Genomic DNA, 57671 nt, shown 5'->3' on the forward strand with positions numbered 1-57671 from the left:
AATGGGATTTAAATCCAAAAAATTCAGGGGGATCCCCCTGAATTCGTTCAGACAATAAACCTATTCATCGTCCCGATGAATAACCCTACAAGACCTATTACACAAACTTCTTGACGCTACCGCCGATTTTGAAATGCCTGCATAAGTGCAGGCTTTTTCCATCAAATCGGGTGAAAACATGAGAAAGCCTGCAATTGTGCAGGCTTTTTAAGCATTTTCTTCCCGAAATCCAAAAAAGGCTTCGAAAGGATGCATAATCGCAGGCTTTTTCCTATTTCCCCGTTTCCAAGAAGAAAAGGATGCATAATCGCAGGAATTTCGCGATTTCCCCATCCCCAAGACGGAAGGGAAGCATAATTGAAGGAATTACGCGAATATGCGGACGGGCCTGAGGCCAATCTGCCAGCATGAGCAGACTCAGGCCAATCAAGCGAATCAAGCCACCCTACCATGATAGTGTGTATAAACTGAAAGACATGCATAACCCTGCTGTCATCTATCTTTCCGAAAAAAACGCAAATTTTCAGGTGGTGGTAGAGGTGATGGTGGTGGGTGATGGGTGATGGGTGATGCTGATGGAGATGAGTGAGGGTGATAGGTGATGAGTGTTGTGTGAGGTGATCATGATAGGTGATAGGTGATGGCGATGAGTGAAGAGTGATGGTGATGGAGATGAGTGATGGGTGATGAGTGATGGTGATGGATGATGGTGATGGTAATGGTGATGAGTGAGGGTGATAGGTGATGAGTGTTGTGTGAGGTGATCATGATAGGTGATAGGTGATGGCGATGAGTGATGAGTGATAGTGATAGTGATAGTGATAGTGATAGTGATAGTGATAGTGATAGTGATAGTGATAGTGATAGTGATGGCGATGAGTGAAGAGTGATGGTGATGGTGATGGTAATGGTAATGGTTGATGGGTGATGGGTGATGAGTGAAGAGTGATGGTCATGAGTGATGGGTGATAGGTGATAGGTGATGAGTGTTGTATGAGGTGATCATGATAGGTGATAGGTGATGAGTGATAGTGATAGTGATAGTGATAGTGATAGTGATAGTGATAGTGATAGTGATAGTGATGGCGATGAGTGAAGAGTGATGGTGATGGTGATGGTGATGGTGATGGATGATGGTGATGGTAATGGTAATGGTTAATGGGTGATGAGTGAAGAGTGATGGTGATGAGTGATGGGTGATAGGTGATGAGTGTTGTGTGAGGTGATCGTGATCGTGATAGTGATAGTGATAGTGATGGATGATGGTGATGGTTGATGGTGATGGAGATGAGTGATGGGTGATAGGTGGTAGGTGATGGTTGTTGGTGATGGTTGATGGGTGATGGAGAGGTACTGCTGCTGATGGTAGTGGAGATAGAGGGGGAGGCGGGACTGTCCCACAGGGGGAGTCGCATATGTACTGAACGCGTCCCAACTAACATTACCTAACGTCTCCAGACCACCATCCGCGTCGTCACCAATTTGAAATGCCTGCAGAAGTGCAGGCTTTTTCGATCAAATCGGGTGAAAACATGAGAAAGCCTGCAATTGTGCAGGCCTTTTAAGCATTTCCTTCCCGAAATCCAAAAAAGGCCTCGAAAGGATGCATAATCGCAGGCTTTTCGCGATTTCCCCATCCCCAAGACGAAAAGCCTGCATAATCGCAGGAATTATGCGAAATAAACGGACGGCCTGAGGCCAAGCTGCCAGTATGAACAGAGGGCCATTATTGGCAGGCTGCCAACCAGCCAAATAACAAAAAAAGTCATATCGCAGCAAATAAACACAATGATAGCCCACATAAGCGGAGGTATATTTACATTGAGCGAGGTGCGGCCAAACAGCGCATCCTTATAATCAATCAATCGGACAAAACAATATTTTGCTTGCAGAAAGGGTGTGGATTTCTGTTGATGAAGGTGGACTGGCCATCATTTATGGCGAGACATGATATGACTTGGTCTGTTAAGCCGATTTCGTGGGACGAGGGGGCTTTTATCGGCAACGGAGTGATCGGGGCCATGATATATAGTGAGGAGCATCGCGATAAACGCAATGTGCTGCGTTTTGTGCTCGGCTGCACGGACGTCACAGCGCATAAACCTAGAGGCGGATTCCCGCCTCGCGTGCCGGTTGGCGAGCTGCACCTTGAGCTGGCTGGGTGGTATTATCAACCGTCGAGCATTCGGGTTGATTTGTGGAATGCGGAGCTGCGGGCGGACATTACAACGACGGTAGGCACGGTGAAGGTCCGCGCTTTCGTCCACAGCCAGGATAGGGTGCTGGCGGTGGAGCTGGAAACGAGCGAAGGCGAGAAAGATGCTCGAATGGAGTGGTACGCCCACAGTGAAGTGGACCCGGTGCTCAAAAACGCCGACGGCAGCAATCTGAATCAATTTATCCCAAAGGCAGAAGTTACCAGACAGGCCAAGAAGGATGGATTGACGGTTGGCGTGCAAAGGTTCGAATATGATGGAGGTTGTACGATGGCATGGATGGAAGCGCAGGCAGATGAGGGGGCGAGCCTGCGCCGGTTATGGCTTTCGATCGGGAACGGTTTCAGTGACCAGGCACAGCAAAAAACGGAAACAAATGTTCGGAAGGCGGCAACGCAGCCGTGGATGGCTTGGGTGGAAGCGCACCGGAGTTGGTGGCATGATTACTATCCCCAAAGCTTTGTTTCCATCCCCGATACGATGCTGGAAGGCTTTTATTGGGTGCAAATGTACAAGCTGGCTTCCGCAACCCGTTCCAACGGAATGATCATGGACAACCAAGGCCCATGGCTCACGACGACACCATGGGCAGGTGTCTGGTTTAACATGAATGTGCAAATGAGCTATTCACCTGTCTATACATCAGGCCGCCTGGAACTGGGCGAATCGCTCGTTCGTGCTTTTCGCGACAATATGGAGCAGTTAATCCGCAACGTACCTGAGCAGTACCGTGAAGATTCGGCAGGGCTGGGCCGCAGTATGAGCTATGATTTGGTGGGCCCTGTCGGCACTGAAGTAGGCAACTTGACGTGGGTATGCCATAACTTATGGAGGCATTACCGCCACGCGATGGACACGCCTATGCTCAAGGAGCTGCTCTTTCCACTGTTGAAGCGAAGTGTGCAGTACTATTTGCACCTGCTGGAAGAGGGCGATGACGGGAAATTGCATCTGCCCCCGATGATTTCGCCCGAGTATGGCTCGTTCCTGCAGTTAGCTGTACCAGACACACACTATGACTTGGCATTGCTGCGCTGGGGTTGCCAAACTTTGCTGCGTATTTGCAGCATTCTTGGCTTGGAGGACCCTGGCCGGGCCCGTTGGGAAGAGACCTTGGAGCAATTAACACCGCTGCCTGTCGATGAGACTGGTTTTATGGTTGGCGGGGGCCAGCCGCTGGAATTCGGGCATCGGCATTTCAGCCATTTGATGGCTGTCTTCCCGCTGCATTTGATGAGCGGCGATGCGCCTCAGGAACGAGAGCTTATCGTGCGCTCGCTTCGCCATTGGTTATCGAGAGAGGGAGACTTGCGCGGTTTCACGTTTACCGGTGCCGCTTCCATCGCTGCCGCAGTGGGGGAAGGTGACGAAGCGCTCAAGTATTTGAAGACGCTGATGCATCTTCTGAAACCGAACACGATGTACAAGGAAGCGGGTCCAGTCATCGAGTCGCCGCTCGCCGGTGCGGAAGCGATCCACGATATGCTGCTGCAAAGCTGGGGAGAAGAGATCAGGGTATTCCCTGCCGTTCCTTCCGAATGGAAGGAAGTTGTGTTCCATGATTTACGAGCCGAGGGCGCATTTGTGGTTAGCGCGACTCGTTCCGAAGGAGCTACGGCATGGATCAGGGTCAAAAGCTTGGCCGGACAGCCATGCCGCATTAAAACGGACATGCTGGGAGACATTCGTGTGTCCGCAAGCTCGGCGGTGCAGCTTCATTCTCTGGGCGGCGGCGTCTACGAGCTTGAACTGGCGCAGGGTGAAGAAGCTGTGCTCTATAGTGCCAACCATACCGCTGCACAGTCATGGGAAATTCAGCCTGTACCGGCGGAAAGCCATTTGTGCGGATATTTTGGAGGACGCAAACCATGGCGTCTATATGGGCTGCCAATTCAATAAAGAGCTGATATGATCCATAGCTCACGAAGTTGTACAGACCGCTCGGCAGGCTTGCCGAATGGTCTGTCTTCATTTTGCATGCCCATTTGGAATATTAACTTAGGGAATTTATGATTTTGATGACTCTGTTCAGGTTTTAAGGGGTATCCAGGCGAACCGGAAATGTAAAATAATAAAGGTGGTTAACCTTTTTAAACAGGGGGGCAAGCGAATGGCCAGAATCTTTATTGTTGACGATGAACCGATTATCGGGATTGGCCTCAAAACGCTAATTTGGGAATATAAACGGTTTAGTGAGATCGATACGTTTACAGACGGTGAGTCAGCGTTGTCGAGCATCATGGCTAACCCTCCTGACGTTGTGTTGACGGATATTCGAATGCCTCGTATGGACGGTCTGGAGCTCTGCCGACATATTCAGCAGCTAAAGCTCTTCACCAAAGTGGTTGTGCTTTCGGGTTACGGGGATTTTGCCTATGCGCAAAAATGTATGTCGTACGGCGTACAGGAATATCTGCTGAAGCCTATTACAGAAATTGAACTTTTTCCAGTGCTGGATAAAATGCTCGCCATGCGGGAAACGACGCTTATTTCCTTCACCCTTTTTGAACAGTGGATTGATCAATTGGAGGAAGCGGTTTGGATGTTGGACAAGGTTCGGGCCAATGAACTGCTTGAGGAGGGAAAGAGGCAGTTGTTCGCCGTTGAATCGGACACTCAGCAGTACCAGCGGGTATATGACGCTGTTAGGCTGCTTCGCAAGAAACTGAATGCCAGAGGGGCGTACAGGTTGGAGGTAAAGCCGCTTATTGAGGAGAGCACGGTCATCACGATTACGTATGAATGGTTTCAGGCCGAAATTGGCATATGGATGCAGCGACTGAGCGAGTATCGCAAGCATGAAAGAATCAATGTTTTGGAGGCGGCTATTCAGTACATCGATGAGCATCTTTTCGAGGAGGAGCTTTCACTGGACATGGTTGCTGGCAAGCTAGGTGTTACGCCGACCTATTTCAGTCATTATTTTAAGAAAAATACGAACGAGACCTTCGTGCAATACCGGATGCGCAAACGAATCGATAAAGCCAAACAACTGCTTGCTGTTCCGCACTACAAAATCATCGACATTGTAGCCGAGGTCGGTTACGAAAGCTACCCCCACTTTTCCAGAGTTTTCAAAAAGGCAACGGGCTATTCCCCTACCGAATATCGCGGGCTGCTCGGGATCAAGTAATGAGAAACAGCTTGGTACGCAAGGTTTATCTTTACTTTGTCATTATTATCGCACTGACCTTGGTGACGGTGGGGGTTACCGGTTATTGGCGGTCGTCCAACGAATTGGAGAATCAGTATGAAGGGCTGCTGACGCAAATCGTTGACAATGTTTTGCATGAAACCGATTTATTTCTGAAAAGCTACGAGCGGGCAACGGTTTCTATTCTGATCTCTCCTGTCGTGAAAGAGGCTCTTGATCTGCCAAGAAATTCGACGACTGGCTTTTATACATCCGAAAATGCTATGAAGGGGGTATTTCAACCGGTTCTCATCAACAATCCGGAAATATCGATGACGTACATTATCGGGTATAACGGTTTTCAGGCAACGGATTTCAATATCCATATTGTTCCTTTTAATTACAAAGGTTTTGAAGAATATATCGAGCAGATGAAGGAAGACGATGATATAAATGGGAATCTGACGATTCAGGAGTCCGGATTTCTGGACGGTCATCTCACACTTATTCGCGAATTGGCGGACCGAACCTCATCGAAATCATTTAAAGGCATTATGGGCTTCGAACTCAAGATTGGGGAGTTGAATACGCTCTGGAAGGGCATAAAACTCGGAAAATCTGGGTATTTTTTTATCGTCAACGATCGTGGGAGAATCTTATATCATCCCGATCAGAGCCGGATCGGCAAACAGCTTGACGGCATGCATTTTAATACGGTTGAAGCCAATAAAGACCAAATATTTGAATTGCCCGGAGAACCAGGGCGGGTGTTCTTTAGTCGAAAGTCCGACTACTCCGGATGGACGCTGGTGGCCAGCATGTCGGTGGATGAACAGAGCAAACCGATTTCAGACTTGCGGCAAACAACGCTGCTCGTAGGTATCTTCACATTGATTTTGGCTTTATTTCTAGCTTATCGGTTCGGTCAATCTATCGTTCGTCCAGTTCGACTTCTGGAAAATGGGATGCGTCAGACGGCCAAAGGCCAGTGGACCCGAGTACCTCTGACTGGAAGCCGTGATGAGATGGATCAGCTTATTACCAGCTACAATACGATGGTCACCCGGCTGGAAGAGCTTGTCGATCGGGTTTATGAGACCGAGCTGCGCAATCAGGACAATTTGATGAAACGGCAGTTGGCCGAATTTCAAGCGCTGCAATTGCAGATTAATCCGCACTTCTTGTACAACACGCTGGAAATTATTATTTGTTACGCTGTTATCCAGAAATCAAGTGAAATCAAAGATATTGTTCGTTCTCTGTCGTATATGCTGCGCTATTCCATACGCACCGATTTGGAAGAAATTACGGTAGCCAACGAGCTTAAACACATTCTGTATTTTATGTCTATTATGAAATACCGCAACCAGCGCGAATTTGAAATCGATGTTCGCATCAGTACGGATTATTTGCTGGACAGCATGGTTCGCTTGACGCTGCAGCCCTTGGTCGAGAATGTGTTTAAGCATGCGTTTCCTTATGGGATCGAGGATACCCACACGATTATTATTGACGCCTGGAAGGATGAAGCGGATTTTTATGTCACAGTGGAAGATAATGGCTGCGGTATTGAAACGGAATCCCTGCTGCAATTAAATACGCGTTTCCAGAACAGCCGGGTGGATAGGCTGCTGGATACACCACCCACATCCGAAGGCAGCATCGGGCTGCTTAATGTGCATAATCGGATTCAGATGGTGTTCGGAGAGCAGTATGGACTTTCGATACAAAGCAACCTGGGCGTAGGCACGAAGGTTACGATTCGCATGCCGTCGTCCAGCGCAAAAAAAGTCATGCCGGTGTAAAACAGCACAATGCTTGGCTGCCCCCTTTTTTTGTATGCTACCTATAGAAAGACATCAAACATACCGAGTCATGGACATCGAGAGAGGGAGGGATTTATGGAAGTTTCGGCTAGCAAGAGCAGTATCTTGTCTGCAACTGTCAATAAAAAGGAAAATTACTTGTCTAGACTGAAGAAAAACGCATCCAGCCATTGGCAGCTCTATTTGTTTATGCTGCTGCCGATTATTTATTTGCTCATATTCAAGTACGTGCCGATGTATGGGGCTTTGATTGCGTTCAAAAATTATCTTCCGACCAAAGGGGTTTGGGGCAGCGAATGGGTAGGTCTGAAGCATTTTGATCGTTTTTTCCATTCGTATGAGTTTGTGCGGATTATGAAAAATACGATCCTGCTCAGCATCTATAGTTTGTTTGCAGGGTTTCCGTTCCCAATTATTCTTGCGCTTTCCTTGAATTACGTCAACGCTCGGTTCTTTAAGAAAACCGTGCAAATGATTACTTACGCGCCGCATTTTATTTCTGTAGTCGTGATGGTTGGCATCATTCTGCAAATGATGGACCCACGGGTTGGCCTCGTTCAAACGATTATGAAATATTTCGGCTTGCCGACCATCAATTTCATGGGCATACCTGAATGGTTTTCACACGTTTTTGTCTGGTCCGGTATTTGGCAAAACGTTGGTTTTTCCTGCATCATCTATTTGGCAGCGCTTGCAGCAGTCGATCCTTCGCTGCATGAGGCAGCTGTTGTGGATGGAGCCAATAAAGTGCAGCGAATGTGGCACGTCGACTTGCCGGGTATTATGCCGGTTGCCGTTATCTTGCTGATCATGAACACCGGCCATGTGCTGGACATAGGCTTCGAGAAGGTACTGCTGATGCAGAATCCGCTGAATATGAGCTCATCTGAGGTCATTGATACTTTTGTGTACAAAGTCGGCTTGGCATCGACAGCCATTAACTATTCCTATTCGTCTGCCATTGGATTGTTTAAATCAGTCATTAATCTGGTCCTGCTGGTTCTCGTCAATCGGATAGCTAGAAAGTTGGGGCAAACCAGTCTGTGGTAATAAGGAGGCACGTCTATGACGGGAAGCATTAAAGAAAGTGCGGATGACAGGCTTTTTACAATTCTGAATTACATCATCCTATTCATTTTTACGATTACGATTCTGTATCCTCTGGTTTACATTGTCAGTGCTTCCTTCAGTTCATCCACGGCGGTTATTTCCGGCAGAGTCTGGTTGTATCCGGTAGAGCCGACGCTAGCGGGTTATGAAGCGGTATTTAAGCATCGTTTAATTATGTCGAGCTTTTTGAATTCAGTCTTTTATACCGTAGTGGGAACGACGATCAATGTGCTTTTTACGCTCATTGCGGCTTATCCGCTGTCTAGAAAAGATTTTATGCCACGCAATGCCATTATGGCTTTGTTCGTATTCACAATGATGTTTTCAGGCGGATTGATCCCGTCTTACTTGGTTGTGAAAGAGCTCGGAATGATCGACACAAGGTGGTCTCTAATTATTCCGGGGGCGCTTGCTGTTATGAATATGATCATTGCCCGCACGTATTTCCAAACGACCATTCCGGATGAAGTGCTTGAAGCCGCTCAAATGGATGGATGCAATGATTTTACGTTTGTGTGGAAAATCGTGCTTCCTTTGTCAGGTCCAATCATCGCTGTCATCTCTTTGTTTTACGCAGTCGGACATTGGAACCAATATTTTAACGCACTGCTTTATTTAAAACATCAGGAGTTGTACCCGATTCAATTGGTATTACGGGATATTTTGGTGCAAAACGAGGTCGATGCGTCGATGATCACCGACGTTGCCGATCAAGCAGCAAGGGATGGCCTGCGGGAGCTTTTGAAGTTCTCTCTTATCGTCGTGTCTACGCTGCCCGTGCTCATCATCTATCCATTCATACAAAGGCATTTTGTCAAAGGCATGATGATTGGATCACTCAAAGGCTAAAGGGGGTTTTTACATGAAAAAAGGGTTAACAGCTTTAGTAGCGATTACGGCTTCTCTAGCGCTTCTAAGTGCATGTGCGGACAGCGGACAAAAGGGTGCAGATCCAAAGACGGAAGCAGGCGGTGACGATCAAGTAACCGCAGCAGGTGTATTCCCGATCACGAAAGAAAAGACGACGCTAAGGGTCATGGTCAAAGGCTCCAGCATTGTCGAAAACTTTGCAACGAACGAGTTCACCAAGTGGCTGGAGGAGAAAACGAACATTCACATCGATTGGGAAGTCGCTCCGGAAAAAACATTTGCTGAGAAGCTTAACGTTTCACTCGCAAGCGGCGACTATCCGGACGTGCTGCTTAATATGAGCGTAACGCCGGTTCAGCAGTCGATTTACGGCAAGGATGGCGTGTTTATTCCACTTAACCCATACATTGATAAATACGGCGTGGAAATGAAAAAGATGTTCGAGCAGGTTTCCTATGTCAAAGATTTGATTACGATGCCTGACGGCAAAATTTATTCGGTCCCTCAGGTGAATGATTGCTACCACTGCTCGCTTGGTCAAAAAATGTGGATTAATCAAACATGGCTAGACAAGCTCGGATTAAAAATGCCGGAAACGACGGACGAGTTTTATCAAGTACTCAAAGCTTTTAAAGAAAAAGATCCTAACGGAAACGGCAAGGCAGATGAGATCCCGCTTGTCGGCGCTACCAACGGCCCCTCCTCGACATTGGACTTGTTTCTGACCAGCGCTTTTATCGAGAAGGATTTCAACTTGAAATTTGTTAAGGATGGCAAGATTCAAGTTGCCTATAATCAACCGGAGTGGAAGGAATCTTTGAAGTATATTCATAAGCTGTTTGCTGAAGGTTTAATATCTCCGCAATCGTTTACACAGGATAGAAACCAGTTGAAACAAATGGGCATGAACCCGGAGATCCCGATCGCAGGAGCTATCGCCTCCCAAAACCAAACGGTATTTGTCGATGCGGATAACCCGAGATTCAAAGACTATGTATCCGTGCCGCCACTCAAAGGACCGTCTGGCATACGCTCAACTGCGTATAATCCATATGCGGTATCTACAGGTCAATACGTGATTACCAATAAGGCCAAAAATCCTGCTGCCGCATTCCGTATGGCTGACTTGCTGCTTTCAGAAGAAGCGACGCTGCGCAGCACGCAGGGCCGTCCTGATCAGGAATGGGTGCGTCCGGCGCAAGGAGAGCTTGGCGTTAATGGGAAACAAGCGAAGTGGAAACCGATTGCCACGTTTGGCAAGCTGCAGAACATCCACTGGGCACAGGCGGGGCCGTCGCTGCGAACCAACGATTTGCGATTAAGTGTGGTAGCGGATCCAAAAAATTCACTTGAACTTATTTTGTATAATGAAACCAAAAAATACGAGCCATACGCAACCGATCCGAGCAAAATTGTGCCGCCATTGTTCTTCACCAACGAACAAGCGGAGGAGCTTTCTACGCTCGAGAAGACGCTTACGGACTACCGCACTGAGTTTTTTGCGAAGACGGTTACAGGATCGCTGGACATTGACAAGGAGTGGAACAACTATTTGAGCACTCTGGACAAAATGAACATCAAACGCTACCTAGAAATTTATCAGCAAGCCTATACCCAGTATAAATCAAAAAAGTAGCCGCATCCAAAGAGCAATCCTGTCTCGTGAGAGTGAGGTAGAAAATGAAAGAAAAGAACATGAAGAAGCTTTCACCCGGAGGACCGTTACATGTAAATCCTTCACCCCGTAAACCTAATGTGGTGTTTCTCATAGCGGACGATCATCGTGGTGAAGCTATTGGCGCGTTCGGCAATGAAACGGTGCAGACGCCTGTATTGGATTCGCTGGCTGCCAGCGGGACATCTTGCCGTAACACGCATATATTCGGCGGTCTAAGCGGAGCGGTTTGCGCGCCGAGCAGAGCGTGCGTCCATACGGGCATCCCGATCTTCCGGGCGATGATCGGCAAAGACATGATGAACCGGGAGCATTCGAACGTTATTCGTCCGGATGTTCGGCTCATGCCGCAAACGATGCAGGATGCCGGGTACCTGACGCATGCGATCGGCAAATGGCATAACGACAAGGCAAGCTTCGCCCGAAGTTTCGAGGGAGGAGATAAGCTGGCTTTTCGCGGAATGAGCGAGCATACGCAGGTGCCTGTGCACGACTTTGACGTGACTGGGGCTTATCCGAAGGAACAGGAGTATGTGGAACATACGTTCTCTACGGAGCTGTTTACGGACGCTGCCGTCAACTTTATTGAGGATTACCAGGAGGACCGGCCGTTTTTCCTGTATGTAGCTTATACCGCGCCGCATGATCCACGAACGGCGCCAGAGCCGTATGCAAGCATGTACGACAAATCCGGCATTCGGCTGCCTCCGAACTTTGTGCGGGAGCATCCATTCGATACCGGCGATATGACGGTTAGGGATGAGAAGCTTGCAGGATGGCCGAGGGACGAAGACGAAATTCGTGGGCATATAGCGGATTACTATGCGATGATAAGCCATATGGACGCGCAAATCGGTAGAGTCATCGAAGCGCTGAAGGCTAAGGGCATCAATGACGATACGCTTATCGTGTATACGGCTGATCATGGCTTGGCGGTCGGACAGCACGGACTGATGGGCAAACAGAACCTTTACGAGCATAGCGTGCGCATACCGCTTATCTTCCGGGGACCAGGCGTGCCGGAGGGCAAGCAGGAGCTTGCGCTGGCCAGCAATATCGATATTTTTCCTACCGTTGCCGGGTTATGCGGCGTCGACCTGCCGGAGGAGACGGAAGGCATAAGTCTATGTCCCATCTTTGCAGAGGAAAGTGATAGCGTTCGCGGTATCGTGGGCTCGGTTTATCGAGATGTCCAGCGGATGGTCACGGACGGAAGATGGAAGCTGATCCGTTATTATCGCTCGCCGGAAACGAACACAGGAACGGAACGAATCCAGCTGTTCGATCTGCTGAGCGATCCTTGGGAAACGCAAGATTTGTCGGCAGAGCCGGCAAATGCCGGGGTCATCGAACGGCTTGCCTCCGAATTGGCTTCATGGATGCAAGCCAGCGGCGATATCATGCAGGATAAGCCGGTGATTCCTGCTGCACCCTTGGCTTGAGCCTTATCATAAAGAGTCGCGGAAATCGCGGCTTTTATTTTAATTTAACATTTGGAGTGAGCGAGGAGTTACCGGCTGTTTCGCGCGGAGTTACCCGTCTGCCTTGCGCGGAGCTACCAGACAGCCTTGCGCGGAGCTAAGGGAACTACAGGGCGCTATTCCAGTCAAAAGTGTCAATATTGCGAGGGTGAGGGAACTGTAGTACGCTATTTTGCCGTTTGGTGGGAAATTCAGCGCTTTTGGTGGAAATAAGGCCCTGTAGTTCCGCTAGCCCTCTAGCATCTCTGCTTTTTGCCTAAATAGCGTCCTACAGTTCCTTTATATAGAGAGAATAAGGCAGCTGAACGAGCATATTACAAAAAGTCCCACATTGGCAGAATAGTAATTTTCTAGCTTGCCTATATACAAAGAGGTGAATGGAAGCATGCAAACGATTGAACTAAATAAAGAGTGGTTTCGGGGGGCCGTTTCCATCGAAACGACGGACACTGGACTCCGGCCATGGCGATTACCGCATGATCAGCTCAGCTTATTTGCCTCTAAATTGGTGGAGAAGGCAGGGGAAGCAGCGGGGGTTAGAGTTGCTTTTATAAGCGATTCAACTTCAGTGGAGCTGCATGTCGCTAGAATGGACAAAGATATACGGTTTGCCATCGTGATTGAAGATGAATTAGTCGAAACCAAATCCCTCCTTGCAGGAGAAGAAATTTGTTTATTTACTAACTTGCCACGCAGCATGAAGAGGGTTGATATTTATTTGTCGCAAGATGCTGCCGTCATTGTAAAAGCACTGAAAGTCGATGAAGGGGCATCGGCCGCTCCCTTGCCAAACAATCAGCCCCGGTGGGTTGCCTACGGCAGCTCGATTACGCACTGCAGCTCAGCTGAAAGTCCGGCTCTGACTTGGCCGGCAATCGTAGCACGCAGCAAAGGTTGGGACCTGACCTGTATGGGATTTGCTGGACAATGCCATTTGGAACCGATGGTTGCTCGCGTCATCCGTGACCTTCCCGCTGACGTTATTTCCATGTGCCTCGGCATTAATGTAATGGGCGGCAATAGTTTAAATATCCGGACGTTTCGTTCGGCTATTATTGGCATGGTGTCGATCATTCGGGAAAAGCATCGCAACACGCCCCTATTTTTATTTTCGCCTATTTATTGCCCTCACAGGGAAACAGATGAAAACATAGTAGGGATGAACTTGGTTGCAATGAGGCAAGAAATCCAGGAAGCGGTGACTATTTTAACTTCTTACGGGGATTCCAATCTTACCTATATAGACGGTCTGGAAATTCTTGGAGAAACTTATGTTGGCATGCTGCCAGACCACCTGCATCCGAATACGGAAGGGAATAAAATGATGGCAAAACATATACTAGATAAATGGATAGGAGTACAAAACAATGGTTAGAAAAATGTCTGTTCCACCCATGCAGTTGGTCGATTATGATGGAGAGGGTACGCAGTTGTGCGCCGTTGTGGAGGAAATTGGGACTATCACGTTAAAAAGGGCGCTAATTCCCGAGCCTGCTGAAGGAGAAGTAAGGGTAAAGGTGAAATGGGTAGGGATATGCGGCAGTGATGTGGAAGTATTTCGCGGGGCTCGCGAGCCGGAGTTTGTCTCGTATCCGACAAGGCTTGGCCATGAAGTGGCTGGCGTTATCGATAAAGTAGGACCCAATGTCATCGGTCTTAAGGTGGGAGATCCTGTAGCACTTCGCTATATTTGGGGAGCCTTCGCTGAATATGTTTGCTGTACGCCTTTTTCTGTCAAAGTTCTTCCGCAGGCGCTTCCTCTCATTGAAGGATCGCTGATTGAGGTGCTTCCCGGCATTATTCATGCGGCAGAGCTTGGCGATATTTCCCCTCACAAAAATGTGCTGATCACTGGACAAGGCGTCAGCGGCTTGGTGATGACGCAGGTAGTTAGCTTGTATAGTCCGCGGAACCTTGTGGTAACGGATTTGTTTGACGAAAAGCTGGAACTTGCCCGTAAGTACGGGGCAACCCATACCTATAAGATGCCGTCGCCAGACGCGAATACGATGGACATTTTGGGCAAAGATTTCCCGGATGGCTTCGATGTGGTCATTCCCTGCTTGCTGGAGGGGGACGGGATGGTTGATGCGATCGATGCGGCTTCCCAGAATGGGCGAATCGTCATGTACGGGTGCATTGGGACTTGCCATAAGCCAGTCGATTTCTTTAAAATTCACAAGAAGAGGCTCGACATTTTCTCAACGGAACCGAAGCGGGATATCGATAATCGCCATTATTTCGACAAAGGCTTGCAGCTGGTGCTGGATGGACTCGTCAATACGGAGGAAATGATCACGCATGTGGTCCACTTAAGCAACATTGCCGAAGCGTTTAAGCTGCGTAATGAGCATAAAGGCGACACGATTCATGTCATGATCGATTGTGAAACGAACGTATGATGCAAGGAGCGGGTATAAACCATGATGAATCTAACAAAAGTATACGAGCAGAACGAACGCCTCTCCTTATTTGATACGAAGTGGATTATCCAGCAAGCCGATGCGTCGCTGAAGGAAAGCCCCATTTCTATTACGAGTGCAAGAGCTGCCAAAAGCGAAGGCGGCCTGCACGATTATTATTCGAACGGTGATTACTGGTGGCCAAACCCCGACACCGCAGACGGACTGCCTTATGTACGCCTCGATGGTGAAAGCAATCCCGATAATTTCGACAGCCATCGGCTGTTATTGCGAAGCATGAGAACCCATGTGGCGAACTTGGCTGCTGGGTATTCAGTGACGGGAAACGAGGCCTACGCAGAGAAAGCGGTAAAGTTTTTACAGGAGTTTTTCCTGAATGAAGCGACGAAGATGCATCCGCATCTCCTCTATGCGCAAGCCATACCCGGTATTTGCTCCGGCAGAGGTATAGGTATTATTGATACCCTGCATTTGATCGATGTGCCGTTCGCTATTGAGGCTCTGAAAGCTTCAACTCGCATGACCGCCGACATGTATCAGGGACTTCAGATGTGGTTTGCCGACTATTTAACATGGATGAGCACACATGAGAATGGCATTGAAGAGATGAATGCGCCTAATAACCATGGGGTTTGCTGGTTCGTGCAGGCGGCAGCTTTTGGCTGGTTTACGAATAACGAAGAAATGCTTCGCTTTTGCAGGCAAAAGTACAAAGAATCGCTGCTCCCTGACCAAATGGCCCCAGACGGCAGCTTCCCGCGTGAGTTAGCGCGCACGAAACCGTATGGCTACGCGATTTTCGTGCTGGATAATATGGTGACGCTGTGTCACATTCTTTCGACGCCGGAACATAATTTGTGGAACTTCGTGCTGCCTGATGGTCGTGGAATCCGCAAAGGTCTGTCCTATCTGTTCCCTTATTTGCAGGATAAGTCCACTTGGCCGTATCCTCCGGACGTAGAGCATTTCGAGGGCTGGCCGGCTAAGGTTTCATCGCTGTTATTTGCAGGGCTGGCGCTTGACAGCAAGGCTTATATAGAACTGTGGAACAGCCTTGATTCGGACCCTTCGGACATGGAAGTTCGTCGCAACATTGCGATCCGCCAGCCCTTGCTGTGGGTAAGATAGAATCACCAAAAGGATCTTCGCTACCAGTGGAAGGTCCTTTTTGCTTTGCGTACAGGTATTGCAACTTTGGTGAAGAGAAGATACAATTTCTAGTAAATTCGATTACGCGGAAGGGATGGTGATCTTGTTTTGAAAATGCCTTTTATTTTACGCCTTGTCCGCAGTCGCAAAAGTGCACTTTCGACGATAATCGCCTCCAATTTATTTATTCTTTTGATACCGCTTGCAATGGGGCTTTTTCTGTACGCAAAAGTAGAACAAAGCCTTGAGCGAAGCACGACAAAGTCCAATGCGGCCATGCTGGAGCAGTTGAAACTATCCCTCGATAACAAATTGTCGGAAGTGGATACGCTGATGCGGCAGGTTGTATTTGATCCGAAGCTGGATTATATGCTGCGAATCCCGGCCAACTCGAATGATTTTGACAAATATGAGTTTATCCAATTCATGCGGGACAAGATGAGTAAGTATCACAGCATGACCAGCAATTTTATCCTCGATTACTACGTATATTTCGCAAGCAGTGATACGATTGTGAAATCGGATGTGGTAACGGACTCGCGGACCTTTTACTCGATCTATTACGCTTATAAGAATATGTCGTATGAGGGATGGCGCCAGTTGATGGATAAGGAGCATAACATGTCTTATTTGCCCGTGGCTTCCCTATCTAGTGGGGCAGATCAGGCACCGAAGGATGTTGTCACGTATATACAAACACTTCCCATTCATTCACAATCCCAAAATCTCGGCAATTTTACTGTATTGATTGATGTCGACCAGGTTAAGCAATTGTTCGCGCAGCTGGAATCGGCCAGCCATAGCTCCGTTTATATTATTGACAACGCAGGCAATACGATTATGAGCAACAGCGAAGTTCCCTTTCCTTCCGATTTGTTAGGGCGCATTCAAGGAAGATCAGGTCCGTTTGATTACCGGCTCGGGAGTGTGGATCAGGTCGTTTCGGTCACATCCTCCCAAAAAGCAGGCTGGAAATATGTATCGATCATGCCCAACGATGTTTTTATGCAGCAGGTTAATCAAATTCAAAGCTGGTCAATCGGCCTGTTCATTCTCTGCTTGATTTGCGGTTTAGTGGCTGTCAGTATCGGCGCCTACCGCACGTATAAGCCTCTGCAGAAAACGGTAAACGCTATTATGCGCGGAAAAGAAATGATCAAACGTCCTTCCTCGAATGAATATGAGTTTATCCGGCAAACGATGGAAGGCTCCATTCATGAAGAGAAAAACCTGCGCATGGCCTTAACGCAGCAAATCCCGTTTATACGAGCCAACTACTTGTCACGTCTTTTGAATGGTCGCATGGATGTGGACATATCGATTGAGAATGGAGAATCACTGCAGTTTATGAATTTGACATTTATAAGCGAATGCTTTGCAGTCCTTATTGTCAAAATCGAGGATGGCTATGGCTTAGTGGAAGAAGATGAACAGCAATGGGCACATGCAAGGTTTATCATTTCCAATATCGGTACGGATCTGATTGCAGCCAACCATAAAGGGTTTTCCGTGGAACTCGACCGAGATCGCATTGCGCTTCTCATTAACCTGACAGCAAATCGGGAGAAATTCGCCGAATCGGATATCCGGGAAATCGCTGACTCGCTCTTCAGAATCATCACGCAAAGGTTCCAAATCGGCATGACGATCGCCGTAGGCGGGATTCACTCGGGGCCTAAAGCCATACGCGATTCTTATCCCGAAGCACTGGCAGCCCTTGAATATAGGTTGATTCTTGGTAAACATACGACGATTCATTTTCAAGATATCCTCGAAGTGAAGCAGCACTACTATTATCCGCTTGAAGTTGAGATACAGCTCATTAACTTTGTTCGCGGCGGTGATGCAGAGAATGTGGAAAAGTTGTTGGACAAAATATATTCGATGAACTTCGATTCCAGCCATATCACGCCAGAGCTGGGCAGATGCCTATTTTTCAATGTGACAAGCACGCTCTTGAAAATTATTAATTCCACCAATACCAATCAAGATGAGGTGCTTGGCGCGGGTTTTGATCCCATCAAGGAAGTGTTCAGTTATCCAACTGCGCAAGGGATGTATACCAAGACAAAAGAGTTTTACGAGATGCTGACCCGCTCGTTTAATTTGGAACGATCCGATCACAGTGTTCAGAGACTTCAGGAGATCGTATGCATGGTCCATGATAACTTAGATGACTCTAACCTTGGTGTTGCCCAAATTGCTGAACGTATTCAGATGACACCGCAATATCTCTCCACGTTTTTCAAAAAACATCAAGGGCAAAACTTGCTGGATTACATCACACATAAACGGATTGAACAAGCGAAGCAGTTAATGGAAAACAAAGAACTGACGATCGTGCAGATCGCCAAGAAGATCGGCTACAATAACGATGTCGTCTTCATCCGAGCGTTCAAGAAGCTCGAGGGTGTAACGCCGGGCAAATACCGGGAGACCATGCTGCCGGAAATCATCGGCGCAGATAAATAAAGCAGCCTCTTGGGGCTGCTTTATTTATTCACAGCGGCTACTGACGATTTCTAATACGGACTGATCATTTCTCTTCTTGCCCGGATTTCTTAGTAAAATACAACGCAAATGAGAACTAGGCAGTAGGCATGCCGGAGCAAGATAAGCATACTTGGAATCAGGTGCTGGATAACAGTCATCGGTGCCGATTTGGGTTACTCATATATAGGGAGGCAAGAAGAATGAAGAAAAGTTTGAAGCAAGCAGGATCTATTGTATTGATATCTGCGCTGGCGATTTCGGTAACCGCTTGCGGCGATAATACGGGAAGCAGCAGTTCATCGGCAGTGCCGCAGTCAAGCAATGATGCACAGCCGCCCAAATTGACGAAATTGACGTATTGGGTACCGAATCACTCAGCAGCCTCATCTCAAATGAAAACATATGCTGAAATGGGCATGTACAAGGAACTTGAGAAAGCAACCGGGGTGAAGGTTGAATTTCAGCATCCTCCGCTCGAGGTTCCCCAAGCGCAAGAGCAATTCAACTTAATGATTGCGACCAACGAACTTCCGGATGTCATTGAAGCGAGTTGGGGAGCGACCAGCGGCGCGGTTATTCGATACCCTGGCGGACCGGAAAAAGCGATTTTAGATAAGAAAATCATTAAGCTTAATGATCTCATCGACAAGTATGCACCGAACCTTACGAAGCTGCTTGCGGCACATCCAGACTGGAAAAAGCAAATTTCAACGGATGAAGGAAGCATTTATGCGTTCCCCTTCCTGCGCGGAGATGACAAGGTCAGGGTATTCTTCGGTCCATCTATTCGCCAGGATTGGCTGGATAAGCTGGGTTTAAAGATGCCGACAACGATCGACGAATGGTACACGGTATTGAAAGCTTTTAAAGAAAAAGATCCCAATGGCAACGGCAAAGCGGATGAGATTCCTATTTATTTGGACAAAAATCTGTTTGCAACCGATGCGCCTTTCCTCGGAGCGTGGGGCATTAACTACAGCTTCTATCAAGATGGAGGCAAAGTGAAATATGGACCGATTCAGCCTGAATACAAAGAATTCCTCGCAACCATGAATAAATGGTACAAGGAAGGCTTGCTGGATAAGGATTTCGCAGCACCTAACGATAAATTATTCGATAACAAAATGACGACCGATCTCGTGGGTGCAACGGCTTCATTCAATGGAGGAGGCATTGGCAAATATGCTGGACTCATGAAGGATAAGGAGCCTAAATTCGATCTGGAAGCTGCCCCTTACCCTGTCTTGAAGGCTGGCGACAAAGCGATTTGGGGACAAAAAGATTTTGCTTTTAACGGTGTTGGAGCAGCGATCTCGGCAGCCAACAAAAACCCTATCGAAACGGTAAAATGGCTTGATTATGCGTATGGGGAAAAAGGCGACCTGTTGTTCAACTATGGGGTAGAAGGCACTAGCTATAAAATGGAGAACGGTAAAGCGACCTTCCTGCCAGAAATTTTAAATCCTCCAGCAGGAACCAGCATCCAACAATCCATTGCCAAATATAATCGCGCAACATGGAGTGCTCCTTTTGTCCTAAGCGATAATTTCCAAATGCAATATCTTGCTTTGCCGCAGCAGAAGAAAGCTTTGGAAATCTGGTCGAAGCCAACGGCTGAACGTAAAATCCCGCTTGTATCTCCGACACAGGATGAAAGCAGCAAATTCGCTTCCATTGTGACCGACATCCAGACCTATCAAGATGAGATGCTCTTGAAGTTTATCATGGGCGTTGAACCACTCGACAACTTTGATCCGTATGTGAAAAAGATTCAGGGAATGGGAATCGACGAAGCGATTAAAATCCAGCAAGGAGCACTCGAACGTTTCAATAAACGCTAAGAAACAGTTGAATCAGGGGATGAATCAGGTTTGTCCCCTGATTTCTTTTTGTAACTAGAGAGAGAGGCTAGGAAATTATGAGGCAAAGTGCTGCAAATAATATAGCTGAACATGCGGTGACGACAACGAAAACTTATCGCAATCCGACAGTCCTGCAAACCATACGAGCTGATATGAAACGGCATTGGTCCATTTATGTGATGGCTCTTCCTGTTATTGCGTATTACCTTATATTCCATTATGGACCGATGTACGGATTGCAAATTGCTTTTAAAGATTTCTCGCCAGCGAAAGGAATTTTGGGCAGTTCATGGGTCGGATTTAAACATTTCCAAAGCTTTTTTAACGGTATTTACTTCTGGCGATTAATCAAAAATACGATTTTAATCAACCTCTACGATCTGTTGTTCGGCTTCCCGGCCGCTATTATTCTAGCGCTGCTGCTTAACGAAATTCGCCAGAGCGTGTTCAAACGGGTTGTACAGTCCATCTCCTATTTGCCACATTTCATTTCGATCGTGGTTGTGGCTGGGATGATGATTGATTTCTTAAGCCGTAATGGTCTCATTAATCAAATCATGGGTACCTTTCATATCGAACCGATTGACTTCTTGCAAAAGGAAGGCTGGTTCCGTTTTCTATTCGTTTCGTCTGGCATATGGCAAGGAATCGGTTGGGGCTCGATTGTTTATTTGGCTGCGATGGCTACCATCGATCCGACCCTGTATGAGGCGGCTAGAATGGATGGCGCAAACCGCTGGAAGCAAACGCTGCATATTACGATTCCAGGCATTATGCCGACAATCGTTATCTTGTTTATCCTGCAAATGGGCAATATGCTGACGGTCGGCAGTGAAAAGGTGCTGCTGCTGTACAATCCGCTTACTTACGGAACTGCGGACGTTATTTCGACTTATGTTTATCGCAAAGGGGTACTAGAGGCAAGTTACAGCTTCACAGCAGCTGTTGGGCTATTCAACTCGGTGATCAGCTTTGTTCTGATCGTAGCGGCCAACAGCTTTGTCAAACGGATCAGCGAGAACAAACTGTGGTAAGGAGATTTGCACATGAAACTAACCCGTGGAGAGCGAACATTTGGCTACTTCAATATGCTATTGATGCTTGTCCTTTGCGCGATAACCCTCTATCCGTTCTTGTACGTGGCACTCGCTTCGATAAGTGATGCGACGTCATTGCTGCAGCATCGAGGGCTAATGCTCAGACCGGCAGGCTTTAATCTCGGTGCCTACAAAGCCGTGTTTGAGAACCCTATGATCATGAAAGGGTATCAAAATACACTTGTCTACGTCGTGCTGGGCACAACAATCAACCTGTTCATGACAGCTATAGGTGCTTATGTATTATCCAGGCCGAATCTTTATTTTAAAAATATCATTATGTTCGTTATCGTTGTGACAATGGTGTTCCACGGTGGACTCATTCCGAGTTATCTGCTCGTGAACAACCTCGGTATGATGAATACAATGTGGGCTATTCTCATTCCAGGTGCGATCAATACGTTCAATATGATTATCATGCGTACTTCCTTTCAAGGAATCCCAGTCAGCTTGGAGGAATCAGCCAGAATGGATGGCGCAGGCGATTGGAAGATTCTATTCCGGATCGTCATTCCCCTTTCAATGCCAGTGATGGCCGTCATGATTTTGTGGTATGCAGTAGGGCATTGGAATTCCTATTTTAATGCACTAGTTTATTTGCGGAATCGTGAAGCCTATCCTCTCCAGCTTGTGCTCCGTGAAATTCTGATCTCGAACAATACGGATTCGATGATGGCAGGAGGAGGCGACGACAAATATGCCTTCGGAGAAACGATTAAGTATGCGGCGATTATGGTCTCGACGCTGCCCATCATTTGTCTGTATCCGTTCCTTCAGAAGTATTTTGTCCAAGGCGTGTTGATTGGGGCTATTAAGGAATAAGGAGAGAAACCTATGCGAGGCGTTACATTCGAGAATGCTCCGAGCAGCTGGAACGAGGCTTTGCCGCTCGGAAATGGACATTTTGGGGGCATGGCATATTTCGAGGATAACAAGCTGACGCTAGCGCTCAATCATTATGAAGTTTATTATCAGAAGCTTCATCGTTACAGCAAGAAGTATCGGAATGGGGAAGACGGTCATTTCTCGCTTCAATATGGACGAACGTTAGACGAATTGAGGAAGCTGGCGGTAGAGCGGTACCGTAATTCCGAGCAAGAGCCTATATTTCTATATGGCGACGCGTTATCCACAAGCAGTATGTACAGGAAATATGGCAAGTCCTCCGGCGGAGCCTCCCATTATCCGACTGGCGAAATTCACCTTTTTCCTTCGGAGCAGCTCACAGAACCAGACAATTATTCCCTAGGGCTGGATATTGAAAAAGCCATTGTTCAGTTGCGTGTGGAAAAAGGGAAGGATCAGCTTGCCGTGAGCACGTTGATTGCCCAAGATGGCGATTATGTCATTACGGAAATTAATCAGACGAATGCGTCCCTGTTGCAAGCAGTAGCGATGTCTGTTCCCATAGGAAGATATGTAGATATGCAGGTGGCGTATCACCAATTGGATGACACGACGTTTTATTATCAAGGAGCTTTCTATCCCGATGGTGAAGATAAGGAGCAATACGATCCGTTCTCGTTCATTGTGATGATGAGGATCATCGGAGCAAAAGGAAGCGTGGTCGCCGATTCCAATGATCGCCTTCAAATTGCCCTCCAGGATACGGAGGCGCACATGACGCTGCTTACAACCGTGGTGACGGAGGAGGAAACCAAGGAACTGCTTCATACCGCTCTGATGAGATTGAATAAGCCCTTCCCGCATGTCAATGACATGGTTGCGCATCATCAAGCCCATTGGAAAAGCTTCTGGTCTCGTTCCTCCATCACCTTGCCGGATGCAATGCTTGAAGAGCTTTGGTATATCAATTTATACGCAATCGCCTGCTGCAGCGGACAAGGCGGCACAATGCGCGAGCAAGCATGCGGATTGAACGGCTTGTGGGATATTAAACAGCCAACCAAGTGGGGCAGCATGTGGTACTGGGACGTTAACATTCAAGCTGCATTTTGGCCGCTTTATACGGCTAATCACCTTGAAGCTGCGGAAGTGTTCCATGAGGGGCTGCTCTCTTACATTCAGCTTGCCGAGCAAATGGCGAAGCAATTTCATGGTTTGGACGGCATCGCCGGGGATTATCCGCATGCGTTGTATGTAAGCATATGGCCTTGGTGCGCGCAATTCCTTTGGGACTATTATCGCTACAGTATGGACCTTGATTTCTTGCGGGAAAAAGCGTATCCGCTGTTTAAGCAGCTTGCAACATTTTTCGAAGGCTATTTGCAGGTGAATGCTGAAACAGGACGATATGATGTATTCCCGGATATTTCACCGGAACAGGGGCCATTGACTCGAAACTCAACTTGCAGCCTGGGTACAATTAAATATTTGTTCAAGATAGCCATAGAATCGGGCAAGCGGCTTGGCGAAGCGGAAGCTGATCAGCGCAAATGGCTGCAAATCGTGAATAACTTGGCAGCATATCCAACCGCAATGTCCAAGCGATACGGTGATATCCTGCTCGATTCGGAATGGGCGCCTGCCGACTTGCATTTGCGGCATCCTTCGCTGCTTATGCCGATTTATCCGATTGGAGAAATTGATAAAAATAGTGATTATTTATGGCGGCAAAGGGCAGAAAATACGCTTCGTTATGCTGCGAATGAGACGGAATTCGGGATGTTTCAATTCGGTTGGCTTTCCTGTGCCGCCTCAAGACTGGGGAAGGGCAACACCGCGATTAGACTGTTGTATGAGCAAGGCATAGACCTATCGCTCAGATGCAATGGGTTGTTTGCAGAAGAAACGGAACGCTGGATGAACTACTGCAACATCACGAATGAACCGTTGTACCATCCATGCATGATGGAAGCTTCCGGAGAAATGGTCGCTGCGGTAAACGAAATGCTGCTGCAAAGCTATGATGGCGTGATCCATGTATTTCCGGCGCTGCCTTCAGGGGAATCTGAGCAGGAACGTTCGATTGGGCTGTACGAGCATGAGGTGAAGAACAAAGTAAAGACATATGAGAAATGGAGCGATTGCTCGTTTCAAGGCTTGCTGGCTGTAGGTGCTTTCGAGATTAGTGCTGAGTTGAAGAATGGCGGCACAACTTCGGTCTATATCCGAAGCAAGGCAGGTTCAAAGGCTGTAATTCGCAACCCGTTTCATCGCAGTCAAACTGTGCTAATTGCCAAGAAAACCGGTCATTCCTGGAGCCAAGTGAATTATGAGCAGGAGAATGGATGCATGTCTTTTGACACGGAAAAGAACGGGGAATACGCGATTTATCCCCATGCGGAATCGGTACTGCCGGAGCTTTTTCAGTTCAAATCTAATCTCACTCCTATGCAAAGAGCGCATCCACTTGTTCACGAAGCCCATACACATCGGCGCGTATTCCTAGGCAAAAACCAGGATACTCAGCATTTCAGGACGCTCGACCATTTCACATTCGACTATTATGCCGGCAATTCCCGTGAATCGAGGCTGGCTGTCTATCGGTTCGATTTTGGCTTGATGTCGCATATGGTAGCTAAAAATTATGACAAAGTGCTGCCAAGACAGGTGCATACGGAAGGCGTCCTTGGTCAAACTTTTCGCCCAATAACACTCGAGACGTTGTTCAAACCGTATTCAGGCATCGGATGGGAAAGCGTGGAAGGTCTTGCTGCGGAAGACCGTGGAGAGCCTGACGAGCTGCGCAGAGATTTTATCGGTGGAAAGCGTGATGCGACGTTAATGGTGGAGCTGCCGAAGGGGAGGTACGATTTGCTTTTCATATCAGGAGATCAAGAGGAGCCTTCCTATACAGCAGTTGAGATCGTAGGTCAGAGCGCTTGGAAACCTGAGGGAGTATTGAGGTCTGGCCTATTTGCAACAGAAATGCTGCCAGTAACCCAGAGGAAGGACGGATATGTGAGAATCCGATTCAGCACGTGCAAAGGCTCTCAGTGGCGAGTGAATGCGCTCATTATCAATAAAAACTATACGTATTTATAGACGAAACCAAGGAAGGGGGGTGAGTTATTAAGTAGAGAACAAGGTAGGTGGAGGGATTTCAACAAATACAAAACATGGAGGTAAGCGTATGCGTCTTACAAAGAGAGCGAAATGGACAGGATCACTTGCTATTGTGACATTCCTAATCGGGCAAGCATTGGGCGGGTTACAGACGGCTTCGGCAGCGACAGAGAAGTTTCCGATTTATGTCCAACAGGCAACAGTCCCAAGCCTCACGGCCGGAACCGCTGATATTGCCGGCTCTGCATTCGTCGACAAGGAAGGAGAGTTTCATTGGATGTACTCAGTAGCCAACTACGAGCAGGCGGATAACGGCGGTTCTTGGATCAAATTCAACACCAATAAGGACTTGGGTACATTGAACACGAACTGGGGCGCGACAACCGTCTACAATTCTTACTGGAATAGGCCTGGAACTTTTAATTATAAGCTCGATCAAACCTACGGTATTCCAACTCCCTACCAGGATGACCACAACGATGGGATCGGCGTCTGGATTGATCCCGATACAGGTTACTGGTATGCATTAACTAATGACGAATATCAATTCTCTCCATTTGCAACGAACAATCCGACTACCAATGAGCGAATTGCCACAGGTGTTCATAACAATCGAGTCCTAGCTACCTACTCAACAGATAAAGGAGCTACCTGGCAGTTGATCGGGCAGGTGGCCACTTCACCATGGAATGACAGCAATGAAGCAGCGACGAATACGAATTTCCCTGGCACCACTTGGTCTTATGGCGTTGCTGGCACAAGGCTTTTTGTAGATAATGCAAACGGTTACTTCTATGCGCTTTACAACAACCACATTAATTGGAAACCTGGTTATAGCAACATACTCACCTACTTTAGTCTTGCCCGTTCTCCAATCAGCGCCAAGATGGCCGAAGGTTCATGGGATGTTTGGTATAACGGGACCTGGTCCCGATCCGCACTTAAAGGGAATGCAGGCTGGATCGGCAGCCCTATGGGAGCTGGCAGCGATCATAATTTGACTGTAAACTACACACCGGCAACGGATAGTCTTACCTTAACAGGAACGGGAATGGATGGCTCATCCCTGAACATCGGCTACACGAAGGTGCCAAGCAGTGGAGATTTTACATTCAAAGATCCGGCAGGCAGCACATATACAGCGAATACGGTCAGCGGTACGCTTAAAAATGCAAGCGGCACAAGTCTTCCATCCGTCTCTTACTCTGATCCGGCACTGGATGCTACGATCACCGTTTACATCCAAAGCAGTCAGATATGGATCAGCCAAGAGAATAACGCGACTGGCTACTTGACGTCAGTTAAACAGGGCGGCAGCACCCCGGTATTCAAAAATACGGCGACACAAAGGTTGTTCCTTCCGGTCAATACGCAATATGAGAATGCCTTCTCCTATAATGCTTATAGTGGCAAGTACCGATCCGTAGGCTATGACGGATACATTTACGAGACGGATGATTTAGGCGCTCCGGATACGTTTAAAGTCGTTGGCAAACTTCCAGCTACAGTAGGCAGTTATTTGTCGCAAATCGACACCGGCAGTTTGACGAATCAGCAAGTCAGCGGTTATTCCTTTAGAACGATCTCTGATTTATCGGGATCACAGAAAAATTATTCTACCGCTGCTCCTAGCGCTGGGCAGACGTACTATTCGGCCTACAATCCGCCAAAGGACCAAAATGGCACGGCAATTTCGCCGTCTGCAGCCTATACCATCTCCATTGGTGGAAATTCACTTCAGGATGGCACAGCGAATCAATGGAAATTTGTTCCTGTTCCTGATGAATTTGATAGTTCCCAAAATAGCGGTTTCTATCGCTTACAGAACGCGTCCACAGGAAAATATTTGAAGGCAGCTGGATCAACAGCAGCAGCAACACGGGCGATGGGGGCAGCAGTAATTACTGGCGCAGCGGACGCCAATGCCAACCCAATCGGAAATGCTGGTAATGGATCTGCAAGCGGCAGCGACCAATGGTATCTTTTGCCTGTTGGGAATGCAACTCCAGCCTACCTCACGCCATCTTCTTCGGCCTCTGCGATTGCGGCAGCAACGAACACAAGTTTAAGCGGAGTAACGACCTATCGACTGGTCAATCGGGCAAGCGCACTTGGCGTGGAGTTTACTTCCGGTCAAGCGACGATTCAAAGCACGAAATTTGGCGCAGGCAATCCGCAAGTCATGACCATCACCCCAGCAGCGGTAAACCCGAACCTACCGTCTGTCCCAACTGGTTTGACCGCCACTGCCGTCAACTTGTCTCAGATCAACGTCAGCTGGAATGCCTCTACTGGAGCTGGCAGCTATGACCTGTTGATTGACGGTGTAGTGGTAACCAACGTAAGCAGTCCTTATTCACATACTGGACTTGCAGCAGGCTCAACCCACACGTATGAGGTAAGGGCCCAAAATAGCTCGGGCTCGAGCATATGGAGTTCACTGGTAAGCGCGACAACCCCAACGGGCATTGTATCCCAAGGGAAGACAGCAACCGCAAGCTCCGTACAAACAGGGAATGCCATCAGCAATGCCAATGACGGCAACACTTCTTCTACCCGCTGGGCAGCTGTGACCAACACGTATCCGCAGTGGTGGAAAGTCGATCTTGGCAGCAGTATGGCGATTTCGAAGCTTGAAAGCTACTGGTACAACAGCACGACCTATCCTAGGTCATACCAGTACAAAATAGAAGGCAGCAATGACGATGTGACGTATACGACAATTCTGGACAGGACGAGTAATACAACGCAAGGCTTGACCACGGATACTTTTTCAGCTGCTTACAGGTATGTCAGAGTTACCGTAGCGGGCTCCAGTTACAGTGGCGGAAGTGCTTCGGCTTATGAATTTAAGGTGTATAATTAAGGAGGCTCGTATAGGCACTATGAATAAGGGAGCTGAGCGTGCTTATTTGTTGAAATCGCTGCTGTATTGAATCTATTAGCAAGGTAGGAGTGCTAATTGTTCGTGCTTGATCCAAGCAGGTAAGGAAATAAAGTTATAGTTAGCGAACCTAGCAGCAGGCTAGGCTAGGTTAACTACTGCCACGAATAGGGGGCTGTCCCATAAGTAGATAAACCTACTTGAGGGACAGCTTTTTTGCTTTTTTTTGATTGGGGTTCGGAGAGGCTCGAACGTACCTATTCCAAACTTACTTTTACTTTTCGATTATCGGCAGCTCGGATTTGTACATATTAACCTGACATAAACTGGCCTTTCTGCATGTGATCTTCTTTCTTGCGTATGAATATAGCGTCTGGATCTATTCCACTATAGCTGTTGCGGATTCTGATGATCTCTTGATGAGCCTCCTACTTTCTCTGACTCTAGCTCTCAGTTGCTTTCTCTAAACCTGCAATTATGCATCTTTTTTGCTCTTGGAATAGCCTTAACTAGTAAATTCCTGCATTTGTGCAGGCTTTTGAAGCTTTTTCTGAATTTACGGCTGAAAAAGATAAAAATGCCTGCACAATTGCAGGTATTTCCACTTTTACTCGAATTCGCTCGGAAATTCCTGTATTTTTGCAGACTTTTACATTTGGGTGAACTGATCTGATCTGAAAGCCCCTTCATTCCACATGGATTTAAAGTAATCAATCCATCATCTACCTACTAATTTTGGCTTATGGGACAGCCTCACTTCTGGGTAGAGCACTGCAAAATCAGGTTCAGTTGATAATATCCACTCGATCAGCAGGAGCTATATAACTGGTACCCCAACCTTGTTGCGCAATTCCACTGGAATTATTCCAGTGTTATCGGGTTTACGAAGGTGGAAATGCGCTTTGACTGGAGATTATCCAGTGAAATGCAAAAATCCCTCCTCCTAGAGGCCCCGAACCCAAATTCCACTGGAATTATTCCAGTGTTATCGGGCTTGCGAAGGAGGAAATGCTACTTTGACTGGAGATTATCCAGTGAAATGCAAAATCCCCCCTCATAGAGACTAAAAGACAGATCGCTCCAATAAGGAGCAATCTGCCTAATAATCAACTCAAACTCATGTTGCCTTATTTACTATCTACGCCATCATAATTATCTCTCCAGCGAAGCAGCCGATCCTCGAGCTTGCGGACAAGGGAATCTGTCAGCTTGCCGACTAGAGCAAATATGACGATCCCGACGAAAACAACATCAGTTTGGGCGAATTGTCTGGCATCCGAGATCATGTAGCCTACGCCGGAGTTGGCTCCCATTAATTCTGCGACAATGAGGCTTAGCCAAGCCATTCCAAGCGAAAGTCGCAGACCAAGCAGAATGTTGGGCATCGCTGAAGGTAAGATCAGCTTGGTAATTTGCTTGAATCGGCTGAATTCGAGCACACGGGTAACCTCGAACAGCTTGGAATCAATGCCTCGTATACCTAGAAAGGTGTTCAGATAGAGAGGGAAAAAGGCACCTTTTGCAATTAATAAAACTTTAGAAAACTCGCCGAACCCGAACCACAGAATGAATAGAGGCATGATAGCTAGATGAGGAACAGTTCTAATCATTTGTAACGTCGGGTCCAAGGTGTACTCCGTTTTCCGGAAAAACCCTACAAGCAAGCCCGATAGCAGACCTAGACCGCCGCCAATGACAAAGCCTATAACAGCGCGATACATACTGACAGAAAGGTTATCGAATAAAACACCATCTCTCGTTAAGCCGATGAAGGCTTTGATAATTTGGATGGGAGTAGGAAGCAATTGGGGTGGCACCAGGTGCAGCGATCCGACCAATTGCCAGACGGTCAAAATGATGACAGGCAAAATGAGGCCATACACATATTTCTTATAATTCTCGCGAGTTTTCATAAGAAGATCCTCTGAAGTGGTAGTCTGATGTTATTCATCTCGAAGTTGATGGTTAAGATACTCAATAACGGATTGATGGACGGTAATAACGCCAGATGCCAGACTCTCACGGTAGCGCTGCTCGGAGGCTTGGCCTGGATAAGTGATGGACTTGTCTGGATCGAGCGTCGGGATGTTGTTAATTTCACTCAAAAATCCAGTGATTTGTTCTCGGAAAGATTCCACGGTGTGACCGAAGGCGGTAGGATCGATGAGTTGGATCAACGCGCCTCTGCCTTTACCGGGGCCTTTGGAGCCAATAGGAACATTAACAAGTGCACCGCTTAGCATTTCAAAGGCCAACGCAAGTCCAAAGCCTTTGTAGCCGCCAAAAGGAGACAAATATTTAACTTCAGCAGGGTTGGTTGTAGGCAACCCTTGTTGATCGACACCCCATGTGTCTGGGATGGACTCCTCATTGTATTTGGCTAAAGTCACATGCCCCCAAGCACGCTCGGAAGTGGCCATATCCAGAACAAATAATGGATCCGTATGCGGGAAAGCTATGCCAATTGGCGTGTTGTTCACGGCAGCGGCTGTTCCTCCCGGGGGAGTCATCACGCTTGTTCCGCCATAAGCGAATACGAGTGTGATCGCACCTTGCTCGGCGCCATATTTGGCAATCGTGCCTGAACAATTAAAACGGGTAATATCGGTTAGCCCAATCGTAATCATTTTACGGTCTGTTAGGAAGGGGATAGCCAGATCAATGGCTTCACGGGCAACAATATGCCCAATGTCCCGATTGCCGATGATATGCATGTAAGCTCCGTCGAAAGGACCAACTTGATAGGTGCCCTTGTCCTCGAAGGATTCGACAGCATTTCTGAAGAAGGTAATGCCATGAGAGGAGCGGCCTCTTAGATGGGCTTCCAAATAATCTTCGGTTACGATTTCCGCTTCGCGCTTCGTGGCTCCATGTTTAAGGAGGACTTGTCTGCCAAGCTCTCTCAGCTCCTGAATAGGAAGAGTTACGGTATTCATGATGTAGGATCACCCTGCCTTATGAATTATTTGTTGTTTTTAATATCTTCCAATGCTTGTTTCATGTAAGTGTTATCAACGACTTTGGATGGATCGACCAGTTTGTTGATCGCTTTTTCATTGAGTAGGAATTGGGCGAGTTCTTGCTGGCCTTTTACGAAATCATCAGAAACCGGCAGAGTCGCGAAGCTGACATTTTTGATGACAGATTTCACCACATCTGCATTGAGTTTTGTCCCTTCAGAGTAAATTTTCACAGCTTCATCGAAATTCTGATTTTGCCACTGCAAGGTTTTCTCCAGTACTTTCAAGTAGGCTGTAACGAGCTCTGGATGCTCTTCAGCGAATTTGGTACGGGCCACATGGAAGGCTGGGCTAATGTAGTTAATATTTGAGCCGTCAGCTAGTACGGTCGCGCCGTCATTGACCACGGAAGTAGACAGGTAAGGCTCTCCAATGGCCCAAGCATCAACGGAACCGCTGATAAATGCCGCTTTCGCATCGTCGGCGGTAAGCTGAATGGGCTGAATATCTCCAGGCTTCAAGCCCGCTTTATCGATCAATCGGAACAGCATATCGTAGCCGCTGGTTGCTTTGGCAACGGCGATTTTTTTGCCTTTTAATTGTTCAACGCTTTTAATCGGGCTGCCTTTTTGAACGAGCAAGGCATTGTTTTTGGAACCTGTGCTGCCAACGGCAATTTCTTTGAATGGGATGTCTGCCATTTGCGCAGTAATAACAGGCGTATTGCCCGTTACAGCCAAATCAAGGCGATTCGTAAGGATGGCATCAAATTGGGGTGGTCCGCCTTGTACCTCGAGCCAGTTCACTTTTGCGTTATGTTTGGCAAACTCCTCTTCGAACCATTTCTTTTGCTGTGCTAGAACTAGCGGGGCCACGGCATGCTGAACACCAATGTTCACGACAACCTCTTTCTGCGAAGCCGGTGAGCTTGAACTAGGGCTTGGCGCAGAGCTGCTGGATGCTGTAGGGCTTGGCTTGCTGCCGCATGCGGACAAAACAAGTAAAAGACTTAGTGTCAAAGCGGGAACGGCAATTTTTGATAATTTCATGTGAAATCTCCCTTTCTAATCTTGAAGTAGTTAAAGTTTACTATATCCGAGTAAACAAGTATATTAACTATGTGTTATGATGATATAACTTCAGGTTATGGTCAAAAGGGGTTTAGATATGAATATTGAGCAACTAGAATATATTGTTAATATTGCAAGGACAGGATCGATATCTGCAACCGCTGAAATTATGCACGTTTCTCAGGCTGGGATTAGTAAATCCTTAGCGAGGCTGGAGAGCGAAATTGGTTTTGAGCTATTTGAACGCACGCGAATAGGAACGATGCCTACCGACCGTGGGAGAATCATTATTGAGAAAGCGAATGAGGCTCTGCTGAAAATTCAAGATGTCAGGGATGCTGTGCTCATGCAGAATGACCACATCGATGGCGAGGTCCGCTTGTCTGTGAGCCCGAATTTCATGGCGGTATTACCGAAGTCCATTGTTTCTTTCAAAAATTACTATCCCTATGTTCGCTTAGAAATAACGGAGAAAGATTCCATTGATATTATCGAGGACATTAAGCAAAACAAGACGGACATGGGTTTGATTTATTTGAATCATGAGCCTAAAGTTACGGAAGAACTGTGGTTAACGAAGATGTTCGAATCGAGGGTGGTCGTTTGCGTAAGCAAGCATTCATGGCTCGCCTCCAAAACCAGCGTTACCCGAAAAGACTTGCTTACACAACCGTTCGTCAGCATAAACGGGAGCTTTTCAAACCGTTACATGGAGCAATTTAAAGAGAAATATGGCCCAGTCAACATTATTTTTACGTCCAACAATCAAGAGGTGTTGAAGCGAACGATCGCCGAGGGGGCAGCCATTGGCATTTTCATTGAATTTAGTATTAAAAAGGATCCGCTGATAACGAGTGGTGAGATTGTAGCCATTCCTCTGGTGAGTGATGAGAGCAATATCGTGACTTTTGGCTGCGCACGATCCAAGAAGCAGAATTTCCCAAGAACGCACCAAGTATTTTTGAAATATTTATTAACCGAAATTCATTCGCTCGAAAAATGAAAAAGATCCGCCTCATGGGCGAATCGGTAGGGTTTAAATGGAGTAAGCCGGTTCCATCTCTTCATGTCCGCCTAGTGCGTAGAGCACGCGTTTGCGATAATCCATGAAAGAGGTGGACACACGAGTACGTGGATGCTGCAGCTCAATCGGAATAATTTCCTTAATGGTTCCAGGTTTGGCTTCCATGACGACAATGCGATCGGCCAAAAAGATGGCTTCGTCAATATCGTGAGTGACGAGCAGCATCGTCATCCGATGCTCACGCCAAATGTCCAGCAGTGCTTCCTGCATATGGTTCCGGGTAAAGGCATCGAGAGCTCCGAAGGGCTCATCCAGTAGAAGAAGCTGCGGCTGATGCATGAGTGCGCGCGCGATCGCCACCCGTTGGGACATTCCGCCTGAAAGCTGTTTGGGGAAAGCCTTCTCGAAGCCGGACAATTTGACTAATTCAATGACTTTATTTACTTGTTGCCGGACGGCGGGATCTTTTAAAGAAAGATTGGCTGCAATATTTTTCTCAACCGTTAACCAAGGGAAGAGTCGATGTTCTTGAAAGATGAATCCTTTTTCGATGCTTGGCTTGGTTACAGGTTGACCGTCTAAGAGGACAGAGCCTTCATATTTGACGTCCAGTCCAGCGGCAATTTTCAACATTGTGCTTTTGCCACAGCCGCTTGGACCAATGATGGCTACAAACTCATCCTGTTTCAATTCCAAATTCACATTGCGCAGTGCTTGGACAGTACTTTCCTTCGACACAAACGTTTTGTTCACATTCATAAATGTCACGTTCGCCATGCTGATTTCACCTCGTGTGTAGGAGCTTAAACAATTGGAGTTATATGAGTTGAAATCTTAATTTAAGTGTTGGGGAAAGTCAAGGGAAATTAATGGTGAACGATATTGATAGTCTGGTTTGCAACTTTAGGAAGACTTCTTACGTCTATTAAAATAGGTTTAATTAAACAAATATGGATTAAGGAGGGAGTATCGCATGAAGAATATGCAAAGAGATCTGCACACAGATATTGCCATTATAGGTGGAGGGGTAGGAGGGTGCGCAGCAGCACTAGCCGCCTGTAGGATGGGAAAAAACGTATACATGACCGATGAATATGACTGGATTGGCGGTCAGTTGACGAGTCAGGCGGTGCCGCCGGATGAGCATAAATGGATTGAGCAATTCGGCTGTACGCGAAGCTATCGCAGGTTCCGCGACGAGGTCAGAGAATACTACCGTCAGCACTATCCGTTATCGGAGTATGGGCGTTCGGCGTATTATTTGAATCCTGGCAACGGTGGGGTAAGCCGGCTGTGTGCCGAACCGCGCGTCACGCATGCCGTATTGCAGCAGATGCTCGCACCGTTCGTTAACAGCGGGAAACTTACCATCCATACACGTACTAAAGTCATTAAAGCACATAGACATGCAAACGAGATTCAAGCGGTTACTGTCAAAAGCGAAAACGGAGAGAAGCTCACTGTCCACGCGCCTTATTTTCTTGATGCAACGGAGTGCGGGGATGTATTGCCGCTTGCGGAAGTCGAATACGTAACCGGGGCAGAATCGCAATCAGAAACAAATGAGCCCCATGCTTTGGAGGGGCCTGCTGATCCTCATGATATACAGGCTTTTACTTACTGCTTTGCGATGGATTACTTCGAAGGCGAGAATCATGTCATAGATAAACCTGTAGATTACGAGTTCTGGCGTTCTTTTCAAGCACCGTTCTGGCCGAATCCCCAGTTGAATTGGGTATCGCCTGATCCTAAGACGTTGGAACCGACAGAAGAAACGCTTTTTCCTGGTACGGATAAATATCCTTTGTTTATTTATCGCCGGATTGCGGATCGAGCGAATTTCACAGCCGGGACATACCCATCGGATATTTCATTAGTCAACTGGGCCCAGAACGATTACTTTCTTGGCAATATCTACGATGTGCCTGAGCACCTAGCCGAGAAGCATCTGCATCAAGCGAAACAACTGAGCTTTTCTTTGTTGTACTGGCTGCAGACGGAAGCTCCACGGCCTGACGGGGGAGCCGGTTATCCAGGACTAAGGCTGCGCCCGGACGTCGTCGGGACCACCGATGGCATGGCCCAGGCACCGTATATTCGGGAGTCGCGCAGGATTAAAGCGGAATTCACGGTTTTGGAACAGCATGTAAGCGCAGCGATACGAGGCGATCAAGGGGCTGAGGAGTTCCCGGACAGCGTAGGCATTGGATGTTACCGGATCGATTTGCATCCGAGTATGAGGGGGCGGAATTTCCTCGATATCTCTTCATTGCCTTTCCAAATTCCGTTAGGGAGTCTGATTCCGAAGCAGGTTACGAACTTGCTGGCTGCCTGCAAAAATATAGGAACAACCCATATTACCAATGGCTGCTACAGGCTTCATCCGGTCGAATGGAATATCGGGGAGTCGGCAGGCTATACGGCTGCTTTCTGTTTGAACCAAGGTATGACCCCAAGTGAGGTTCGCGCTGACGCTGCAAAGCTAACAGAACTTCAAAATTTGCTTACGGCCAGCGGCATCGAACTGGCATGGCCTAAGATTGGGGCTGTGTAACCGGACGTCCAATATCAAAAGGGAGGCTGTCTCAAAAGTCGAAAATGACTGCGAGGCAGCCTCTTCTGTTTTAGAGGCTCCAACTGGTACCGTCTAACCGTAACTGCAAGTGCAACTGCCTATTTAACTGAAGCCCCAACCCTGTTGCCAAATTCCAGATTCCACTGGAATTACTCCAGTGTTATCAGAGTAAAACTGCAAAAGTGCAGGCTTTTTCAACAAAATCGCTAAAAAAATGAAAAAACCTGCAATTATGCAGGAATTTATAGATTATTCTTCCTAAAACTAGAAAAAATCCATCAAAAGATGCATATTTGCAGGAATTCAGGTTCTACAGGTAGATTCTGAGCAAAAAAGATGCATATTTGCAGGAATTTGATCCTGCAGTTGCTTCAAAGTCATCAAAAGATGAGCAATCTATCTCAGGAATTCAGGTTCTGCAGACAAGGCTTCGAGGCTTGCCTAAAGTAAGCTTAGAGGTCGGGTGGCTTTCGCTTGCCCATAATTTGTTGAAGAAAGCGGCCGTAGACGCAAAAAGCTAAGGAGTTAAGCACATGAAAGCCGCTTAACTCCTTTGCACTTTTTAAAAAATCATTTTTCTGAATGGCAGCCATGTCCTAAAAATCATTAGTTCTTACTTTTGGGACGGCCTCTTCTTTGTATTCTGTATAAAAGTCTTCCTTAACATTGTGTAAGGATCGTAAAATTGTCCACCTAGTTGCATGAGTAAGCTCAGAAGGAGCTAGAAATCGTAACAATGTTCACCTAATGTGTGCAGATTATAGGTTTTGGTCCGGAAGAAGGGTCGTTACAATATAAAAAGTAAGCCCTTACATTTATCTCTGCCGGAAGGAGGGACACGATCAGAGGCTGCTGTATGGAGCAAGATTGTACGACACATTTTGTTCATTAGGAGGGAAATTGAATGTTTAAGAAGAGTTTAGCTGCTTTATTAGCTATGGTTGGTCTCATGATTATGATCAGTGCAGTTCCTGCCTTCGCCGCCAATGGTCCTATTACTTGGGGATCTACGGTAACGGTGACGAATATCAACACATTTACCGATGGTGGCACGGATGCTCGAGGAATTAGACCTGGTACCTTTGGCTCGGAATATCCGCGGATGATTAAACTAGCTAATGGCGACTGGCTTGCTGTCGCGGCGATCTATGATAATAACGGCTACACCAAGGTGTCATGGGGAGGTACGCGTCTGCAGGTGTTCCGCAGCACGGACAACTGCCGGACATGGAGCTTAGCGGCGACACTTTGGGAGGATGGACGTGACTTGGACAACGGCCAGTTTGCCCAACTGCCGAATGGTGATATTTTACTTGCGATGCGTTCTGTTCGCTGGCAAGAGTCTTACCAACTGAAAGTATACAAAAGCACGAACGGAGGAGCCAACTGGAGCTACTTGAGTATAATCGATGAAAAAAACGGCACGCCAGGCTCTCTCGGCAATCCGGATAAAGGGGTCTACGAACCGCATATGGCATTATTAGATGACGGTTCATTGGCTGTCATGTATGCGAATGAGAAGCACGTAACCGAGAATCCGTCTTATAGTCAAATTATTTCGGAGAAAATTTCTACTAACGGAGGCGCAAGCTGGGGCAACGAAATCTATGTGGCGTGGGATCCTGGCAATGCTGGTGCACGTCCTGGTATGCCTGTATGGACGAAGATGGCCAATGGCCAGTACATCGTATCTTTTGAAGTATGCGGCACGCAAAACTGCAACATATTTTACAAAAAAAGCAGTGATGGCAAGACATGGGCAAGCGGCATTGGTACGCAAGTATCGACGAATCAACATGGCGGACCTTACCTTATTTCCTTAACGGACGGAAGGCTCGTGCTTAGTTCGAATTCGAATGTGATTTCCATGAGCAATGATTATGGAAATACTTGGTACAATAATGATGTCTCAGCGTTTGGCAACACGTTATGGGGAGCCATCTATCAGACGGCATCCAATGAAATTGCTTTTATTGATTCCGTAGACCGCAGTGTTGGCGGGCACAATGTGCAAATCAGATTTGGCACACTGACTACGGCGTACACCAACGACTTTGCTGCGAACGATAACGGCTGGGTTCGATTTGGCGGAACCTGGAACGTGGGCAGCGGAACGTACAATCTCACATCGAGCAGCGCAGATAAATCGATTCTGACGCCTTACCCGTCTGGCCGCAACTATACGCTGGAAGGGGATATTAAGCTCAATAATGCCGGACAAGGCAGCCTGATCTTCAATGTGACGAATCCGTCAACGGGAGCCGACAGCCTGCTCGGATATGGAGCGGGTATTGATTCAACAGGCGCAGTCTGGTTGGGACGCTTCAACAACAGCTGGACACAGCTAAGCTTGGTCAACACCCCGATCGCCACGAATACCTGGTATCATATGAAGGTCGTTGTGAACAACGGGAATATCAAAGTATATGTAGGCGATATGACAACAGCGAAGATCAGCTTCAATGATGCTGCTTATGCAAGCGGCACGATCGGAGTTCGCGGCGGCTTCGGCAATAGTGTGAGCTTTGATAACATCAAAGTGAATTGATTCATGCCGAAACAGACAGTGAAGTATATAGGTTTGACTTGTTCCGAAGTGGAAGACAGCTCAAAGTAGAATAGAAGAGGGATGGGTGTGAGGGTGGAAAGGCGCTTTGCGACGGGCCGGGCCGCCGCAGCTATCCCTCTCCAAGCCCCAAAGACTGTTAGGACATTATTAGTCCCTCACGGTCTTTTTTTTCAGAAGGGATGAAGTGGAAAGCTGGCTGCATTGGATTAATTCCAATGCAAGCTAGTTTGAAGAACTTGAAAGACGGTTTCACTGGAAAAACTCCAATGGATTATCTAAAAAAGCGGGCATTTTGAGGTTTAATGGATATTTCCACGGCATGAATTCCAATGAAAGCTTGTACCCAGCCCTTTGAGGGCTGATGTCATTGGATAAACTCCAATGACAGAAATAAATACCCTTGTCCTGCTGCTAAGTCTGTTGGATGCACACGCTTTGCAACCTGGAATCAACTTAACCTTACGTTTGACACCTTATCTTAAGATCGTCTACTTTTCGCACATGCTAGTCCCGGACAGACCTTAAATTTGTTCCCAAAGATAATCTTTTTATCGGTTTAGGGGGAGCGCTAATCCATGTAAAGTAATAACCAAGGAAGCCCTTACACGATTATGGAAAGGCTTTCGCAAATCATAATTTAGCAAGAGAGAGGGTTGTAAAGACAATGAAAAAAAAGTTAACTAGCATGCTAACGGCAAGTGTCGCGCTTGCGTTGGTGGTTTCAGGCTGCTCGAGCACAAAAGAAAGCGCAACCAAAACGACGGGTGCCTCGGCCACAGAGACAACCAAAGCGGCAGAAAGTAAATCGACCAGTCCTGTTGAAATTACGTTTTGGAATATGTTCGGTGGTGGCGAAGGCGATTTCGTGGACCAAATTATTAAAGGCTACAATGATTCTCAAAAGGAAGTGACTGTCAAGCAGCTCCGCCTAGAATCCAATGAGTATTATGCGAAGCTCAGCACCGCTCTTTCTTCCTCCAAAGGGCCTGATGTGGCAGTAGCTCACGTTGACCGCATCTCGCCGTTCGTAAAAGCGAAGCAAATCGTACCGGTCGACCAGCTAGCAACAAAGGTCGGATTTGATTTGAAACAGATTTCAGATTCCAATATCAAAAGTGTTTCTTATGATGGCAAGCCTTATGCCGTGCCGTTAGATACACATTTCCATATGTTTTATTACAACAAGGACTTGTTGAAAAAAGCGGAGCTGTTGAACGATGATGGAACGCCTAAGCTAGGCGAGCTTACACCGGAAGGATTCAAAAAAACATTGGCCCAAATTCATGCTAAAGTGCCCGATGTACAGGCGCTTGCGGTGAATACCCCATACTTCCAAGAGCCTTTCCTGAACTTGTATTATGAAGCGGGCGGCGATTTGTTGAATGCCGATTTAAATAAAGCAGCCATTAACAATGATAAAGCGCTTAGCGTATTGAAATTTTATATGGATCTGTACAACAACAAATACAGTGATTTGAATGACAAAACCCCTTGGGATTCGTTCCACAGCGGGAAAGCGGCTCTTTGGTTCGGCGGCGTATGGGAAGCTGGACTCTTGCTGAATGATAAAGCGCTCAACATTGGCGCCATGCCGCTGCCAGCTATTTTCGGCAGTCAGACGCATTGGGCAAGCTCTCATTTGCTCGTCGTTCCATCCTATGTTACGCCTGAGAAACAAGAGGCTGCTGCGAAGTTCATGAAGTATTTCTCTGAAATTGGCGGAAAAACGTGGGGGCAAGCAGGACATGTACCGGCTAACAGCGTGGTTACCAACAGCGATGAGTACAAAAAACTGCCGTATCGCAACTTCTTTATCGAAGCTCAAAAAACGGTGAAATTCGCGCCAAAAACCGATAAATATACGACAATTATTACGACGGTATCAGAGTCGCTGCAAAATATTATTTTCAGCAAGCAAACGCCTGAAGAAGGTCTGAAGGTAATGGAGAAGCAAATCAACGATATTATTGCGAATTAAGTTAATCAGCAAGACAGCAAGAAGCGGGTGCAGCTCCCGGTTTAGGAAGACGGCAGCTTCACCCGTGCTATGGATAAAGATACAAGGAGAATAACCATGGAGATTAATGTGAAAGAGCGCGAAAGGACATTGATCCTCCGCAAACCATTTTCATTACGTTTCGTTACTGAATTGAAGGCTATCCTCTATCTGCTGCCGTTCCTCATTCCGTTTGCCCTATTTTATCTCTGGCCGGTGTGTCGCGGAGCTTGGATGAGCTTGCATGTGTGGGGCATTCAGGGCATGCAGAAGTATGTTGGCTTGGCCAATTATAAAAAGATTTTCACCGATCAAAACTTTTACTTGTATGTGTGGCACTCCTTTTATTTTGTTCTTATCTGTGCACCCTCGGTCATCGTGCTAGGACTCGTTTTGGCGCTTATCATTAATCAAAATATTCGGTTTCGCACAGCAATACGCTCTATGTTTTTTCTGCCTTACGTGCTGTCCGTATCGGTTATCAGCTTTATCTGGCTTCGTTTGTTCGACTCCAAATATGGCCCGATTAACGCGCTTCTGAAGGTCATTGGGCTTCCTGGAGATATTCACTGGCTTACGGATAAACACTTTGTCTGGTGGGCAATCACGCTTGCGACCGATTGGTGGACAGTCGGGTTCGTCATGGTTTTGTTCCTGGCAGGATTACAAGAAATACCTACGGATCATTATGAAGCTGCGAAAATAGATGGCGCGGGAGCTTGGAAGCAGTTTCGGCATATTACACTGCCAGGCTTGTCGAGAGTCATGAAAATACAAGTTTTCTATCAAATTATTTCCTGCTTGAAGCTATTCGGGCAAGTACAAATCATGACTGGCGGCGGTCCAGGTGACACTACGAATACGATGATACGATATATTTATGTCACGGGTTTCAAAAAGGATATGTTTGGTCTAGCATCCGCACAGTCGATCGTATTTTGCGTGATCATGCTGCTGATCGCCGTTATTCAATTTAAATTAACAGAGAGTAAAGATTGACGGAGGATGAACAATGAAACCAATCGCACTTAACGTCATCGCCGTGGTGCTTGCCCTTGTCTTTATTTTTCCCCTGATCTGGATGCTGTTGGTGTCGCTTAAACCGGACGGTGTCTATGTATACACACTTCAGGACTGGTTGAAATTTACAGATCTAAATATGGCTAATTATGTTAAAGTTCTGAAGGATTCGCAAATATTGAGGTGGACCTGGAACAGCTTCACGATCGGCGTGATAACAACGATTCTTTCCTTATTTTTCAGCTCATTAGCAGCTTTTTCCTTTTCCAAATTAGCCTTTAAATCCAAAGGCTTGTTCTTTCTGCTCATTGTTTCAGGCTTGCTTATTCCAACTGAAGCGATCCTCATTCCGCTTTATGAAACGACGCTGCATCTGAAACTTATCGATAACATCTGGGCGATTATTCTACCGGGATTGACGAATCCCATAGGTATTTTGCTGCTAAAGCAGTTCATGGATGGCGTTCCAAAGGACTACATTGAGGCAGCACAAATTGACGGATGCAGGAATTTTGGGCTGTGGTCACGGATTTGCTTGCCGCTTACGAAATCGGCGATGGTCTCCGTCGGTATCTTTTACTTCATCTTATCGTGGAACAATTTCCTGTGGCCGTATTTGTCGATTACTTCGCAAGAGAATATGATTCTCTCAGCAGGACTGCCAACCTTTTTGTCGAATAATACGATGTCCTTGAATCTCATTATGGCAGCCAGCGCGATTGCGGCGATACCAACTATTCTGGTTTTCGTACTTCTGCAGCGTCATATCGTGCAAGGTGTGGCTATGTCAGGAATTAAAGGGTAAATGAAAGATCCTCTAACGTAGAAAGGGTTGTTGCGATGACCCCAGCAGCAGGAAAACCTAACAAATCGAAGTGGAATCGCTACATATCATGGATGAATATATGGACGAGCAGCATACGCTACAAATGGATGCTGCTTTTATTTCTGTTTTCCTTAACGCCGCTGCTCGCCATGGGTTTTATGTCATTTTCGATCTCCAAATCAACGATTAATAAGAAGGTGACGGAGTACTCGGAACAATTATTGAGGCAAACAGCCGAAAATATCGACACTCGGCTAGGGATATATAAAGATATGATGATGCAGGTCGTAGGCAACAACGACATCGTCTCGATGCTGCGAGTCCTAGATCGAACAGATGCTGCGCAGTATGATCTGGACTCTCTTTCACTGACGACGAAGCTTTCAACGATCATAGCGATTAATCAGGATTTGCAGTCGATCTCCTTCCTGTCTCCGAAGCATTACATTAAAGGTATTTATCGCTGGAACGACCGCTCGAATGAGAAAGTTTCACCGTTCCTTCGGACGTTGGAGGATGGGAGCAATTTTCGCTGGTTTCCAACCCGCCTGGGTACGTATGTAGACAGTTTGAATTCGCAGAATGTCCATGTGTTCTCGTTGGCCAAACAAATTTATAAGACTTCTGATGATAGTCCGGTAGGCATCATTGCCGTGTTGGACATTCGCGAAGATGTGCTGAAAGAAATCGGCGATAAAACAACGAAGAACAACATGGATATCCAAAGCTTTGTTATTGACGGAAGCGGGCAAATCATTTCTTATCCTGACAGCCAACTCCTTGGCAAGAGTGTCAAACAGGTGTTAGGAGAAAGCGGTTACAGTCAAATATTTCGCACGCCTTCGGAGGAGTTGGCCTTTCCGCTCAAGCATGATGGTCAGCGGCTGATTGTGAATTATAAGAAATTGCATACGAACGATTGGATTGTGGTCAATGTGATCTCGGAATCATCGCTGTATAAAGATACCAATCGTCTGTTGCAAATTATTATGATTATTGCGTTGATCTGTATTCTGTTTTCGATCTTAACGGCCATGTTTTTGGCGAATTCGATTTCTAATCCAATTTTGAAAATGATCCGTCTGATGCGCCAGGTCATGTCGGGAGATCTTAGCGTTAGATTCAAGGCCAAACGGCGCAATGATGAATTTGATATCTTAGGCGAGAACTTTAATTATATGGTTGCCAGAATTGATGAGCTGCTTAAAGCGGTCTACGAAGAACAGAACCATAAACGCGTGGCAGAGTTGAAAGCACTGCAGGCCCAAATCAACCCTCATTTTCTATATAACACACTGGACATTATTAAATGGACAGCCTTGTTGCAGAAAGCAAATAATGCCGCAGAAATGGTTAGTCTGTTGTCCAGGCTGCTCCGTATCAGTTTAGGCAAAGGCGAAGAGACGGTTACGGTGGAAGAAGAGATTGAACATGTGCAGTGCTATCTGGGCATTCAAAAATTCAGATTCAACTTCCATATTGAAACGTTCGTGTATCTGGATGAGGATGTTCGCACACTCCGAACGCCGAAACTGATTTTGCAGCCGATTGTGGAGAATGCCATTCTCCATGCTTTTACGCAGCGGGAATCAGGCGGAGAGATTCATATTCGTTGTAGCCTGCAGTCCGGGGGCGGCATCAGGTTTGAAGTAGCGGATAACGGCTGCGGGATGGAGCCATCTCTTGTAAAGAGCTTTCGTACACATCAAGAGACATCCGGTGAAAAGCTCGGTGGCATCGGTTTATCGAATGTAGATGAACGCATCAAACTGATCTGTGGTAAAATGTATGGCTTAGACATTCAAAGTGAACTTGGAACCGGTACGCGAATCGGTATTCGGCTTCCTTATGTGGAGTAGGTGGAGATTCATGTTTAGCGTAGTGATTGTCGAAGATGAATATATTGTCAGGTATGGGATTCGGTCTATGATCGAGTGGGAAAAGATAGGGTTAAGCGTTATTGGGGAAGCATCCAACGGACAAGAGGCCCTTGCGCTTATCCGCCAGGAGCCGCCGGATATTTTGATTACCGATATCAAAATGCCGATCATGGACGGGATTGGTTTAATTTCAGAAGTGCGTAAATTTAGCCCCAACATGAAAATCCTGATTCTCAGCAATTTGGAGGATTTTCAATATGCGAAGGAAGCGATCCGCTATGGGGTTTCGGAATATTTAATCAAGTCGGATATGATGCCGCGAGATTTCGAACAAGCCTTGATGAAGGTGAAGGAAGCCTTAGAAGAGGCATCTCCCAACAGGGAAGAGAAGCAGTCGGCAAGCGCCCAGCCATTATGGAAAGAGAAGCTGCTGCTGGATCTTGTCGAAGGTTCAGGGACAGAACAGTTAAGCGTGCAGAGCTCTATTGAAAGTTTGGGACTTCTGGAGGCCAAGCTGCCGCTTTATGTGCTGCATATTGGGAAAAACGCTTTGCAGCTGGGTATTACGGAAGGGCAATCCTATATACGAAGTGCGTTGGATCGCGTTGTGGCGGCGGAATATGGGGCTAGCTACGAAGTGTTCCCAGATAGACTAGGCGAAATGAATGTGCTTTTATTTTCGCGGAAGGCTCAAGACTTGAAGGCAGTGAGGGAAATCGCGCAATCGCTTCTTACGTATCTGTTAGATAACTATGAAATGCTTTGTACCATTGGGGTCAGCAGAGGCATCATGGCTTGGACAGATTTGCACAATGCGCATGAGCAAGCTATGACCGCCGCTAAGTATAAAATGTTTATCGGCAGCGGGAAGGTGATTGTATATGGGGTGGATTACATTCCTGTGCAGAATCAGCAAACCGAGCCTATCAAGGTGAGTACGAATCACATACATTCGATGGTCTATGCGTTTCAATCCGAGGAACTGCAAGCCTATTTGGAAGAAATATTCGAGCATCTCGCTTCCCGCAAAGATTATGACATGGTACAAATCATCTCTTTGGAGCTCCTAATTATGTTGACGACCCTTTGGTCGGACGTTTCCAGCGATCAGCACAATATTCTTCATCTGAAAAAGCAATATTTTGACCAGCTAGCCAAATTGGAGACGATCCAGCAGAGTAAAACGTGGTTTCTGCAGGCTTTCGAAGAGCTTGTCGAGCACATGATTCACGTATATAACAGTGACCGCAACGGGATTATTAAGGCAGCCCAATACATACAGATGTATTATCATCAGGAAATTTCCTTGCAATCGATCAGTCAGCTAGTTCATTTAAGCAAAAATTACTTTGCCAACCTGTTCAAAAAAGAAATGGGTGAAAGCTTTTTGGAGCATTTGACACGCATCCGCATTGAGAAAGCGAAGACGCTGCTAACGGGCGAGCTCAAAACGGCGGACATCGGTCATTTGGTTGGGATTCAGGACCCGAAATATTTCTCCAAAGTGTTTAAAAAGATTACGGGGGTTTCCCCATCGGAATATCGGAATCGGACTAGAGGCGACGTCTAGTCGATTCCTTTCACATCCAGATTTGCAAACGCTTACTAAAATAAGTGTCGGTTATATAGAGAGGGGGTAACTGTTATGTTCAGGAAGTACCGAGCTCTGCCTCTATCCTTTATCGTTATGCTGGTGCTCACGGTCTCAGGTTGTTCGACCAGCCCTGATGGCGGCACCGAGCAAATGACCAAAAATAAACCCGCATCACTCGGGAATGAAGCTCCTGTGGAGATTTCATTTTGGAATCCTTTCGGCGGTGGTGAAGGGGATTTCGTCGAACAAATTGTTCAAAGCTTCAATGTTTCGCAGAGAGAGATTTTCGTCAAACAACTTCGTCTGGAATCCAATGAATACTATGTGAAATTGAGTACAGCACTTTCTTCCGGGAAGGGACCGGATGTCGCAGTTGCCCATGTCGATCGGATGTCACCGTTCGTTAAGGCGAAGCAGATTGTGCCGCTTGACGGTCTGGCAAGTGAAAACGGATTTGATTTCAAAGAAATCGAGGAGTCCAATTTGCGGAGTGTTAGCTTTAACGGCAAACCGTACGCAGTACCGCTGGATACGCATTTTCACATGCTTTATTACAACAAGGCGATTTTGAAAAATGCTGGTTTGTTGAATGAAGATGAAACGCCGAAACTTGGCGAGGCGTCGCCGGAGGGTTTCATTCGCATGCTGACGCAAATTCAAGCGAAAGTACCCGGTGTTCAGCCTTTCGCAGTGAACACCCCTTATTTTCAGGAACCATTCCTGAACCTTTATTATGAGGCAGGGGGTGAACTGCTCAATTCTGATATGTCGAAAGCAGCCATCCATAACGAGAAAGCGCTTAGCGTGTTGAAATTTTATCAGCAGCTTTACGCTAATCATTTGTCCGATTTAAACGATAAAACGCCATGGGACTCCTTCCATGAGGGGAAAGCCGCGCTATGGTTCGGAGGCGTGTGGGAAGCAGGACACCATCTCAGCGAGAAGTCATTGCCGATTGGCATTATGCCCGTTCCTCCCATATTCGGCAGCTTCTCGCATTGGGGGAGCTCGCACACGCTGGTGGTACCTGCCTATGTGTCCAAGGAGAAGCAGCGCGCAGCAATGGTCTTCATGAGATATTTCTCTGAAGTTGGCAGCAAGACCTGGGGACTTGCCGGACATGTGCCGGCGAATCGAGCTGTCCTGCAAAGCGAGGCGTATCAACAACTGCCCTATAGGAAGCTCTTTATCGAAGATCAGCATCATGTTAAATTTGCGCCGCAAACCGACAAGTATGCGACGATCTTTACAACGCTTTCGGAGGATCTCCAGAGCATCGTGCTGGGCGGGCTTGATCCGGAAGCAGGACTAGCAATGCTGGAGAAGAAGATCAACGATATTTTGGCTAATTAGTTCGTTGGTCTTATTCAGAGAATCCTTACCTTGCTTAATAGGTCATAAGTCACTATAATAGCATTATCGAAATCGCAGTGGCCATAAGAGTGTTTTTGTAATAGTTGTGTTTTGCTTTTGTTAAAAAGCTGAAACGTTGTCTATTGGCAAAAGCACTTTTTTATTTTTGATTGTGCAGTGAAATTTTCCAAAGAAAAGGACTGAATTAGCAGGTTAGGATTGCTAATCATCTATGGGATGATATACTTAGTATATTAACAAAACGGCGTTAGGGTGAATCAGATGGAAGTGCATTTATATGAACAGCTTTATAGGCATATTGTTCAAGAGATTCAAATTGGCAAATTGAAGCCAGGAGACCGTGTATCTTCTGAAAAAGAACTAGCCGAACAGTTTGGCGTCAGCCGTATCACGTCCAAAAAAGCGCTGGAAAAGTTGGCCGAAGCAGGGGTCATCAAACGCATTCAGGGAAAAGGGTCGTTTGTCGAGAATGGTACTACAGGGGGATTGGAGCAAAAGCGCCATTGGGAGGAACGAATAAGCAGGGTACCCGAAGAAAAAGGCAGACAGTTGATCGGGTTCATTATTTCGAATTTTTCCGACGAATTTGGCTTGCAGCTGCTTCGTTCGATGGAAAAGCAGAGCGCTGAGCACAAGTATGATCTGATTATCAAACGAACTTGGGGGAGCAGAGAAGAAGAAGAACGCGCTATCCATCTGTTGGGCAGTCTAGGCATCAAGGGCTTGATTGTGACTCCGATCCATGGCGAACATTATAATGAGGAGCTGCTTCGTCTTGTACTGGACAAGTTTCCTGTCGTATTAGTCGACAGATACTTGAAAGGAATTCCAGTTTGCTCGGTTTACACGGACAATAAAAAAGCCGCCAAGGAGCTTACACTTCATTTGATCGAGAAAGGTCATAAGCAAATCGCTTATTTGTCTCCGCCAGTGGAGAATACATCAACTTTGGAAGAACGGCTTTTCGGCTATACCTCAGCCTTCACCCAAGAAGGCTTGAAGCTAAACGAGGATTATTGTTTGACGAATTTAAAGGGTACCCTTCCCATAAATATGCATGGAACGGAAAGCGAAAGCGACAAAACTACGGTCAAGCACTTTTTGGAACAATACCCAGACGTAAAGGCATTCGTCGTCTCGGAATATCTGGTCGCAACAATACTGGCTCAGGTGATTGACACGTTAGGAAGATCGCTGGACGATTATGACATCGTATGCTTCGACTCATTGAACGATCACTTTGGGAAGCCGATATTCACGCATATTCAACAAGATGAGAAACGAATGGGCGAAGAAGCCGTGCGTTTGCTTGTCTCGCAGTTAAGCGGAGAAGCTGTCCCCGAACAGCGAATTATCGAACATCGAATGATCGTGAAAAAATAGCCGGCAGCGGCAGCGCAATAGCGGTTGAAAAAAACATGGGTTACGCTATGTTTTTTTTGTTTTTGTTTTTATGCAATATAAGGACATGATCCCTAGGAAGAAAGCTAAAATAGGCAGTTTTTGGGAAATTAATGTCGTGATATTGAAGTTGACGTGTTATGTATGTGTATATTAATATACTTAGTATATACAAGCATACTAATTAGTGGAAATGAGGTGGGTTTTCTCGACATAATGTAAACGCATACATACATAGTGGTACGTGAGATCAAGGTTCATTTGAGTTCATGCACATCTGATCCTTACAGGATGTGAGCTAGGTTTCACAGGAAGTTAAGTTGAAATAATAAAACCTACCTTAAGGGGGAATTATGCATGAGAAAATCACGGAAAATCGTATTTCCAGTATGGGTATCTGTACTCTCTATTTCAATTCTTGCAACCGCTTGCTCATCGACTCCAACAACTGGTGGTACGACTTCAACCAGCACCGCCACAGATGCTAAAGGGGGACAGGGCAGTGTATCTACTGTCACGATGTGGCATGGTCTTACATCCATCGATTTGGAAAATATGAATAAAGTTGTGAAAACATTTGAAGAGAAAAATCCTACGATCAAAATCAAAATGGTTTATACAGAGTCCTCTGAGGGCTCCGATCAGAAGCTGCTTACTGCGGTCGCAGGGGGTAATCCTCCAGACATTGCTTATTTCGACCGTTTTAAAGTTGGTTCTTGGGCTGCGCAAGATTCATTGACTGACTTATCCGCAATGGCCGCTGGAGCTGGAATTAATAAGGATTCGTATTATCCATTTGCTTGGGATGAGTCCAGTTATAAAGGCAAGTTATATGCCATTCCGTTAGGTACGGACTCTCGCTTACTCTTTTATAATAAAGATCATTTCAAAGAAGTCGGGCTTGACCCGAACAATCCGCCGAAAACCATTGCCGAGCTCGAAGCGGCTGCAGAGAAACTGACCAGTAAGGATGGCAAACGGTTCAAACGGATCGGATTTATACCATGGTATTCACAAGGCTGGCTGTACGGCTGGGGATGGTCGTTCGGAGGAGATTTCCAAAATAAATCAACAGGGAAGATCACTGCCAATGATCCTAAGGTCGTAGAAGCACTTCAGTGGATGACCGATTTCGGTAAAAAATACAATGTTGAGGATATTGCAGGATTCACAAGCGCAGCAGGTGCGGATGAGATGGACCCCTTCATCAGCGGGCAAATCAGTATGAAGATTAGTGGAAACTGGACGGTAGCGGGTATTAAGAAATTTAAACCGGATCTGAATTATGGCGTTACACCGATACCGACACCGACAGGAACTGACTTCACAACGTGGTCCGGCGGCATGTCTTTAATTATCCCTAAAGGGGCTAAGAACACAGAATCTGCTTGGAAGTTCCTTGAATTTCTAGGCAAAGAAGAAGGGCAATATTTGCTGAACGCTAATTCCGGCATGTCAGTTATCGATTCAGTTAACGCTAAATTCGGATACAAGGACGATCCCATTATGAAAGAGTTCGTCAGCATTCTTCCCAATTCACATAACCGTCCGGTCATACCTGAAGGACAACTGCTCTGGAATGAATTGGCTTCTGCAACGGAAAAGGCCACTCGCAGCAATGGCACCCCCAAGGAGAATCTCGACAAAGTGACGGAGACCGTAAATAAAGCGCTGGAAAAATATAATAAATAAGATATGCCATAGGCAGGGAGAGTCACTCTCTCCCTGCCTATTCGCGTAAGATTCGGAAGGAGGATGTAAATGGAAAAGCAAGTTGATTCTATTCATGCTTTAGGCACCAAGATCGTAAGAAAACAAAGATCATTTCGTCGGACTAACGTAATCGGGTGGATTTTTGCTTCACCTTGGGCTCTAGGTCTTATTTTCTTCTATGCCATTCCAATGTTCGCCTCGATCTATTTCAGCTTCACCACGTATAGCATTTTGCAGCCTGGTGAATTTGTGGGCCTGAATAATTATAAGGATCTCTTTCATGATCCCTTGTTCTGGAAATCTATTTACAACACGATCTATTTTGCCGTCTTTTTTGTACCTTTAAGCATATTGTTCGGTGTGTCACTCGCTATGATGTTAAATTTGAAGATCAAGGGGATGGCTGTATACAGAACGATCTTCTTCTTGCCTACCCTTGTGCCGCAGGTGGCTTTGGCTGTCTTGTGGATGTGGTTATTGCATCCAAACTTCGGTTTGGTCAATGGGATGTTAGCGAATATCGGTATCGATGGCCCCCCTTGGCTGGGTGGTGAATCGTGGTCTAAACCGTCCCTCATCCTTATGTCTCTGTGGGGGATTGGTCATGCAGTCGTCATTTACCTTGCTGGTTTAGGAGACATTCCCGATGAGTACTACGAAGCTGCGGAAATCGATGGGGCTAGTTGGTTTCAGAAAACGAAAACAGTAACTGTGCCTTTGCTAACTCCTGTTATTTTCTACAATTTGGTCATGGGAACGATTGGCGCGTTTCAACAGTTCACCCTCCCGTACACGATGACCAAAGGCCAAGGAACCCCAGCAAACTCCATGACATTTTACGTCATGTACTTATACGAGAACGGTTTTAAATATTTTAAAATGGGCTATGCTTCCGCCATGGCATGGATCTTGTTTGTTATTGTTATGGCATTAACTGCATTAATTTTCGTTTCATCTAAACGCTGGGTTCATTATCAAGGTAAATAAAGGAGGCAATAAAGGAATGAATCCTCTAGTTGTCAAAAAAATTAATCGAACTTTAGCCCATTTATGTCTAATTATTGCTTCATTTTTTTTCATTATTCCTTTTATTTGGCTGGTTTCAACTTCTCTTAAACCGCTCACACAGATCTTTACGTTTCCCCCAGAGTGGATTCCGCATCCATTTCAGTGGAGCAACTATGCCCGTGCGGTAGAATACATCCCGTTCTGGACATACTTGAGAAATACTGCGGTTATTACAATTGGCAGTACGCTTGGTGTGATCATATCTTGTCCCTTGGTAGCCTACAGTTTTGCCAAGTTGGAGTGGCGCGGTCGCGGCGTGCTGTTCTTCGTTACGCTTGCTGTTATGATGATTCCCGGACAAGTCACCATGATCCCCCTTTTCCTTTTGTTCACTAAAATAGGGTGGGTTGGAACATCTCTCCCACTCATTGTTCCGCAATTTTTTGGTGTACCGTTTTACATTTTCTTACTAAGGCAGTTTTTTCTTGGACTGCCCGACGCCCTGCGCGAAGCGGCCCGCATAGACGGTGCCAGTGAGTTCCGGATTTACTTGCAAATCATGTTTCCATTAGCCAAGTCCGCTGTTTTAGCTGTGGCACTGTTTCAATTTATGGGAAGTTGGACCGATTTCATTGGTCCGCTGCTCTATTTAACCAATGAGTCATCCTATACGGTCTCACTGGGATTGCAGCAGTTCCAAAGCCAAAAAGGTTCGGAATGGGGCCTGCTAATGGCCGTATCGACCTTGATGACATTACCCGTTATTGTGTTGTTCTTTTTTCTCCAGAAAACGTTTATTAATGGAATCACCTTTAGTGGTATAAAGGGTTAAATCATTAAATTAACGAGGCTGTCTCAAAAGTCGAAAATGACTATGAGGCAGCCTCTTCTGTTACCCCAAGCCTGTTGGCAAATTCCACTGGAACTAATACAGTGTTATCGGGTTTGGGAGGAGGAAAGGCTCCTTTGACTGGAGTTTATCCAGTGAAATGCAAAAAATCGCCTTGCAAGAGGCCGTAAACCCAATTTCTATTGGAATTATTACAGTGTTTTCGGATTTCGGAAGGAGGAAATGCTACTTTGACTGGAGTTTATCCAGTGAAATGCAAAAAAATACGCCTTCCTAGAGCCACAAGAGGCTGTATCAAAAGCCTGAAAGACCTTAGAGAATAGTAAAAAGATATCTCTTTTTGACAAAATGGAGGTACCACCCAACCATTTGAACAAAAGGAGAGATTTTGCTGTTGTCTATTGATTGAAACTGACTTGCATTTCAACAATGTTACTTTTGAGACAGTATCGTTGCGTTTGTGCAAAATGATATTGAAAATGTGTATGGAGTCAGCCTAATCGGCAGGTTATAATGGGCTATGCAAGTAATGATAACGATTATCATTATTACTGATAAAATTCATTGCATGATAACCGACATTAGCTGAGGGAGTTGGCACAAAGAATGGCAGAGACATTAAAAGGGCGCATACGGGGGACTCATTGGCTGGTCGTGCTCCTTGTTATTATGGTAAGTTTGGCAGGCTGCAGCGATAAGCAGGGGAAATCAAGCAGCGAGGGAGTCACGGGAACCAATAAACAGACGGACAGTGGGACAAGAATAGTCAAGGATGCTTTCGGTGAAGTGAAAATTCCCATTAAGCCAAAGCGAGTGGCAGGCATTTACTTGGAGGATTATATGTTGGCCCTGGGCGTGAAGCCGATTGTACAGTGGTATCATCCATCGTGGGGGAAGCAGGATTATTTGGGGATGCCGGGTGCTGAAGTTCCATTGTTCGATATCACTGGCAGCTTCGAGCCGCTGATTGAGCAGAATCTCGATTTAATTATTTTGAATGCCGGGATAGATCAAGCGGGCTACGAAATGTATTCGAAGATTGCTCCAACCTATCGGTTGACCCGCGATGTGACTACGAACCCTGCAGCGACACTGCGAACTGTTGCCGATCTGCTTGGTGTTCCTGAGAAGGTAGACAGCGTATTGAAAGACTATGATCAGAAGGTAGCAGATGCCAAATTGAAGCTGGAAGCGGCCATTGGCAAGCAAACCGTTGCTGTTGTGCGTCTTGATGTCGGAGGAAAGCCGGAGCTGCGCCTGTTCGGTCAGAATAATGCCTACACGGGCATGATTTACAAAGACCTCGGTTTGGAGCCGTTTCCGTGGGTGAAGAGTATCGAAGCCCATGAAGTTATTTCACAAGAAAAAATACCGGAGTTTACTGCCGATCATATTATCATTTTCCCTTCTGATGGGAAGTGGGACTCAGAGTCCAATAAGAAGGCTGTTGCACTGCTTGACGATCCCATTTGGAGAGGCATTCCAGCTGTGAAAAATGGTCATGTGTATAAGCTTGAACGTTCGCATTGGCAATCGGGGGGCATTACAGCGAATCGGATGAAAATTGACGATCTGTTGAAATTTTTAGTGAAATAAACGGTCCAGTAAACACATCATTAGGATATAAAGGGAAAGCTTTTCATGCAAGATTGAAGAGCTTTCCTTTTTGTTTTATAATAATGATAATGATTCTCACTACAACGAAATGAGGCGTGTAAGATGAAAAATGAGACGGCATCTCGCCGCTATCCTTTCGTCATTTATATGATGACAGGTATCCGAAAACTCCATATGGTCCCATTTTCTAGTGAAGAGTGCAACGCTCTCGATGGCGAGTACATGCTGTTTGCCGTTATGGATGGAGCAGCAGAAATGAAGATAGGAAGTCGTTCCTACGGACTGATCAGGGAAAGTCTGATTGTTGCACAGCCAGGTCAAGCCGCGCTCAGCTCTACACAAGAAAACAGCCTCTCTCTCTACTTCGTCACTTTCAAAGCGTTTCGAGTTTCGGATACAACTGCGTGGCGATACGAGTCGCCGGAGGCTTTCCCGTGTATGGGCGCTTTAACTTGCGTACCGTTCTCACAATGTGTTGATCTACTAGAAGCAATTGAGCAGCATAGTCCCGATGATAATGATTTGATGAGGTTTTACAACCATGTGCGGTTCGAGGAGCTGATTCGTCTTTTCCTACAGCAAAACACGAGAGCGGTGCCAGCATTGAACTTGCGTGATAGTGTGAAAAGCTCGATCGACTATATAAGCGACCATTATGCCGATCAAATGACTGTGTCTCAGTTGGCTTCGGATGCGAACGTGTTTCAGTGGCAATACACGCGGATATTCAAGGAACTGACTGGTCAATTCCCGCTTGAATTCATTAATAAGCTGAGGATCGACCATGCTAAGCAGTTGCTGCTAAAAACAGAGGATCGGATTCACGAGATTGCCCAGCATGTCGGCTTCAATAACGAGTTTTATTTCAACCGCCGATTCAAGAAATTGGAGGGCATAGCACCAGGGAGGTACAGGCATCATCATCGGGGGAAGATGCGCATCGTCTCTTTGCTTATGGAAGATATACTCCTCACTTTGGGAGTTACGCCGATTGTGCAGTGGTCGCATGCAGGCTGGGGTCGGCAAGAATATTTAAGGCTAAATGCGGTTCCAGCTTTCGATGTGCTGCAGAATAGCTTTGAACCACTGGCGACATTCAATCCAGATTTAATCATCGCACGAAGAAGTGATTATGAATATCGAACCAATCAATACGAGCAATGCAAGCGTTTTGTGCAGACGGAGATCATCACGCATGATGATGAGGATTGGCACTCGACATTGCGAACAGTGGCGAATAGGTTGGGGCGGATCGATCAAGCGGAGCTGGCTATCCAGCAATATGAGACCAAAGCAGCTAAGGCCAGAAGTTTGTTAACCCGCTCAATCACAAATCGGACGTATGCTTTTCTGCGTATATCCGCCAAGTGCATTAGTGTTGATCAGACCTACACGAAGCCCTTTCTATGGGGGGATTTGGGGATTGTCCCACACCCGATGGTGCAGGAGTTAACCTATGAAGCGGGCAGAAAGGGTGTGACTTGGGAATGGCTGCAAGAGCTGGAGGCCGATTATATTTTCTTCGCTTTTGATAAGTGGCACGAACAAGAGGCGGGCTCAGAAAGACGTCAAGTTGCCCATCCATTGTGGCAGACCATTCCCGCTGTACGCAATCGTCATGCCTTCGAGGTCGATTTTATGACGTGGATGAACCATGGCTACCTAGCCAACAGCAAAAAAATAGACGATGTACTGAGCATGCTAGTCAATTAATGGGTGGAAGAGGCGGCGGGCAGCTGCCGTAATATTTTTTTGTAAGCGATTTAAAAATTAATTGACAAACTTTGAACAGGAGACTATTCTAAGATTACTTAAACGTTTACTCAGCTAAAATCATGTTAGACTAAATAATGATGTTATGCAAAGAAGGTAATGTACGCTATGAATCCTGCGACAATTAAAGATGTGGCCAAGGCAGCTGATGTTTCTGTCGCTACAGTTTCCCGAGTGCTTCATAACCTCACCGGCTATTCAGATAAGACCAAACAAAAGGTCATGCAGGCAGTGGAAGAGTTGGGGTATCAACCTAATGCGATCGCAAGAGGGCTCGTTAATAAGAGGACACAGACGATTGGTGTTCTGTTCCCGCATGTGTCCAGCAGCTTCTCATCTGATATTCTTCATGGAATTGAGGAAATTGCTCAGGAAAAAGGGTTCAGTGTTATTGTGTGCAACACGGCTGAAGAAGGCAAGCGGACCATGAAGTATTTGCAAGTCCTCCGGGAGAAGCAGGTAGATGGCATTGTCTTCACAAGCGAAGTGCTTAAGGATGAATACTTTCAAGCAATCAAGGAAATGAGAGTTCCTGTCATCCTTGTAAATACGATGTCTCAGAAACATATGATACCTTATGTGAAGGTTGATGATCATCAAGCGGCCTATCATGCGACAGACTATCTCATTCAGAAGGGTCACCGGGAGATCGCCATGATCAGCGGTTCGCCTAAAGACCGGATAGCGGGTTTACCACGCTTGGAAGGGTATCGTCAGGCTTTGGCTGACAATGGAATTGAATACATCGAATCGCGAGTGGCGAATGGTGATTTTAATCTGGAGGGCGGCACGGAAGCCATGAAAAAGCTGCTGGCTGAAGCACCTCCGTTTACGGCTTTGTTCGCAGCAAGCGATGAGATGGCCATCGGTGCAATGAATGTTGCCTTGGAACGGGGGATTAAAATTCCGGATGATCTTTCGATCATAGGTTACGATGATTTGAAATTTGCCAGAATGATCTATCCGCCATTGACGACCATTCATCAACCATTGACAATGATGGGGCGCATGGCATCGGAGAAATTAATTTCGTTAATCGAAGAAGATTCAACGCAAGTGTCGAGCAGCATTGTAAGTCATCATCTGGTAGAAAGACAAACAGTGCGATCCAAGCCTTGAAAAGGGCTTCTTTTTCAGATTATTTAGTAAACGTTTAACATGATGTTGTAATTTTCCAGTAAAAAAGGTCTTGCGATAGTTGAAATAAACGTGGTTTACTCTTTAAGGGTGGTGGTGTGAAGCGCTTTTTAAGATTCATATTTTTTACCTCATTAAGTTAAACGTTTACTTTAATAAATATCAGCCTTACTCATAATCTCATTTATAAAATGGAGGTCTTACCGATGAAAAAAACAACGACAACTATTTTTACAAGCGTCCTCGCCCTTTCGGTACTAGCAGGCTGCGGAGGCGGAAAAACGAACAGTGAATCTTCTTCCAATACGACAGCTCCTGCTGCAAAAGGGGAAAAAGTGAAGTTGGAGTTTTTCCAGAATAAAGCGGAAGCCAAAGCTTCTTTCGATGCTCTGGTCAAAAAGTTCAACGATGCAAATCCGAACATCACAGTGACTCAAGTTAACCCGCCCGATGCGGAAACAGTCCTGAAAACGCGTGTAGCCAAGAAGGACATTCCCGATATTATTGGCCTTGGAGCAACGGATACGTTCGCTCAGTTATCCAAAAGCGGTTTATTTGCTGATTTTTCGAATGATTCCCTTACAGCCACTATCCAGCCGTCCTACATAGACATGTTGAAAAAGCTGACAGGCACCGATCAATTATACGCTATTCCTTTTACAGCTAATGCCAGCGGTGTTATTTACAATAAGACCATGTTCAAAGAATTGGGGCTAAGCGTTCCAAAAACTTGGGATGAATTGATGGCTACCGCGCAGAAAGTGAAGGATGCCGGTAAAACTCCGTTCTATCTGACGATTAAAGACTCTTGGACGGTGATGGTGCCTTTTAACTCCTTGTCGACCAACATCGTAGGCATTGATTTCTATGATAAAAGAACAAAAGGCTCAGTTAAGTTTGACAGCCCAGAATTCCGTGAAGTGGCTGACAAACAGTTGAAACTTCTGGATTTTGGTCAAAAGGATATGATGGGCAAAGGCTACAACGATGGCAACACGGCTTTCGCTAAAGGTGAATCCGCAATGTACCTGCAAGGTGTATGGGCCATTCCAGAAATTAAAAAAGCAAATCCGAGCATAGATTTGGGTGTGTTCCC

General features: G+C 46.4%; 37 protein-coding genes (1 of these 37 running past the window's edge). 33 read left to right on the forward strand and 4 right to left on the reverse strand.

All coding sequences use genetic code 11. The features are described 5' to 3' along the window. Positions 1-1937: 1937 nt before the first annotated feature. The 16 genes from HQN90_RS13185 to HQN90_RS13260 all read left to right on the forward strand — a co-directional run bounded on the left by HQN90_RS13185 (position 1938) and on the right by HQN90_RS13260 (position 28170). Positions 1938-4115, forward strand: coding sequence for a glycosyl hydrolase family 95 catalytic domain-containing protein (locus HQN90_RS13185; RefSeq protein ID WP_246362308.1), 2178 nt, complete (start codon positions 1938-1940; stop codon positions 4113-4115). Between the two features lie 211 nt (positions 4116-4326). Beyond that, entirely contained in the window at positions 4327-5349 is a 1023-nt protein-coding gene (locus HQN90_RS13190; RefSeq protein ID WP_173218900.1) for a response regulator transcription factor, read from the forward strand. Continuing rightward, on the forward strand, positions 5349-7154 hold the full coding sequence (locus tag HQN90_RS13195; RefSeq protein ID WP_173218902.1) for a cache domain-containing sensor histidine kinase: 1806 nt from the start codon (positions 5349-5351) through the stop codon (positions 7152-7154). The genes HQN90_RS13190 and HQN90_RS13195 overlap by 1 nt, the downstream gene beginning before the upstream one ends. A 96-nt stretch (positions 7155-7250) precedes the next feature. Beyond that, positions 7251-8225 (forward strand): ABC transporter permease, encoded by a 975-nt coding sequence (locus HQN90_RS13200; RefSeq protein ID WP_173218903.1) that lies wholly within the window; start codon positions 7251-7253, stop codon positions 8223-8225. Positions 8226-8240: 15 nt separating this feature from the next. After that, positions 8241-9134, forward strand: coding sequence for a carbohydrate ABC transporter permease (locus HQN90_RS13205; RefSeq protein ID WP_173218905.1), 894 nt, complete (start codon positions 8241-8243; stop codon positions 9132-9134). Positions 9135-9147: 13 nt separating this feature from the next. Next, the gene (locus tag HQN90_RS13210; RefSeq protein ID WP_173218915.1) at positions 9148-10791 is read left to right on the forward strand and encodes an ABC transporter substrate-binding protein; all 1644 of its coding nucleotides are present in this window, start codon (positions 9148-9150) and stop codon (positions 10789-10791) included. Positions 10792-10835: 44 nt separating this feature from the next. Further along, positions 10836-12272 (forward strand): sulfatase family protein, encoded by a 1437-nt coding sequence (locus tag HQN90_RS13215; RefSeq protein ID WP_246362311.1) that lies wholly within the window; start codon positions 10836-10838, stop codon positions 12270-12272. Positions 12273-12696: 424 nt separating this feature from the next. Then, positions 12697-13686 carry an SGNH/GDSL hydrolase family protein gene (locus HQN90_RS13220; protein ID WP_173218918.1) on the forward strand — a complete coding sequence of 330 codons (990 nt, stop codon included), beginning with the start codon at positions 12697-12699 and terminating at the stop codon, positions 13684-13686. Continuing rightward, positions 13679-14713 carry a zinc-dependent alcohol dehydrogenase gene (locus HQN90_RS13225; protein ID WP_173218921.1) on the forward strand — a complete coding sequence of 345 codons (1035 nt, stop codon included), beginning with the start codon at positions 13679-13681 and terminating at the stop codon, positions 14711-14713. Before HQN90_RS13220 ends, HQN90_RS13225 begins: the two co-directional genes overlap by 8 nt. Positions 14714-14734: 21 nt before the next feature. Then, on the forward strand, positions 14735-15862 hold the full coding sequence (locus HQN90_RS13230) for an alginate lyase family protein (protein ID WP_246362314.1): 1128 nt from the start codon (positions 14735-14737) through the stop codon (positions 15860-15862). A gap of 135 nt (positions 15863-15997) precedes the next feature. After that, entirely contained in the window at positions 15998-18355 is a 2358-nt protein-coding gene (locus tag HQN90_RS13235; protein WP_173219333.1) for a helix-turn-helix domain-containing protein, read from the forward strand. Between the two features lie 221 nt (positions 18356-18576). Further along, on the forward strand, positions 18577-20217 hold the full coding sequence (locus tag HQN90_RS13240) for a type 2 periplasmic-binding domain-containing protein (RefSeq protein ID WP_173218924.1): 1641 nt from the start codon (positions 18577-18579) through the stop codon (positions 20215-20217). 173 nt (positions 20218-20390) lie between these two features. After that, on the forward strand, positions 20391-21272 hold the full coding sequence (locus HQN90_RS13245) for an ABC transporter permease (protein WP_246362337.1): 882 nt from the start codon (positions 20391-20393) through the stop codon (positions 21270-21272). 12 nt (positions 21273-21284) lie between these two features. After that, positions 21285-22157: a carbohydrate ABC transporter permease gene (locus HQN90_RS13250; protein ID WP_079410081.1), complete on the forward strand. Its 873-nt coding sequence runs from the start codon at positions 21285-21287 to the stop codon at positions 22155-22157. Positions 22158-22169: 12 nt separating this feature from the next. Continuing rightward, on the forward strand, positions 22170-25283 hold the full coding sequence (locus HQN90_RS13255) for a glycosyl hydrolase family 95 catalytic domain-containing protein (protein ID WP_173218929.1): 3114 nt from the start codon (positions 22170-22172) through the stop codon (positions 25281-25283). 88 nt (positions 25284-25371) lie between these two features. Beyond that, entirely contained in the window at positions 25372-28170 is a 2799-nt protein-coding gene (locus HQN90_RS13260; protein ID WP_173218932.1) for a discoidin domain-containing protein, read from the forward strand. A 1145-nt stretch (positions 28171-29315) separates the two neighbouring features. On the opposite strand, the gene HQN90_RS13265 is transcribed toward HQN90_RS13260, so the two are convergent. The 3 genes from HQN90_RS13265 to HQN90_RS13275 are packed head-to-tail and all read right to left on the reverse strand — an operon-like array spanning position 29316 to position 32197. Then, on the reverse strand, positions 29316-30101 hold the full coding sequence (locus tag HQN90_RS13265; protein WP_173218934.1) for an ABC transporter permease: 786 nt from the start codon (positions 30099-30101) through the stop codon (positions 29316-29318). A 30-nt stretch (positions 30102-30131) separates the two neighbouring features. Beyond that, the gene (locus HQN90_RS13270) at positions 30132-31124 is read right to left on the reverse strand and encodes an Ldh family oxidoreductase (protein ID WP_173218937.1); all 993 of its coding nucleotides are present in this window, start codon (positions 31122-31124) and stop codon (positions 30132-30134) included. Between the two features lie 26 nt (positions 31125-31150). Further along, entirely contained in the window at positions 31151-32197 is a 1047-nt protein-coding gene (locus tag HQN90_RS13275) for an aliphatic sulfonate ABC transporter substrate-binding protein (RefSeq protein ID WP_173218940.1), read from the reverse strand. A 118-nt stretch (positions 32198-32315) separates the two neighbouring features. Here HQN90_RS13275 and HQN90_RS13280 point away from each other — a divergent pair, with 118 nt between their 5' ends. Continuing rightward, entirely contained in the window at positions 32316-33221 is a 906-nt protein-coding gene (locus HQN90_RS13280) for a LysR family transcriptional regulator (protein WP_173218943.1), read from the forward strand. Positions 33222-33254: 33 nt separating this feature from the next. On the opposite strand, the gene HQN90_RS13285 is transcribed toward HQN90_RS13280, so the two are convergent. Next, positions 33255-34025, reverse strand: coding sequence for an ABC transporter ATP-binding protein (locus HQN90_RS13285; protein ID WP_420851049.1), 771 nt, complete (start codon positions 34023-34025; stop codon positions 33255-33257). Positions 34026-34224: 199 nt separating this feature from the next. Here HQN90_RS13285 and HQN90_RS13290 point away from each other — a divergent pair, with 199 nt between their 5' ends. The 16 genes from HQN90_RS13290 to HQN90_RS13365 all read left to right on the forward strand — a co-directional run. After that, positions 34225-35796, forward strand: coding sequence for an FAD-dependent oxidoreductase (locus HQN90_RS13290; RefSeq protein WP_173219336.1), 1572 nt, complete (start codon positions 34225-34227; stop codon positions 35794-35796). A gap of 925 nt (positions 35797-36721) precedes the next feature. Further along, on the forward strand, positions 36722-38365 hold the full coding sequence (locus HQN90_RS13295; protein ID WP_173218946.1) for a 3-keto-alpha-glucoside-1,2-lyase-like domain-containing protein: 1644 nt from the start codon (positions 36722-36724) through the stop codon (positions 38363-38365). Positions 38366-39050: 685 nt separating this feature from the next. Beyond that, positions 39051-40364: an ABC transporter substrate-binding protein gene (locus HQN90_RS13300; RefSeq protein ID WP_173218949.1), complete on the forward strand. Its 1314-nt coding sequence runs from the start codon at positions 39051-39053 to the stop codon at positions 40362-40364. Positions 40365-40460: 96 nt separating this feature from the next. Beyond that, positions 40461-41381, forward strand: a complete 921-nt coding sequence (locus HQN90_RS13305) for a carbohydrate ABC transporter permease (RefSeq protein WP_173218952.1) — start codon at positions 40461-40463, stop codon at positions 41379-41381. A 13-nt stretch (positions 41382-41394) separates the two neighbouring features. After that, on the forward strand, positions 41395-42207 hold the full coding sequence (locus HQN90_RS13310; RefSeq protein WP_173218954.1) for a carbohydrate ABC transporter permease: 813 nt from the start codon (positions 41395-41397) through the stop codon (positions 42205-42207). A 35-nt stretch (positions 42208-42242) separates the two neighbouring features. Further along, the gene (locus HQN90_RS13315; protein WP_173218957.1) at positions 42243-44087 is read left to right on the forward strand and encodes a cache domain-containing sensor histidine kinase; all 1845 of its coding nucleotides are present in this window, start codon (positions 42243-42245) and stop codon (positions 44085-44087) included. A gap of 10 nt (positions 44088-44097) precedes the next feature. After that, positions 44098-45678: a response regulator gene (locus tag HQN90_RS13320; RefSeq protein WP_173218960.1), complete on the forward strand. Its 1581-nt coding sequence runs from the start codon at positions 44098-44100 to the stop codon at positions 45676-45678. Positions 45679-45753: 75 nt separating this feature from the next. After that, on the forward strand, positions 45754-47055 hold the full coding sequence (locus HQN90_RS13325) for an ABC transporter substrate-binding protein (protein WP_173218963.1): 1302 nt from the start codon (positions 45754-45756) through the stop codon (positions 47053-47055). Between the two features lie 282 nt (positions 47056-47337). Continuing rightward, a complete protein-coding gene (locus HQN90_RS13330) occupies positions 47338-48459 on the forward strand; it encodes a GntR family transcriptional regulator (RefSeq protein ID WP_173218966.1) in 1122 nt (373 codons plus the stop codon). A gap of 375 nt (positions 48460-48834) precedes the next feature. Continuing rightward, a complete protein-coding gene (locus HQN90_RS13335; RefSeq protein ID WP_173218969.1) occupies positions 48835-50169 on the forward strand; it encodes an ABC transporter substrate-binding protein in 1335 nt (444 codons plus the stop codon). A gap of 69 nt (positions 50170-50238) precedes the next feature. After that, positions 50239-51177, forward strand: coding sequence for a carbohydrate ABC transporter permease (locus HQN90_RS13340; protein WP_173218972.1), 939 nt, complete (start codon positions 50239-50241; stop codon positions 51175-51177). Between the two features lie 16 nt (positions 51178-51193). Then, positions 51194-52030, forward strand: coding sequence for a carbohydrate ABC transporter permease (locus HQN90_RS13345; protein ID WP_173218975.1), 837 nt, complete (start codon positions 51194-51196; stop codon positions 52028-52030). A 624-nt stretch (positions 52031-52654) separates the two neighbouring features. Further along, complete coding sequence (locus tag HQN90_RS13350) at positions 52655-53644, forward strand: ABC transporter substrate-binding protein (protein WP_173218978.1); 990 nt, start codon at positions 52655-52657, stop codon at positions 53642-53644. Between the two features lie 123 nt (positions 53645-53767). Then, on the forward strand, positions 53768-55378 hold the full coding sequence (locus HQN90_RS13355; RefSeq protein ID WP_173218981.1) for a helix-turn-helix domain-containing protein: 1611 nt from the start codon (positions 53768-53770) through the stop codon (positions 55376-55378). 168 nt (positions 55379-55546) lie between these two features. Beyond that, complete coding sequence (locus tag HQN90_RS13360; protein ID WP_173218984.1) at positions 55547-56557, forward strand: LacI family DNA-binding transcriptional regulator; 1011 nt, start codon at positions 55547-55549, stop codon at positions 56555-56557. A 224-nt stretch (positions 56558-56781) separates the two neighbouring features. Next, positions 56782-57671 carry the 5' portion of an ABC transporter substrate-binding protein gene (locus HQN90_RS13365; protein WP_246362317.1) on the forward strand. Its footprint extends 379 nt past the window's final position, so only the first 890 of its 1269 coding nucleotides appear in the window; its start codon is at positions 56782-56784; the stop codon falls past the right edge of the window.

This window comes from Paenibacillus alba (assembly GCF_013204855.1).
GTDB classification, from domain to species: Bacteria; Bacillota; Bacilli; order Paenibacillales; family NBRC-103111; genus Paenibacillus_E; species Paenibacillus_E alba.

Bases quoted from the DNA above. Each gene is read 5' to 3' on its own strand.
- HQN90_RS13185 (WP_246362308.1), top strand. From the start codon at position 1,938: ATGGCGAGACATGATATGACTTGGTCTGTTAAGCCGATTTCGTGGGAC.
- HQN90_RS13190 (WP_173218900.1), top strand. From the start codon at position 4,327: ATGGCCAGAATCTTTATTGTTGACGATGAACCGATTATCGGGATTGGC.
- HQN90_RS13195 (WP_173218902.1), top strand. From the start codon at position 5,349: ATGAGAAACAGCTTGGTACGCAAGGTTTATCTTTACTTTGTCATTATT.
- HQN90_RS13200 (WP_173218903.1), top strand. From the start codon at position 7,251: ATGGAAGTTTCGGCTAGCAAGAGCAGTATCTTGTCTGCAACTGTCAAT.
- HQN90_RS13205 (WP_173218905.1), top strand. From the start codon at position 8,241: ATGACGGGAAGCATTAAAGAAAGTGCGGATGACAGGCTTTTTACAATT.
- HQN90_RS13210 (WP_173218915.1), top strand. From the start codon at position 9,148: ATGAAAAAAGGGTTAACAGCTTTAGTAGCGATTACGGCTTCTCTAGCG.
- HQN90_RS13215 (WP_246362311.1), top strand. From the start codon at position 10,836: ATGAAAGAAAAGAACATGAAGAAGCTTTCACCCGGAGGACCGTTACAT.
- HQN90_RS13220 (WP_173218918.1), top strand. From the start codon at position 12,697: ATGCAAACGATTGAACTAAATAAAGAGTGGTTTCGGGGGGCCGTTTCC.
- HQN90_RS13225 (WP_173218921.1), top strand. From the start codon at position 13,679: ATGGTTAGAAAAATGTCTGTTCCACCCATGCAGTTGGTCGATTATGAT.
- HQN90_RS13230 (WP_246362314.1), top strand. From the start codon at position 14,735: ATGATGAATCTAACAAAAGTATACGAGCAGAACGAACGCCTCTCCTTA.
- HQN90_RS13235 (WP_173219333.1), top strand. From the start codon at position 15,998: ATGCCTTTTATTTTACGCCTTGTCCGCAGTCGCAAAAGTGCACTTTCG.
- HQN90_RS13240 (WP_173218924.1), top strand. From the start codon at position 18,577: ATGAAGAAAAGTTTGAAGCAAGCAGGATCTATTGTATTGATATCTGCG.
- HQN90_RS13245 (WP_246362337.1), top strand. From the start codon at position 20,391: ATGAAACGGCATTGGTCCATTTATGTGATGGCTCTTCCTGTTATTGCG.
- HQN90_RS13250 (WP_079410081.1), top strand. From the start codon at position 21,285: ATGAAACTAACCCGTGGAGAGCGAACATTTGGCTACTTCAATATGCTA.
- HQN90_RS13255 (WP_173218929.1), top strand. From the start codon at position 22,170: ATGCGAGGCGTTACATTCGAGAATGCTCCGAGCAGCTGGAACGAGGCT.
- HQN90_RS13260 (WP_173218932.1), top strand. From the start codon at position 25,372: ATGCGTCTTACAAAGAGAGCGAAATGGACAGGATCACTTGCTATTGTG.
- HQN90_RS13265 (WP_173218934.1), bottom strand. From the start codon at position 30,101: ATGAAAACTCGCGAGAATTATAAGAAATATGTGTATGGCCTCATTTTG.
- HQN90_RS13270 (WP_173218937.1), bottom strand. From the start codon at position 31,124: ATGAATACCGTAACTCTTCCTATTCAGGAGCTGAGAGAGCTTGGCAGA.
- HQN90_RS13275 (WP_173218940.1), bottom strand. From the start codon at position 32,197: ATGAAATTATCAAAAATTGCCGTTCCCGCTTTGACACTAAGTCTTTTA.
- HQN90_RS13280 (WP_173218943.1), top strand. From the start codon at position 32,316: ATGAATATTGAGCAACTAGAATATATTGTTAATATTGCAAGGACAGGA.
- HQN90_RS13290 (WP_173219336.1), top strand. From the start codon at position 34,225: ATGCAAAGAGATCTGCACACAGATATTGCCATTATAGGTGGAGGGGTA.
- HQN90_RS13295 (WP_173218946.1), top strand. From the start codon at position 36,722: ATGTTTAAGAAGAGTTTAGCTGCTTTATTAGCTATGGTTGGTCTCATG.
- HQN90_RS13300 (WP_173218949.1), top strand. From the start codon at position 39,051: ATGAAAAAAAAGTTAACTAGCATGCTAACGGCAAGTGTCGCGCTTGCG.
- HQN90_RS13305 (WP_173218952.1), top strand. From the start codon at position 40,461: ATGGAGATTAATGTGAAAGAGCGCGAAAGGACATTGATCCTCCGCAAA.
- HQN90_RS13310 (WP_173218954.1), top strand. From the start codon at position 41,395: ATGAAACCAATCGCACTTAACGTCATCGCCGTGGTGCTTGCCCTTGTC.
- HQN90_RS13315 (WP_173218957.1), top strand. From the start codon at position 42,243: ATGACCCCAGCAGCAGGAAAACCTAACAAATCGAAGTGGAATCGCTAC.
- HQN90_RS13320 (WP_173218960.1), top strand. From the start codon at position 44,098: ATGTTTAGCGTAGTGATTGTCGAAGATGAATATATTGTCAGGTATGGG.
- HQN90_RS13325 (WP_173218963.1), top strand. From the start codon at position 45,754: ATGTTCAGGAAGTACCGAGCTCTGCCTCTATCCTTTATCGTTATGCTG.
- HQN90_RS13330 (WP_173218966.1), top strand. From the start codon at position 47,338: ATGGAAGTGCATTTATATGAACAGCTTTATAGGCATATTGTTCAAGAG.
- HQN90_RS13335 (WP_173218969.1), top strand. From the start codon at position 48,835: ATGAGAAAATCACGGAAAATCGTATTTCCAGTATGGGTATCTGTACTC.
- HQN90_RS13340 (WP_173218972.1), top strand. From the start codon at position 50,239: ATGGAAAAGCAAGTTGATTCTATTCATGCTTTAGGCACCAAGATCGTA.
- HQN90_RS13345 (WP_173218975.1), top strand. From the start codon at position 51,194: ATGAATCCTCTAGTTGTCAAAAAAATTAATCGAACTTTAGCCCATTTA.
- HQN90_RS13350 (WP_173218978.1), top strand. From the start codon at position 52,655: ATGGCAGAGACATTAAAAGGGCGCATACGGGGGACTCATTGGCTGGTC.
- HQN90_RS13355 (WP_173218981.1), top strand. From the start codon at position 53,768: ATGAAAAATGAGACGGCATCTCGCCGCTATCCTTTCGTCATTTATATG.
- HQN90_RS13360 (WP_173218984.1), top strand. From the start codon at position 55,547: ATGAATCCTGCGACAATTAAAGATGTGGCCAAGGCAGCTGATGTTTCT.